This window comes from Micromonospora sp. NPDC047756 (assembly GCF_055587245.1).
In genome coordinates, this window is record NZ_JBVJGQ010000002.1 from 57,672 (window position 1) to 115,342 (window position 57,671).

At 68.6% G+C, this 57,671-nt stretch carries 42 protein-coding genes and 5 pseudogenes (1 of these 47 only partly in view); 23 read left to right on the forward strand and 24 right to left on the reverse strand.

Going from position 1 to position 57,671, the window contains the following annotated elements:
* Positions 1–1,854, forward strand: partial view of a 3-keto-alpha-glucoside-1,2-lyase-like domain-containing protein gene (locus tag ACZ6NZ_RS05485; RefSeq protein ID WP_465856032.1) — the 3' portion only. It extends 1,179 nt beyond the left edge of the window; the window shows 1,854 of its 3,033 coding nt (coding positions 1,180–3,033); its start codon lies beyond the left edge, outside the window; its stop codon occupies positions 1,852–1,854.
* Positions 1,855–2,126: 272 nt separating this feature from the next.
* Positions 2,127–4,250, forward strand: coding sequence for an MMPL family transporter (locus tag ACZ6NZ_RS05490; RefSeq protein WP_465856034.1), 2,124 nt, complete (start codon positions 2,127–2,129; stop codon positions 4,248–4,250).
* 9 nt (positions 4,251–4,259) lie between these two features.
* Here ACZ6NZ_RS05490 and ACZ6NZ_RS05495 read toward each other — a convergent pair.
* Positions 4,260–4,460, reverse strand: a pseudogene (locus tag ACZ6NZ_RS05495) (IS5/IS1182 family transposase); the annotation flags it as partial.
* A 384-nt stretch (positions 4,461–4,844) separates the two neighbouring features.
* A pseudogene (locus ACZ6NZ_RS05500) lies at positions 4,845–5,255 on the reverse strand (helix-turn-helix domain-containing protein); the annotation flags it as partial.
* A 216-nt stretch (positions 5,256–5,471) separates the two neighbouring features.
* Here ACZ6NZ_RS05500 and ACZ6NZ_RS05505 point away from each other — a divergent pair.
* Both ACZ6NZ_RS05505 and ACZ6NZ_RS05510 read left to right on the forward strand, forming a co-directional pair.
* Positions 5,472–6,452, forward strand: coding sequence for an AraC-like ligand-binding domain-containing protein (locus ACZ6NZ_RS05505; protein WP_465856036.1), 981 nt, complete (start codon positions 5,472–5,474; stop codon positions 6,450–6,452).
* A 270-nt stretch (positions 6,453–6,722) separates the two neighbouring features.
* Complete coding sequence (locus ACZ6NZ_RS05510; protein WP_465856037.1) at positions 6,723–7,049, forward strand: DUF6355 family natural product biosynthesis protein; 327 nt, start codon at positions 6,723–6,725, stop codon at positions 7,047–7,049.
* Between the two features lie 19 nt (positions 7,050–7,068).
* Here ACZ6NZ_RS05510 and ACZ6NZ_RS05515 read toward each other — a convergent pair.
* From ACZ6NZ_RS05515 to ACZ6NZ_RS05525, 3 genes and pseudogenes are all read right to left on the reverse strand, one after another.
* Positions 7,069–7,164, reverse strand: a pseudogene (locus ACZ6NZ_RS05515) (IS5/IS1182 family transposase); the annotation flags it as partial.
* 199 nt (positions 7,165–7,363) lie between these two features.
* Positions 7,364–7,693 (reverse strand): DUF2610 domain-containing protein, encoded by a 330-nt coding sequence (locus ACZ6NZ_RS05520; protein WP_465856038.1) that lies wholly within the window; start codon positions 7,691–7,693, stop codon positions 7,364–7,366.
* Positions 7,690–7,962 carry a hypothetical protein gene (locus ACZ6NZ_RS05525; RefSeq protein ID WP_465856040.1) on the reverse strand — a complete coding sequence of 91 codons (273 nt, stop codon included), beginning with the start codon at positions 7,960–7,962 and terminating at the stop codon, positions 7,690–7,692. Before ACZ6NZ_RS05525 ends, ACZ6NZ_RS05520 begins: the two co-directional genes overlap by 4 nt.
* A 171-nt stretch (positions 7,963–8,133) precedes the next feature.
* Here ACZ6NZ_RS05525 and ACZ6NZ_RS05530 point away from each other — a divergent pair, with 171 nt between their 5' ends.
* Positions 8,134–15,123 (forward strand): hypothetical protein, encoded by a 6,990-nt coding sequence (locus ACZ6NZ_RS05530; RefSeq protein WP_465856042.1) that lies wholly within the window; start codon positions 8,134–8,136, stop codon positions 15,121–15,123.
* 406 nt (positions 15,124–15,529) lie between these two features.
* Here ACZ6NZ_RS05530 and ACZ6NZ_RS05535 read toward each other — a convergent pair whose 3' ends face one another.
* The 3 genes from ACZ6NZ_RS05535 to ACZ6NZ_RS05545 all read right to left on the reverse strand — a co-directional run bounded on the left by ACZ6NZ_RS05535 (position 15,530) and on the right by ACZ6NZ_RS05545 (position 20,303).
* Complete coding sequence (locus ACZ6NZ_RS05535) at positions 15,530–16,786, reverse strand: YhgE/Pip domain-containing protein (protein ID WP_465856044.1); 1,257 nt, start codon at positions 16,784–16,786, stop codon at positions 15,530–15,532.
* A 79-nt stretch (positions 16,787–16,865) separates the two neighbouring features.
* Positions 16,866–17,387, reverse strand: a complete 522-nt coding sequence (locus tag ACZ6NZ_RS05540) for a monooxygenase family protein (protein ID WP_357347308.1) — start codon at positions 17,385–17,387, stop codon at positions 16,866–16,868.
* A 126-nt stretch (positions 17,388–17,513) separates the two neighbouring features.
* Entirely contained in the window at positions 17,514–20,303 is a 2,790-nt protein-coding gene (locus ACZ6NZ_RS05545; protein WP_465856047.1) for an ATP-binding protein, read from the reverse strand.
* Positions 20,304–20,780: 477 nt separating this feature from the next.
* Between ACZ6NZ_RS05545 and ACZ6NZ_RS05550 the strand changes: the two genes are divergently transcribed.
* Complete coding sequence (locus tag ACZ6NZ_RS05550) at positions 20,781–23,696, forward strand: AfsR/SARP family transcriptional regulator (RefSeq protein WP_465856049.1); 2,916 nt, start codon at positions 20,781–20,783, stop codon at positions 23,694–23,696.
* Here the strand turns inward: ACZ6NZ_RS05550 and ACZ6NZ_RS05555 are convergent.
* Positions 23,689–24,219 carry an alpha/beta fold hydrolase gene (locus ACZ6NZ_RS05555; protein WP_465856051.1) on the reverse strand — a complete coding sequence of 177 codons (531 nt, stop codon included), beginning with the start codon at positions 24,217–24,219 and terminating at the stop codon, positions 23,689–23,691. The two genes, ACZ6NZ_RS05550 and ACZ6NZ_RS05555, sit on opposite strands and share 8 nt — an antisense overlap.
* A 662-nt stretch (positions 24,220–24,881) precedes the next feature.
* Here ACZ6NZ_RS05555 and ACZ6NZ_RS05560 point away from each other — a divergent pair.
* The gene (locus ACZ6NZ_RS05560) at positions 24,882–25,577 is read left to right on the forward strand and encodes an alpha/beta fold hydrolase (protein ID WP_465857377.1); all 696 of its coding nucleotides are present in this window, start codon (positions 24,882–24,884) and stop codon (positions 25,575–25,577) included.
* A 153-nt stretch (positions 25,578–25,730) separates the two neighbouring features.
* Here the strand turns inward: ACZ6NZ_RS05560 and ACZ6NZ_RS05565 are convergent, their stop codons facing one another.
* Positions 25,731–27,026 (reverse strand): MFS transporter, encoded by a 1,296-nt coding sequence (locus ACZ6NZ_RS05565; RefSeq protein ID WP_465856053.1) that lies wholly within the window; start codon positions 27,024–27,026, stop codon positions 25,731–25,733.
* A gap of 62 nt (positions 27,027–27,088) precedes the next feature.
* On the reverse strand, positions 27,089–27,886 hold the full coding sequence (locus ACZ6NZ_RS05570; RefSeq protein ID WP_465856055.1) for an alpha/beta fold hydrolase: 798 nt from the start codon (positions 27,884–27,886) through the stop codon (positions 27,089–27,091).
* A 141-nt stretch (positions 27,887–28,027) separates the two neighbouring features.
* On the opposite strand from ACZ6NZ_RS05570, the gene ACZ6NZ_RS05575 reads away from it, so the two are divergent.
* The 3 genes from ACZ6NZ_RS05575 (at position 28,028) to ACZ6NZ_RS05585 (ending at position 30,215) form a co-directional block, all read left to right on the forward strand.
* On the forward strand, positions 28,028–28,264 hold the full coding sequence (locus ACZ6NZ_RS05575; RefSeq protein ID WP_465856057.1) for a 2TM domain-containing protein: 237 nt from the start codon (positions 28,028–28,030) through the stop codon (positions 28,262–28,264).
* A gap of 3 nt (positions 28,265–28,267) precedes the next feature.
* Positions 28,268–28,909, forward strand: coding sequence for a class I SAM-dependent methyltransferase (locus ACZ6NZ_RS05580; protein ID WP_465856059.1), 642 nt, complete (start codon positions 28,268–28,270; stop codon positions 28,907–28,909).
* Between the two features lie 676 nt (positions 28,910–29,585).
* Positions 29,586–30,215, forward strand: coding sequence for a DUF7002 family protein (locus ACZ6NZ_RS05585; protein ID WP_465856061.1), 630 nt, complete (start codon positions 29,586–29,588; stop codon positions 30,213–30,215).
* Positions 30,216–30,380: 165 nt separating this feature from the next.
* Here the strand turns inward: ACZ6NZ_RS05585 and ACZ6NZ_RS05590 are convergent, their stop codons facing one another.
* The 7 genes and pseudogenes from ACZ6NZ_RS05590 to ACZ6NZ_RS05620 form a co-directional block, all read right to left on the reverse strand.
* Positions 30,381–31,568 carry an alpha/beta hydrolase family protein gene (locus ACZ6NZ_RS05590; protein ID WP_465856063.1) on the reverse strand — a complete coding sequence of 396 codons (1,188 nt, stop codon included), beginning with the start codon at positions 31,566–31,568 and terminating at the stop codon, positions 30,381–30,383.
* Positions 31,565–31,930 carry a winged helix-turn-helix domain-containing protein gene (locus ACZ6NZ_RS05595; RefSeq protein ID WP_465856065.1) on the reverse strand — a complete coding sequence of 122 codons (366 nt, stop codon included), beginning with the start codon at positions 31,928–31,930 and terminating at the stop codon, positions 31,565–31,567. Before ACZ6NZ_RS05595 ends, ACZ6NZ_RS05590 begins: the two co-directional genes overlap by 4 nt.
* Entirely contained in the window at positions 31,927–32,631 is a 705-nt protein-coding gene (locus tag ACZ6NZ_RS05600) for a hypothetical protein (protein ID WP_465856067.1), read from the reverse strand. The genes ACZ6NZ_RS05595 and ACZ6NZ_RS05600 overlap by 4 nt, the downstream gene beginning before the upstream one ends.
* Before the next feature lie 128 nt (positions 32,632–32,759).
* Positions 32,760–32,951, reverse strand: a pseudogene (locus ACZ6NZ_RS05605) (transposase); the annotation flags it as partial.
* Between the two features lie 63 nt (positions 32,952–33,014).
* Positions 33,015–34,652, reverse strand: a complete 1,638-nt coding sequence (locus ACZ6NZ_RS05610; protein ID WP_465856069.1) for an ABC transporter permease — start codon at positions 34,650–34,652, stop codon at positions 33,015–33,017.
* Entirely contained in the window at positions 34,649–35,542 is an 894-nt protein-coding gene (locus ACZ6NZ_RS05615; RefSeq protein ID WP_465856071.1) for an ABC transporter ATP-binding protein, read from the reverse strand. Before ACZ6NZ_RS05615 ends, ACZ6NZ_RS05610 begins: the two co-directional genes overlap by 4 nt.
* A gap of 298 nt (positions 35,543–35,840) precedes the next feature.
* Positions 35,841–36,743, reverse strand: coding sequence for a GNAT family N-acetyltransferase (locus tag ACZ6NZ_RS05620; protein WP_465856073.1), 903 nt, complete (start codon positions 36,741–36,743; stop codon positions 35,841–35,843).
* Between the two features lie 623 nt (positions 36,744–37,366).
* On the opposite strand from ACZ6NZ_RS05620, the gene ACZ6NZ_RS05625 reads away from it, so the two are divergent.
* Both ACZ6NZ_RS05625 and ACZ6NZ_RS05630 read left to right on the forward strand, forming a co-directional pair.
* A complete protein-coding gene (locus tag ACZ6NZ_RS05625; RefSeq protein ID WP_465856075.1) occupies positions 37,367–38,026 on the forward strand; it encodes a hypothetical protein in 660 nt (219 codons plus the stop codon).
* A 1,114-nt stretch (positions 38,027–39,140) separates the two neighbouring features.
* A complete protein-coding gene (locus tag ACZ6NZ_RS05630) occupies positions 39,141–40,208 on the forward strand; it encodes an FUSC family protein (protein ID WP_465856077.1) in 1,068 nt (355 codons plus the stop codon).
* Positions 40,209–40,388: 180 nt separating this feature from the next.
* Here ACZ6NZ_RS05630 and ctaD read toward each other — a convergent pair whose 3' ends face one another.
* Positions 40,389–42,341: an aa3-type cytochrome oxidase subunit I gene (gene ctaD / locus ACZ6NZ_RS05635; RefSeq protein ID WP_465857379.1), complete on the reverse strand. Its 1,953-nt coding sequence runs from the start codon at positions 42,339–42,341 to the stop codon at positions 40,389–40,391.
* Between the two features lie 321 nt (positions 42,342–42,662).
* On the opposite strand from ctaD, the gene ACZ6NZ_RS05640 reads away from it, so the two are divergent.
* Positions 42,663–43,838, forward strand: a complete 1,176-nt coding sequence (locus ACZ6NZ_RS05640; protein WP_465856079.1) for a zinc-dependent alcohol dehydrogenase — start codon at positions 42,663–42,665, stop codon at positions 43,836–43,838.
* Positions 43,839–43,894: 56 nt separating this feature from the next.
* Here ACZ6NZ_RS05640 and ACZ6NZ_RS05645 read toward each other — a convergent pair whose 3' ends face one another.
* Entirely contained in the window at positions 43,895–44,989 is a 1,095-nt protein-coding gene (locus tag ACZ6NZ_RS05645; protein ID WP_465856081.1) for a hypothetical protein, read from the reverse strand.
* Between the two features lie 205 nt (positions 44,990–45,194).
* Between ACZ6NZ_RS05645 and ACZ6NZ_RS05650 the strand changes: the two are divergent.
* The 6 genes and pseudogenes from ACZ6NZ_RS05650 to ACZ6NZ_RS05675 all read left to right on the forward strand — a co-directional run.
* Positions 45,195–45,305 (forward strand): annotated as a pseudogene (locus tag ACZ6NZ_RS05650) (IS5/IS1182 family transposase); the annotation flags it as partial.
* A gap of 72 nt (positions 45,306–45,377) precedes the next feature.
* Positions 45,378–45,629, forward strand: a complete 252-nt coding sequence (locus tag ACZ6NZ_RS05655; RefSeq protein ID WP_465856083.1) for an NUDIX hydrolase — start codon at positions 45,378–45,380, stop codon at positions 45,627–45,629.
* 47 nt (positions 45,630–45,676) lie between these two features.
* A complete protein-coding gene (locus ACZ6NZ_RS05660; protein WP_465856085.1) occupies positions 45,677–47,218 on the forward strand; it encodes a phenylacetate--CoA ligase family protein in 1,542 nt (513 codons plus the stop codon).
* A complete protein-coding gene (locus ACZ6NZ_RS05665) occupies positions 47,215–47,661 on the forward strand; it encodes a DUF4188 domain-containing protein (protein WP_465856087.1) in 447 nt (148 codons plus the stop codon). Before ACZ6NZ_RS05660 ends, ACZ6NZ_RS05665 begins: the two co-directional genes overlap by 4 nt.
* Entirely contained in the window at positions 47,658–48,770 is a 1,113-nt protein-coding gene (locus tag ACZ6NZ_RS05670; protein WP_465856089.1) for a hypothetical protein, read from the forward strand. Before ACZ6NZ_RS05665 ends, ACZ6NZ_RS05670 begins: the two co-directional genes overlap by 4 nt.
* Positions 48,767–49,672, forward strand: a complete 906-nt coding sequence (locus ACZ6NZ_RS05675) for a nitroreductase family protein (RefSeq protein WP_465856091.1) — start codon at positions 48,767–48,769, stop codon at positions 49,670–49,672. The genes ACZ6NZ_RS05670 and ACZ6NZ_RS05675 overlap by 4 nt, the downstream gene beginning before the upstream one ends.
* Before the next feature lie 159 nt (positions 49,673–49,831).
* On the opposite strand, the gene ACZ6NZ_RS05680 is transcribed toward ACZ6NZ_RS05675, so the two are convergent.
* Together ACZ6NZ_RS05680 and ACZ6NZ_RS05685 are read right to left on the reverse strand one after the other, a co-directional pair.
* A complete protein-coding gene (locus ACZ6NZ_RS05680; RefSeq protein ID WP_465856093.1) occupies positions 49,832–50,116 on the reverse strand; it encodes a PH domain-containing protein in 285 nt (94 codons plus the stop codon).
* Positions 50,117–50,273: 157 nt separating this feature from the next.
* On the reverse strand, positions 50,274–50,435 hold the full coding sequence (locus tag ACZ6NZ_RS05685; protein ID WP_465856095.1) for a hypothetical protein: 162 nt from the start codon (positions 50,433–50,435) through the stop codon (positions 50,274–50,276).
* A gap of 111 nt (positions 50,436–50,546) precedes the next feature.
* Between ACZ6NZ_RS05685 and ACZ6NZ_RS05690 the strand changes: the two genes are divergently transcribed.
* The gene (locus tag ACZ6NZ_RS05690; protein ID WP_465856097.1) at positions 50,547–51,389 is read left to right on the forward strand and encodes an SDR family NAD(P)-dependent oxidoreductase; all 843 of its coding nucleotides are present in this window, start codon (positions 50,547–50,549) and stop codon (positions 51,387–51,389) included.
* Between the two features lie 13 nt (positions 51,390–51,402).
* Here ACZ6NZ_RS05690 and ACZ6NZ_RS05695 read toward each other — a convergent pair whose 3' ends face one another.
* Entirely contained in the window at positions 51,403–52,293 is an 891-nt protein-coding gene (locus tag ACZ6NZ_RS05695; protein WP_465856099.1) for a LysR family transcriptional regulator, read from the reverse strand.
* Positions 52,294–52,418: 125 nt separating this feature from the next.
* On the opposite strand from ACZ6NZ_RS05695, the gene ACZ6NZ_RS05700 reads away from it, so the two are divergent.
* The 3 genes from ACZ6NZ_RS05700 to ACZ6NZ_RS05710 all read left to right on the forward strand — a co-directional run bounded on the left by ACZ6NZ_RS05700 (position 52,419) and on the right by ACZ6NZ_RS05710 (position 55,287).
* Complete coding sequence (locus ACZ6NZ_RS05700) at positions 52,419–53,276, forward strand: NmrA family NAD(P)-binding protein (protein ID WP_465856101.1); 858 nt, start codon at positions 52,419–52,421, stop codon at positions 53,274–53,276.
* Positions 53,277–53,437: 161 nt separating this feature from the next.
* On the forward strand, positions 53,438–54,370 hold the full coding sequence (locus ACZ6NZ_RS05705) for a LysR family transcriptional regulator (RefSeq protein ID WP_465856103.1): 933 nt from the start codon (positions 53,438–53,440) through the stop codon (positions 54,368–54,370).
* Positions 54,367–55,287, forward strand: coding sequence for a serine hydrolase (locus ACZ6NZ_RS05710; RefSeq protein ID WP_465856105.1), 921 nt, complete (start codon positions 54,367–54,369; stop codon positions 55,285–55,287). The genes ACZ6NZ_RS05705 and ACZ6NZ_RS05710 overlap by 4 nt, the downstream gene beginning before the upstream one ends.
* 136 nt (positions 55,288–55,423) lie before the next feature.
* Here ACZ6NZ_RS05710 and ACZ6NZ_RS05715 read toward each other — a convergent pair whose 3' ends face one another.
* On the reverse strand, positions 55,424–57,583 hold the full coding sequence (locus tag ACZ6NZ_RS05715; protein WP_465856107.1) for a transglycosylase domain-containing protein: 2,160 nt from the start codon (positions 57,581–57,583) through the stop codon (positions 55,424–55,426).
* Positions 57,584–57,671: the final 88 nt, after the last annotated feature.

The window sequence follows — 57,671 nt, forward strand, 5'->3', positions numbered from 1 at the left end:
GTCAACAGGGCGACCGGACAGGTCGAGTACACGGCAAGCGGATTGCGTACCCCGAATGGCATAGGCTGGGGCCCCGAAGGCGGCATCTTCGTCACCGACAACCAGGGCGACTGGCTACCGGCCAACAAGCTGGTGCAACTCAAGCCGGGCCGCTTCTTCAACCACTACAACGATCCGGCCGGTCCGTTCGACTCGAACGCGGTCACACAGCCGGTCCTGTGGCTGCCGCACAACGAGATCGCGAACTCGCCGAGCACACCGCTCATGCTCACCCAAGGCCTGTTCGCCGGCCAGATGCTGTTCGGTGATGTCACCTATGGCGGGATCCAACGCGGGTATCTCGAGAAGGTCAACGGCGAGTACCAGGGTGCGGTCTTCCGCTTCACCCAGGGACTCGAGGCCGGCATCAGCCGGATCACCCTCGGCCCCGACGGTGCGATCTACGCGGGCGGCATCGGCGGTGGACAGGCCAGCAGCAACTGGCGTCAGCAGGGCAAGCTCACCTTCGGTCTGCAAAAACTCACCCCCAGCAGCAGCAACGCCTTCGACATCCTGGCGATGCGGGCGGTCGCCGGTGGCTTCGAACTCGAATACACCCAGCCGTTGTCGGCCGCAACGCTGAGCTCGCTGGCGTCGCGGTACGCCGTCCGGCAATGGCGTTACACCCCGACCTCCAGCTATGGCGGCCCAAAGGTCGACTTGGAAACGCTGAGCGTCACTTCGGCCATCCCTTCGGCCGACGGCAAGAAAGTCACGTTGCGGATCAACGGCTTGAAGTCCGGGCGGGTGGTGTACGTGCACTCGCCACGGCCGTTCAGTTCGGCTTCGGGGCAGTCCCTGTGGAGCACGGAGGCCTGGTACACGCTCAACTCTCTGCCCGGTGGCCCCTACGAAGCCGAGTACGCGGCGCTCAGCGGCGCAACCGCAGGGTCCGAACATTCCGGTTACAGCGGAACCGGTTACGCCGACTTCGCGGCGACCGCCAACACCGGCGCACACACCGAATGGACAGTCAACGCGCCGAGCGCGGGAACCTATTCGCTGGAATTCCGTTACGCCAACGGCGGAACCGTCGACCGGCCGCTGGCCATCGCGGCCAACGGCACGACTGTCAGCCCAGCGCTGTCGTTCCCGCCGACGGGTGCGTGGAACACCTGGCGAACCGTATCGCTGAGCACAACGCTACCGGCCGGGCAGAGCAAGATCCGTGCGACCACGACGGGCGCCAACGGCGCCAACCTCGACCACGTCGTCGTCTCTCCGGTATCTCGCATCCCCCTGTTCGACGGCACCGACCTGGCGGCATGGGAGAACACGAACGGCGGCCCTGCGACCTGGCCGGTGGCCGGCGGATCTATGGAATCGCTTGGCGGAAACATCCGTACCAGAGCGAAATTCGGCGACTTCAAGCTGCACGGCGAGTGGCTGCAACCCGCCTACCCGCCTGAGGTCACCGGACAGGCCCGAGGCAACAGCGGATTCTACCTCCAGGAACGCTACGAGATTCAGGTGCTGGACTCCTACGGTGACACGACACTGGCCAACAACGAGGCCGGAGCCATCTACCTCAAGCGTGCTCCCGACCGGAACATGGCCACCGCGCCCAACACATGGCAGACGTTCGACATTACGTTCCGCGCGGCGCGGTTCAGCGCGACAGGCGCGAAACTCGAAGACGCCCGGGTCACGGTGGTGTGGAACGGCGTTGTTGTCCACAACAACGTCGCCATCAACGGACCCACCGGAAACGGCCAGCCCGAAGGGCCGACGCCTGGCTCCATAGCCTTGCAAGACCACGGCGACCCCGGCGAGAATCCCCGCTTCCGCAACATCTGGATCGAACCGCTGAGTTGACGCACACTCTGGTGTCGCCGCCGGTTCCCTGCGGCGGCACCAGAGTCCTGCGTGTCCGCCGGACCGGGCCACGTTGTCGGAGTACGCCTCGGCGGCGGTGATGAGGTAGACGTCGCACTCGGTCGCCTGCTGGAGCAAGTCGTCGATCGCGTCGCGGCGGCGATCGTCGCAGCAGCTCACAGCAGGACCTGCGAACCATTGCGGGACGAGGGAAGTTGATGTTGTATTGGCTACGGCAGCGGCTAGGTCGGTTGCGGCCCGAGGAGGCTGCGGTGCTTGCACTGCTCGGCCGATGGACCGCCAAACACCGAATGTGGGTGCTCGCCGGCTGGAGCGTGATCACGCTGGCCGGTGCGATGCTCGGAGGTGCGGTTTACGACCGGACCCAGTCGGTGGACAGTCTGCGACCCGACGCGGAGTCCATGGTCGCGCAGTCGCGCATTGACCGGCTCGACCCGCAGGGGGAGCGGATCGTGGCGGTCATCGAGGGCCGCGACTTCAACGCCACGGCACTGGTGGACAGCGCCACGCGGGTGATGTTCGACATCCGCGCGATCCCGGGAGTTGCGTCCGTCACCGATGCCTACACCGCAGGATCCTCGCAGGTGGCCGCCGATGACCAAAGCTCGCTCGTCGTCGTCGAGCTGCGCCCGCAACTCAGCGACGACGAGGCGCTCGCGGTGGCTGACCAGGTGGCCGCCGCACTGCGCCGCATCGACGCCCCCAGGGTGCTGGTCGGTGGGGAGCTGCTTGCCGAGCGGACCTTCGGCGAGCAGGCCGTCAAGGACGCCGCCATCGGCGAGTCGATCGCGCTGGTGGTGCTCTGCGGCGTCCTCACCGTCGTGCTCGGCGGGCTGATCGTAGGCAGTCTGCCGCTGGTGGCCGCCCTCGCCGCGGTTGCCGCAACGCTGCTGGCGCTGAGCGGGCTCGCCGAGGCGATGCCGGTCAGCGAGTACGCGGTCAACGTCGTCACCCTGCTCGGTCTCGGCCTCGCCGTCGACTACAGCCTGCTGATCCTTGCCCGGTTCCGGGAGGAACGCGAGGCGGCCCCTAGGGCACCGGTGGCGGAGCTGCTCGCCGCGACCACCGCGACGGCCGGACGTGCCGTTCTCGTGTCCGGTCTCACCGTCGGTGCGGCACTGGCTGGTCTTTTCGTCTTCGCCGAGCCGCTGCTGGCGGCGATGGCGCTGGGTGGAGCGCTGGTCGTCGGCATGGCCACGGTGATCGGGCTGACCCTGGTCCCCGCGCTGATCGCCCTGGCACACCGGCGTATCCCGCCGCCGCGAGGCGCCCGGACACGGTCCTCGGCGGGCAGCCCCCGTCGCCCGGCGCCGGGTCGGCCGGGCCTGCTGGCGCGGCTGGCGGCGTTCTCGCAGCGCCGTCCCGCCGCGGTGGCGTTGACCGTGACCGCCGGCCTGCTTCTGCTGGCGTCTCCGTTGTTCCAGATCACGCTCGCCAACTCCGACGCACGGTCGCTGCCGGCCGCCAGCGAGGAGCGGTTGGCGTACGAGGCCGTCGAACGGGACTTCGCCAGTTGGGCCGCGCAGCCGGTCACCGTGCTCATCGAGGCCGGTGCCACCGAGCCGCCGGTGCGGGCGTTGCTGCAACAGTTGCGCGACCTCACCGGCGAGAAGGAGCTCGACCTGCGCTCGGACCTGCCGGGCGACGTCACCGTGGTGGACTTGCGCCCGGCCGGCCCGGCGAGCGGCGAACCAGCCCAACGCCTGGTCCGTGACCTGCGGGCCCTCGACATGCCGGTGCCGCTCCTCGTCGGGGGGCCTGCCGCCGAGCTCATCGACGCGCGGGAGTCGACGGCCGCGCGGCTGCCGATCGCGGTGGCCGTCATCGTCGTCGCGACCGGGCTGCTGCTGGTCGCCCTGACCGGCTCGGTCGTCGTACCGGTCAAGGCTATCTGCATGAACATCCTGACGCTGCTGGCGACGCTCGGCGTCCTGGTCGCCGTGTTCCAGTGGGGATGGGGTTCGGCCCTGCTCGGGTTCGAACCCTGGGGGGCTCTGGACATCACCACACCGCTGCTGCTCTTCGTGTTCATCTTCGGGCTGTCGATGGACTACGAGGTGTTCCTGCTCGCCCGGATCAAGGAGGAGTGGGACCGCCGTACCGCCAACGGCCGGATCGACAACGACCGGGCGGTCCTCGCCGGCATTACCGCGACCGGTCCGGTCGTCACCACCGCGGCCGTGGCGCTGGGCATCGTCTTCCTCGGCTTCGCTCTCGGCGAACTGATCGCGGTCAAGGAGATCGGTGTCGGCATGACTGTGGCCGTGCTGCTGGACGTCACCGTGGTCCGTGGACTGCTGCTGCCCTCTGTCATGTCCCTCCTCGGCGCGGCGAACTGGTGGCGTCCCGGCCGCCGTGCGACGCCCGCGTTGTAAGACGTCAGTTCAGTGAGTGAGTAGCTGGCGTAGGCAGATCAACGAGCAGGCGACGCTGACCACGCCTTCGTGGATGTCGGCCGGGTGTTCGTAGAAGCTGCGGAGACGTCGGAAGCTGTGAAGCCGGGAGAAGGTCCCTTCGACGACCCAGCGCAGCTTGCCCGGCCCCGAGCCGTGCGCGATGCAACGGCGACGGCCCCGGACTCGCAGTCACACCGCGGCAACATCACCGTTGGATGGGAGGGATGAACCGAATGTGGCGGCTGCTAGCGCAACTCGCTCTGGGACTGCGCCGGCACCGCCAACCAGAAGTGGCGCCAGGGCTGACCGTTTCGCCAGACTGCCCTCGATCCGTCATCCAGGGCGGCGGCTGCTATCGATGTGAGTGGCTGGATCGCTGATCGAATGATCGTCCGCGCTCTCGGACGGGGCTGCGGTACGCGCCTTCAAAGCCGTGAGAGCGCCGGTCTCATCGTCGTCCGTCCGGACCCGCAGGGCGTATTTACCCTGACAGGTCAAGGTCATCTACATCTGCCGGCAGCCGCCCGAAAATGGTGCGGCCTCAAGCCTGGCGACCGGTTGCTGCTGGCGGCGGACCGCATTGCCGGCGTGCTTATCGATGACCTGCACGTTGACTCCGTGGCGCTTGTGCTTGCCGGAGTAGTACGGCCTCTGGTCCGCGACTCGGTCGATCGGGATCAGGATGCCGTCCAGGATCGCGTACGCGAGCCGGGCGATGCGCCGCATCGCCGCGTTCCTCGGCGTGCGTACCGAGCAAGTCGATGGCTTCTCGGACGTACCGCCAGACAGTGGTGACGCTGACCGTGAAGCCGCAGGCCAGTCGAGCGATGGTGTCACCGTTACGCAGATGGGCCAGGGTGAGCAGGGCCTGCCGGCATCAAGACGTCGCCACCGGCCGCGGCAGCGGGTGCGTTCGGCGCGGATGAGGTCGGCCAGGTGGTTCAGAGTGCGGCTGGACAGCGCGACCGCGGACGGGTACGACAGCGCAGGCTCCCGGTTGGGGCATCGGGTCTTGGTCGACGGCTGTCTGACCGGGAGCTTCGTCCTGTGTCGACACACGCTGCCTGCCACCCATCGCGACCAGGCCCATCACGATGAAGAGCCCTCAATGCCTGACCCGCGCCATAAAATCGCAACGCCGATATATCGACGCCAAGCTATCGTGGTGTGACCCCTGCAGCGACAGCGCGAAGGTGAGTCATGGACGTGGTCAGCACCACCGAGGTCCCGGTTGAAGACGGGTTCGCCTTCTGGCGCGAGGTAAACTCGAAGCTCTGGGTGCCCTACGATTTACGCTGTGAATCGCAGTGGGAGCCGGGATTTCGGGCTCAGGTCGGGATCAGCGACTTCGGTCCCGTGCAGGCGACATTAATGACCACAATGCCGCACTCGGTCCACCGCACTCCCAAGCTCATTCGGCAGGCCGATCCCGAGGTGTTCAAGCTGGGTTGCCTTGTGCGCGGTGGCGGCATGATCACGCAAGAGGGCCAGCGCACAGATTTCGGCGTGGGGGACCTGATACTGTATGACACCTCCCGGCCCTACGTTGCTGAATTCACCCCGGACGCGCCAGTTAGTCAGCTGCTGCTCCTGCGCTTCCCGCGCTCGTTGCTGCCGTTGCCTCCTCGGGAGTTGCGGCGCCTGAGCGCAGTTCGCATCCCTGGCGCCCAAGGCATCGGCGCGCTATCTTCACAATTCCTGCTGCGCCTTGCCCGGCACATGGGCGAACTCAGTCCGTCGGACGCCGCCCGGCTGTCCACCCTCACCATTGACGTGTTGACAGCGGCATTGGCCAACGCGTTGGACGTCCAAAGCGCGGTGCCCTCCCACACCCAACGGCGAGCGTTGATGGCTCAGATCCACGCCTTCGTCCGGGAGAATCTGGGCGATCCGCGCCTGACACCGGACGCGATCGCAGCAGCGCATCACATCTCGTTGCGATACCTGCACAAGCTGTTCCACGAGGAAGGGCGCACGGTCGCCGGCTGGGTCCGCGAGCGTCGCCTGGAGCAGTGCCGACGCGACCTCGCCAACCCCCAACTAGGCGCGCGCCCGATCCACGCGATCGCCGCCCAGTGGGGGTTCACCAGCCCGGCGCACTTCAGCCAGGCGTTCCGCAGCGCCTACGGTCTTTCGCCACGCCAGTTCCGCGAGCAGTGCGCGAGAGTACGCGCAGACTAAAGACCTGTGCGCTTACCAGTAACGACAGACCCGGCTGTGGCCTGCACTCTTATCTGAGGAAGTCCGCTCAGTCAGGGTTGAATCTGATTCCGACTTACGGAAGAAGGTTCACTTGAGCGTGTTACATCGATCCGTGTTTTCGCGATGGAAGGAGTGCGAGGAAGTACATCGATCACTTCATGCAGCCAGCAGCATCATCTAGGCCGCAGCGGCGGCTGACAGGAGACCATTGTGAAAATGTGGTACAGAACGGCGTTTCGGATCTCGGCAGTGACCGCGATCGTCGGTGCACTCACCCTGTCCGGGACTGTGGCACAGGCAAGCCCGGGCGCCGGCTCCCGCCTGGCCCAACCCGAAACCACCGCGGTCTCGGAGCAGGCCAAGCCCGGTAGCGAGGACGTCGCCGCGCAGGTCTGCGGCTACTACGAAGACGCGGTGACGGCCTGGTACAACCACTGCGGGAGCACCCATGTGATCATCTACGTCGACGCGACGTGGCCCCGCAACGACTGGAGCTGGTGCATCGGCCCGGGAACGTGGGACATCGGCGGCGCCAACGCCGTATCCAACGCCTGGTACTCGGGTCAAACTTGTTGAACCGCAACCCAAGCGCTGCGCGATTCTCCACCTGCGTTCGGTGGTTGCGGATCAGGTCAGCGAGGCAAATGAGGGTGCGGTCGGACAGGGGAATCGCGGCAGGGTAGGACAACAGCGAGGCTTCCGGTTGGGCATCGGGTTGTGGTCGACTGGTGCCTTACCGGGAGCCTCGCCCTACGTCGATCCCTGCCCCCACCCTACCGTCGTGACCAGCCCCGTCACGATGAAAAGGGCTCAATGAGCTAGGCCAGATGTGCCTCCGGAACTGCGCCTTGGGATAGATCCACGAAGCAGGCGGACGAGGCGGACGTCGCCTAGGTGTCGGTGGCGGCAGTCTCAAGTGATCCGTCCATCGGGGCGGGTGGAACCGGATTGTCATCGACGTCGGCGAGGGCCATGTCCATGGCGTAGGCGCAGAGCTCCCCGAAGGGGACATTATTTTCGTTGGCGATGCTCAACAACTTCGCGAACGAGTCCATCACTTCCAACGGAATCGACCCGTTCTGGGTCCGCTGCAGCCAGTCGGCCTGCTGCTCCAGAGGATGCGCACCCGGCGAGGGCTCGCCGATGTGAAGTGGGACCGGCACCGTCGTCGTTCCGAATCTGCACGGGATCATGAAGTACGTGGTGGACGCCCTGGTCACTTCGGCTCAACTCCGATGTCGATATCGCCGATCCGGCCGGTGTTTGCGATGTTGATGCCCCCGGAATTGTCCTGCCGAATCGCTGGCCGCACCTCTTCGCGCCCTGTCGGGCCGGGCTGGGTCGTCTGCTGGTCACCGGGGGCAGGAGCTAACCGGTTCATCCACCGGCGGATCACGGACACGACCACGGCCGTCACCGCGACGGTGAGGCTGCCTACCCCGGCCCACCAGCTCGCCCGCTCGAGCCCTTCGCTAATCAGGAAGAGCACCGAGACCGCAGCCGACGCCACGGCCGCGAGGGCCCAGAGAGCGAAGACCCATCTCCTGTGCACACGTCCATGATGCCGTGCCCAGGGGCGTCATGCCCGTGCCCTTTCGTCCAGCGAAGTTGGGTCAGGCGTTGGATGTCCGTCTATCCGGCAGGAGGTATCACTGAATCAGTGACCTCCCATTCGGACGATCAGGACGGCGCCGACAGGCTCACCTCGTCAGCCAGGGAGGCTGTCGGCGCCCTGATCCGCGATTTACCGTTGTTCCAACAGGGTGACGCGACACAGGCGAACTCCGGTGGCACGAACATCGCGAACACCGGAGTCATCGAGCGGCTCACCGTCTCGATGACGGCGGCGCCTGATCAACCGAGCGCCAGAGCCTTTGTCAGTTGCCTTGACACAGCGCGAGAGTGGATGGAGTCCTGGCTGCTACCCGCCCTCGATTCGCTTGCGCTGCACCTGTCGTATAACACCGGGCCGCCGCCGCTGCCGGAGGACTGGGGGTCCACCTACGCAGCCCTGGACAGGGCGGCGCTGCTGATCGTGGTCGCGAACGGCCCGGACGCTGCCCGGGACCGCCAGATGCGGGACCAGGTCGCCTACTGGCTGGACAGCCATCCCGACGGCGAGGGGACGGTGGTGGTGGCACGGCCAGGCAGCCCAGTGCACCATCTCGATCCCCGGCTCTCCAGAGTGCCGGTTGTGGTTGTCCAAGGCGAGGACGCCGACGCCGCTCGGCGACTGGCCCGCGTCGTGCGCCGGACACCGCGTTGCGAGCCCGTTCTGCTGCGGGACCGGCCGACCGAGGACGCAGCGGCGTTAACGCCGCTGCGTGACGCCTACCTACGATGGGTCGCCCACACGCACCGGAGCATGGACAGCGTGATCGCTGGTCAGTTGGTCACCAGGCCGATCGTCTCCTGTCCACCTCCCGGGCTGCTCATACGTGACGGCTCCACGGCTCCCGCTCGCGTGACCGAAGTCGACCATCTTCGATCCCAGGCCAAGCGGCGCCTGATCCGCGTCCGCAACGCCGAGCAAGCCGAGTTCGCCATACTCGCCGAGCACCCGTTGCCGACTTACCTGGCACCGGCCGGCCCCCTGGAACGGGCCGCGTTCACCGCCCGCGCGGGCCTTTCCCCGAGCCGCGTCGTCGACACCGAATGGCGCTGCATCGTGTTGGGCGATCCGGGCAGCGGCAAGAGCAGCATGGTGCGGCGCATTACCCATGACGCGGCCATAAGCTGCCTGGACAGCGGCGCGGGCGAACACGACCTGCGGCGCCTGCCGGTCCTGTGTCGTGCCGTCGACCTCGCCGCGGCGCTCGGTGGAACGGAAGAATCGGTCGAAGGGCTGGCGACGCTCGCCATCGGCCTCGGCTGGACCGGCGAGCAGCCTGCCGACCCGCTCAGCGGCGACCGCCTCCCCGCGCAGGCGCTTGGGCGCCTGGCCCGGACCGCGCTGCGGCAGCGCCGCTTGTTGCTGGTAGTCGACGGTCTGGACGAGGTGCCCACGCTCGCCGACCGCCGGCTACTCACCGCGATGCTGGATGGCTTCGCCGCCGCCGGTGGAGCCCGGCTCGACAATCCGAGCAGGGCCCCGGGCAACCAGTCGATCATCACCAGCCGGATCGCCGGCTACTACGGGTCTCCACTGGGCGAGCGGTTTCAACAGCTCCTCATCGGGCGCCTCGATGACGGCGGCGTGCGGGAGGTCGTGAACTACTGGCTCACGGGTTACGGCGATACGACTGGACGACCGCCTGAATTCGAGGAGTCGATGCGCGCCGAGGTCTACCGTGCGCTCGACTCCGGCGGCGCCGGGCTGCGGGATCTAGCGGCCAATCCGTACCTCCTGGTCGCTCTACTCTCGGCGGTTGTGTCCGGAACGGCGCGGTTGAACAGCGGCGACCACTCCTGGCTTCGCGGCGACCTCTACGCCACCATGGCCGACAACGCCATCGAGCGGGGCGGGCTTCGGGTGCCACAGATCCCGGCCGCCACCCTCACACGGCTGCAGGCTGCTGTCGCCTATCAGATGCACAGCGTTTCGCGAAGCGGCCTCATCGATCGGAACACGTTGTCCCGGACGATCGCCACCGCCTTCACCATGGTTGGCGAACCGCTTCCGGCGGACGCCGCGCGGGCCGAGTTGGCGATCACCGGCCTTGATCTGCTGGTGGACCGAGGCCAAGGGCTCTACGGATTCCGCCACATGACCGTGCAGGAGTTTTTCGCCGGCTGTCGGCTCATCGATGGGGTGGAGGCGGAGGTCATTACCGAAAGGCTGGTCGAACATCTCGGCGACACCCGCTGGCTAGAGGCCGTCCGGATGGCCCTCGGCCGGCTCGGCCGCATCTCCACCCCCCTGTTCGACGACGTCATCGGCCGGCTTCTCAGCGGACCGGCGCGCCGCGCGGCGGCCGAAATGATCAGCCGGAGCCTGGCTGACCTCGTCGGCCTCAGCCCTCAGCACGTGCGGTCACTGGTGCGGGTGGCGGTCGAAGTCGAGTCGGACCACGTCGACACAGCGGACGGCGGGTCACACCACCGCCCCACCCTGCTAGAACTGATCGTGCGCTGGAACGGTGGTGTCCGGGGCCAGTCGCCGGTGCGGATCGCCCGTGATGCGCTGTGCGCGCACGTGCGCGGTGAGTCAGCGAACGCTGCGGCTGCAGCCGCTCGCCTGATCGACCTGCTGCGGCTGGACGACAGAACGACGGCCGGGGCGCTGTACGAAGCCCAGTATCAGGACGGCCCGGAGCAGGACTGGCAGGTGACGCGATCCCTGCTCGCGGTGCAGCAACGGCGGCTCGCGGCCGGGCGCCCAGTCGAGGCTGAGCGGGTGCTGTCCGAGTTGTCGAAGCCACAGCATGCGTTGCTCAACGCCCTATTGGATCAGGTGCCGGCGGGTAGGGTGACCACCGCCTCACGCCGTCCAAGGATGCGCGGCGCGGCCGACCTGGCGGTACCGCACCTGATGCGCGCGGCGCTTCACGACCAACGGTTACTGGACCGCATCCATGCCGACATCGGCTGGACCCGCGTCGTCAGCTGTCTCTACGGCGGGACGGCCTACCTCGGCACCGGTCAGTGGCTCCAACGGCGTAAGCAGGCACAGGCGGTGCTCGACGCACCGGGCAGCACGCCGGCCGAACGGCGCCGAGCTGCGGTGCTGCTGGACACGGTGATCCGGCCGGCGCTCGACATGGCGGTGGCTGAGGCTGCCGTGTTGCAATCGGACCGGATCGCCGTCGACACGCCATTGACCGGGCAGGTGTTGGCGTGGCTGCGTGACAGCGTGCCGAGCGGCGAACTGGTCCGCCGGCTAACCGAGATCGCCGGCGATGTCCTGGCCGGCCCGGAGGCTCGCGGCGACGCGTTGGCCGCGCTGCTGATGCTGGACACCGGTGAATCCCCTGCCTCGGTCATTGCATCGGTCATCTCTGTGCAGGACGCGAGCGACACGGCTGTCCGGCTCCGGGCCCGCTGGCGCCTGGGCCGCACCGAGATGCTGTTCCGGGACGTCCTCGCGGCGTTGGCCCCGCGCTCAGTCGCGCGCGCACTCGCCGTCGACGGTCGCGTCACTACCGACGCCTACGCCGACGTGGTCCGCACCTGGTGGACAGTCGGGAGACCACCAAGCCGGACCGGCATGGTCGACGACCACCATCACCTCGCCGAAGACCTGGTGATTGCGGTGTGCGGCGACGACGACGACAAAGAGCGCAATCTTGCGGTGTGGCTGGACGTCGCCGGCCGGGATATCGCCGACACGCCTGGCGGCCTGGTGAGGGTACTGGCCGACGTGGCGGGCAGCGAGTCGGCGCGCTGGGCAACCACCGATGACTGGTGCCTAGATCGACCGTGTCCACCGAGCGGCGACCTCGCCGAGGCGCTCACCGTGCTGGCCGGGCTGAACGCACGCTGGGGCTTTCTACGCTGCTGGTTCCTGGACCGGCTAGCCACCCAGATCGTCGCGGCCGGTCATGTGGTCGAGGCGCTCTGCCTGGCGTACGAGGCAGCGGCGTTACACCGAACGGCGGCCAAGCGCACGATGGTTCGGCTGATCACCGCCCACCGCGGATCGGCGGCGAGCGGGCGGGCGCAGGCCCTCGCACCGGACACCGTGGCCACGCGTTGGCTGGCGGACCCCACCGGACTACCCGGACTGAACGGGAGCGAACAGGCGTACCCGAACCTGCGAGGCAGCATCCGGCACGCCGCCATCCTCGGCCGACGGTGGAGCGTTCGACGCCTGGCGCGGGCGCTGGCCAGGATCACCGACCCGAACCAGCGACTGCGGTCGGTCGAGCTGGCCGTCCGGGTACGCGTCGTCGAGCCCAAACCCGAACTGCTCACCCTCGCCGTCGAGACCGCCGGTGCCGTCACCGAGCCGCTCGCCGGAGCCTGTGGGTACGTGCGCATGGCTGGCTCCGGGCTGTTCCCCAATGCCGAGGACCTCCTCGAACAAGCCCTCGGGCGGCTGTTCTTCGTGCCGGTCGCGCAGCGTGTGCGCGTGCTGAGTGCCCTGCCCATCGCACGGAGAGATGGCCTGCGTGCGCTCATCGACCGGCACACAAGCGAACTGCCCCAGCGCGACCAAGCCATCGTCCGAGCGGACACCGCAGCGGTCCTGGCCAGCTACGAACCGGTCTCCGCGGACACTGGCCACCTAGCGGCATGGTCAGCTCTGACTACCGCCGCGTTGTGCGGGCGAGGACTGGCCGCCCTCAACGACACCGCCGCCCAGTTCAGGACCGAGACGGCATGCTGGGCGGCGCTTCGCGATGCGGCCAGCCGCGCCTCGGCTATGGCGGTCTTGCAGGTGCGCGCCAGCCGGGAAGTGGCGCCGCTGCGGCTCGACGAGACGGCCCTGACCAGTCTGTCCGCTCTACTCCATGCAGGCCTCGCCGACGACGCAGGTGACCTGCTGACGGTGGCGACGGCCGCAGATACCCACCCTCTGCTGCTGTCCTGGCAGCAGCATCCCGACGAGCGGTTCGCCCGCCTGGCGACGCTCGTGCTGATTGAAACCGGGCACCTGGACCTGCGTGGAGTCGACCGGCTCCCGGCGCTGCTAGGCGACCCTGACGATCGGGTACGCCTGCGGACCCGCACGGCGATCGCCAGCGTGAACCTCGGCATGCCCGGCCCGCCACGGCTGCGAGCGAGCAGGCTGGGTGCGAACACCATCGCCGGACTGATCCGCCTCCTGGTGGACGTCCGGCTCAGCCACCGGCATCTACACGCCGACCTGAACTGGGCGGTGCGTGACATCCTGCACGACAGCCCGGAAATCCTCCGCGCCGTGCTGAAGGAACTCGAAGGCGACGAGGAAGCGTGCTCCATCTTCCTGCGGAGCCTCGGGCACGTCGCCGTTCCCGTGATCGACAACCTGCCAACGCTGTGTGCCGGCCTGAGCAACGCCGGCCAGACGGCTCTCTTCAGGGCGCTTCAGGCGATCGCCTGGACGCCCGACCGCTTCGGCCTCGACAGCTCTCAGCTATATCCCCTCACGGAAATGGCCCGGCACATCGTGCGCACAGGTGGCGACGACGTCGCCGTTGAGGCACTACGACTACTGGGCTTGATCGCACCGCTCGGGCGACCAGCGGTGGAGACCCTATTGGGCGAGGCGATCTACGAGGACGGCCTCGCTATCGCCGCATGTGACGCGCTCGGACATCTGCTGGGGCGGATGGCCGTGGACGCACCGACGGTCGACGTCGCCGACGCGGTGAGCGCTCTGTGGTCTATCGCCGCGGACCTCGACGACGAACTGGCAGTCGCCGCGACGACGGCCCTGGTGCGAGCGGGCATCGCGGTGGAGGCCGATCCCACGCTGCGCCCGAAGGTCGTGCTACACGCCCTCATCACCGCCATCGACGAATTCATCGTCGGTGACAGATGGGAACACGATGTACGTCGAGCGGCACGATTCGTGATCGCCGAAGCGAATGCGGGCCGCGACGTGCCAGGGGGCACGCTGCTCGGGTCCCTCATCGGCGCGGGCCTGGACTGGATCGATGCACGTCTCGGCACCATGTCCAGCTCGCCGGTGCGGACATTCGAAGGACTGGCGGTGCTGTACGGCGTCGGGCTGGAACAGCCGGCTGCTCTGCGGGAGGCGGTGAGCCGCGAGACGAGAGACCTTCCTGGCCGGCTCGTTGCCCTCCTCGATCAGGAGTGGAGTTGGTTGACACGCGCGGTCGCCGGCGCGATGCTGGTGATCCTCGGTGACGGCAACGAACACTGCATGAGAACGCTGCTCGGCCTGGCGCAAGACACCGATGGGGTGAACGAACGGGTGCTCAGCGCGTTGCCGTGGGTAGACCAGGTGACGCCGGCAGGTTTGGCTGAGCTCGTCCGCGCGACGGCCGATCCGCTGCATAGCAAGGCGTACCTCGCCGTCGAGGTGCTCACGTCGCTGGCCGCGCAGGGGGTGCTCGCGCCGGGGCAGCAGCGCGATGCCTTGGCCGCGGTGCAGTACGCCATCGATCGCCCCGATGCCGACCGGCACCTCTTGCGTGAGTACAACGGCCGAATCGGATCGCTGGGGTCGCTCGCTGAGGCGTGTCGCCGTGCGGCGGAGCGGCTCGACCCGGGCGCGACGGCGAACGGGCATCCGGTGTCCGATCCGTCCGCGACCGTCTCCTTGCCGGTGAGGGGCGGCCGAGGAGAAACGGTGGCGCTCTTGCTACCAACCGGCGTGCCAGCGCGGGACGCCCTGCGTCACCAGCTGAGGCACCTCGCGATGGCGGAAGGGACCGAGATCTTCGCCGAGACTCTGCGGCCGATCAATGCTTTGCTCGACAGCGCCGCGAATTCGGGTGTCTCTATCCAGGACTTGGTCCGGCTGGCCGGGACGCAGCGGGCCGCGCGCGCCGCCCAAGAGGGTTTCGCGCTGTTGCTCATCATGGGCCGCAACACTGCCGGTGACGAAATCTACACCTACCTACGATTGCCGACGGAGGAGGTTGAGCAGGTAAACACCTTCATCGCATCTGGGAAAACATTCGTGCCCTCCGAATGGGGAAGCGTGGTCGCCGCTGGCCGCGGGGTGCCCACCTCTGAAGTAACGGAGGAGGTCGGCGTCCCAGATTTCCTGCTCCAGTTCACAACCAGGGACGCGGCCGCGGATCCCGCAGAAACCTAACAGCCTGTCCAGGGGATGCTCGGACCGAGCGGATCGGCGCCGGCGACGACTCCCGCACAGCCGGGCGGAGGCGGTCCGGCGCCGCCCCTGCTCCTCAGTTGGTGACCGCCCTGGTCATGGACCCTGGAACCGGCCATCACCAACCACGCCCGACCGCACATCGTCGCCTGGGCTTAGACCGGTTCCTCAAGCGCGGCGAGGTCGTATCCTCGCTTGACCAGTTCCGGGTCGCTGTCATCCTGGAAGCGGCACGCACGACCACCTGACGTCCGGAAGCGGGCTTGCGAGCGAGCCGGCCGTGACATCGCGCCGAGCGATGCCACGGCCGGCTGCCTGTGTAGTCGGGCACGGCCCTGCTGGGGTCCGGCGATACCGCCGTACCCCAGCAGTGGCATCGCCGGACCGGTCAGGCTACGGCGGGTGGCTGGGCGTCGGGGTGTCGGGAGAACCGAGGGCTGCGGTCGTATAGCCAGGTCGTCAGGATTCCCAACGCCAGTCCGGTTGCTGCGCCGATACCGATCCTGGTCCAGCCGTGGGTGAGACCGGCCTCGCCGCGGCCGTCGAAGAACAGCATGGCCCGTACGCCGTCGAGGATCGGTTGCATCGGAGTGATCGAGGTCAGCGTGCGGAGCCAGCCGGGCAGCGCCTCGGCGGGGACCGCCGGGCCGGAGGCGAGCGAGAGCGCGACGAAGAAGAACGTGTTGATCAACGCTCCCGGAGCGCCGAAGATGGCGAACACCGACAGCGCTCCGACGCCGACAGCCGCAATGGCCGCGCTGAGCAACAACCACATGGCGAGCGGCTGACCTATGGACACACCGATCACCGTGGTGGCGACCAGTTGCAGCAGCGCGGCGGCGATCGGAGCCACGGCCACGAGCACCGCGAGCTTCGCGAGCAGCGTCATCGTCCGCGTGGCCCGGCGGTACGGGCGGCGGCTCGTCATCGGCCCGACCTCGCTGGGTGCGAAGCCTATCGCCGAGTCGATCGAAGGATGGATGGTGGACGCGCCGATGAAGCCGATGAGGATGGTGACGAGCGCCAGATAGAACGGGGTGAGGCCGGCACCCGACTTCGGTGGCAGCGCGTGATCCGGCGCGGTGCGCACCACGAACGGCTCCCGTAGCGCGAGCCCACGATAGGGGTCGGCGGATGACCCGAGACGTTCTCCCAGGGTCCGTTGCACAGCCGTCAGCACCGGGGTGACGTTTGCGCTGACCAGACCTGCGGCCAGGTTGCCGTCGCCGGCGTTGTTGACGATCGTCACGACCGGGCGCGACGGCGTCGTGCCGGGCGGCGGGGCGACGAGTCCACTGAGCCCTCGTTCGAAATCCGCGGGAACGACCACCGCGCCGTAGATGTCGTTGTCCCGGAACGCCTCGGTCATCTCCGTGGCCGACATGACGACGATCCGGATCTTCTCCGGATTCGTACCGGACTCCACCGCGGCGGCCACCGACTTGGCGGCACCGCCCGCGTCGACGCCGGGGGTGGTTGCGCTCTGCTGCGGTTCGAGGACGAGCGCGACGGGTAGTTGGCGCAGATTTGCCTGGGGGTCCGTGATGCCGCTGAGGTAGCAGGCGGGTAGCGCCAGGCTCAACAGAGCGATCATGATGACCGGTACGGCCCAGATGTGCGGGCTGCGGAAGGCGCGAATCGACATTGCGTGTGCTCTCTTCGGTGCCGTCAACGGCTCTTCGGTGGGTAGGCTCTGGCCAATCACGTCATCGGCTCAGCAAGGCTCAGCGGACTGATTCGGGGGCGTAAAGCTCTTTCTCGGTCACGACCGGGGCGACGTCGTCCTCTGGGCGGCCGACCCGCGCCGCCGAGCCGAACAGCGGCCCGCGTGCCGGGTGCACGGGGGCGAAGGCCGCGAATCCCTGCTGTTTCGGGATGTCGTCGTAGACCGCCTCCATGCCGCCTCGGAGCAGGTAGGTCTCGTGCCAGAAACCGGTGCCGCCGCTGTCGCGCAAGAAGTTGCGCCACCAGAGGCGGTGGGGTTCGGAGCGCGCCCATGACAGCAGCGCGGGCAGATCTTGCCAGTACTGGCGGATGCCGACGTGCATGGGGAAGAGGGACCACAGGAGGGGCTCGTGATGGAGCAGACCCTCCGGCTTGTCGGCTGCGGATCGACCGATCTGCGGGCCGTAGCCCATCAGCGTCCGCAGGCCGTACAGCCGGTTGACCCGCATACCCAGATAGACGACCACGAGATCCGGATATGACGACAGGTCGACAGTCTGCCGATTGACCTTGGTGTGCACCGCGCGCTCTTTTCGACGACTCAGAGTGTTGACGGGAGCGACGCTAGGCGGGAGCACTGAACGAGCATGCGAAGGCGTTGAACAGCTACTTGACCCGCGCTGAACGAGCGGCTGCTCTCCTGAAGATCATCCCGTCATCATCCGGCGAGTGAGTTCGACCCGAGAGCGCACGCCCAGCTTCACGAACGCGTGCCGCAGGTGCGAGCTGACGGTGTGTGGCGACAGGAACAACTCCTCGGCGATCTGGCGGTTGGTCCATCCCTGGGCCACCAGCCGGGCCACTCTCGTCTCCGACTCGGTGAGCCCGGCCCACCCTGCCTGGGGTCGGTTGGGGGCCCGCCGGCGTACGCCCTCGCGCCGCAGTAGTCCTCGGACACGCGCGGCGTCCCGATCGGCGCCGATGGCCTCCCACTCATCAAGGGCCGAGCTCAGAAGGGACAGACCGCGGGTACGGTCCCTGTGAACCACCACCGTGCCAGCGTCCTCCACCACCCGGGCACGCAGCAGGAGCCGTTCGTCCGTGGTGTAGAGATCCACCGCCTCCAGCAGTAGCGCCGGATCCGAGTTGAGTAGGCCGCGGGCATGGCACAGGGCGGCGGCGACAACGCGTTCCCCCTCATGCCGGTGCAGCTCGGCATCGAGACGAGCCACCGCGGCCTCCGCCCGCTCGTGCCGCCCGCTGCGCATCAGCAGGCGGACCAGGGTGGCAACCTCGGCGTGCTCGGTCAGCGTCACGATGCGGACACAACCGCCGAACAGCAAATCCATGTCCTCGTCGCCGGCCCGAGCGTCGACCGGCGCGTTCCGGGCCTCGGCTAGCAGAGCCCACAGCCAGTGCCCCCTGCCCCGCCAGAACGGTCCCTTGGATCCGGCCATCTCGGCCGCCGTCGCCTCCGCGACCGCCATGCCGGTCTGGTCTCCACTGTGAATAGCAGCCAGGGCGAGGGTGAAGGCGGCCGTGTAGAGATAGTTGTGGTTGCCGAGCTCGTATGACATTGCCTGGATCGCTTCGGCCTCGGCCCGCGCGTCCTGCAGCCGGCCGGCGCGCAGGTGCACCCGCGCTCGAATCATCGACCACACGCGCATGTTGGCGACCTGGCCATCCACCTGCGCCAGCCGGGTTCCCTCATCAGCGAGCCGCCACGCCTCGGTCATCCGGCCCGTCGCGTCGAGCATCATCGCCTTCCACGCGTCGGGCAGTGACAACGAGCGGGCGTCGGGGATTTCGTTGCGGAGTCGGATCGCGTCGTCGGCTGCGCGTAGTCCGCTCGACCAGTGGCACAGGTGGAAGTCGGCGACCGCCTTTGCGACCAGCACGGCCGAGCGCGAGAGAGGATCCGTGGCATCGCTGGCCAGGCCGACCGCGGTGTCGGCGGCACGCAGGGCCTCGTCCGGCTGCCCGACGATGCCCAGCGCGCCGGCCAGCACCGCGTACAACCGGGCGCGGAGGTTGGCGGACAGCCCGGCGTCCGCGAGCGCCTCGCGGCACAGTTCCACCGCCTGCCTGGCGTCGAACGGCAGGATGGCCTCGGCTGTCAGTCGTCGGATCTGGGCCATCGCGCCCCGGTCGAGGACCGGTCCTTGGCTCTGCGTGAGAAGCTCGAACGCCTTCGGCGCCTGATCGGCGAGGACGAGGTGGTGGATGGTCTCGGTGAGCAGAGCCGCGCGATCCGGATCATCACGACGCGTCAGTTCGAAGGCCCTGGTGCTGATCTGGGCGGAGAGCGCGGGGGAGCGGAGCCCGATTTCGGTCGCGGCACGCCGAAGCAGTTCGATCCCGCCCCGGTCGCCGTAGCTGACGGTCTCCATCACGAGGGCGGCTACCTCGTTCGCGGGCGCTCCCGTGGCCAGGCTGGCATCGATGGCCTGTCGGCGTAGCGCACGGCGCAGAGGTCCGGGCAGGCCGCTGTCGACAGCTTCGCGGACCAGGTCGTGCCGGAACGCGAAGGCGTCGCCGCTCTCGACGAGCAGGTCGGCGTCCAGCGCCTCCCGCAGTGGGGCCAGCAGGGTGGAGACGGGGCGATCGAGCATCCGGGCGAGCTGCTCCACGGTGAACGTGCGGCCGAGCACCGAGGCCAACTCGACGGCCAGGCGAGCCTCGTTCGAAAGCAGCCGTACCTGCTCGCGGATCGAGTCGCGGAACCGCAGAGGGATGCGAGGTGCGCGCAACACCGCGATGCCGTCATGGACATCCACGGCCTGTTCGTCCCGCAGCCCGTGCAGAAACTCGAGGAGCTGCAGCGGCTGGCCGGGGGCGCCGGCCAGCATGTCGGCGAGCCGTTCGTCCGGCCTCGCGCCGAGGATGTCGTGCGCGATCTGCGCGACGGCTTGGATGTCGAGGGCGTCGAGCGGGACGACGGTGCCTGTCTGAGCGCTCATCTGGTCGACAGCGGCACGGACAGGCGCAGGCGGGTCGGGCCGTAGGGCGATGACCCAGAGAACAGGATCGGAGGACAGCCGTCGGGTCAACGTCCGAACCGCGTTCACGGTGGCCAGATCGGCCCACTGGAAGTCGTCCATGACGATCATGACGGGGGACTGTAGGGCTGCCTTCTCCAGGCCCTCGTGCACCTCCTGAACGAGCCAGAAGCCTCCCTCCGGCCGCTCGGTCACCCGCCGGAGATTGTCGAGGTCGACCGGCGCGTCGTCGGTCAACGTCTCGAGCAGGAGCCAGGACGGCACGCCGATCGATGCGGCCTGGCCTGACCCGCTGAACACGCGGATGCCCCGGTCGCGCGCGGCGGCGGTCGCCTCGTTCAGGAAGCTGGTCTTGCCGCTGCCCGGCGCACCCTCGACGACGACGACGCCACCCTCCCCCGCTGCCAATCGGTCGACGCGGTGCTCGACGGCGCTCCGTTCGGCGTCTCGGCCACGCAGCGGTTGCGAACCGGGCCGAGCGCCGGCAGGGTTGATCATTGACTCCTCCGGCCGTCGGATCGGAACTACCCCTCGCAACGGCGATTGGCTGCGCACGACTCCCGTGCGGAGGTCGACGGGCGCGGGTGAGTTAACCCCCTCTGCCCAGCGGTAAGGATCTCATTTCGGCTCAATTCGTGCAATCTGTCGCGCATCTGTGTGATCCGATCGAAGCTGGCCTGCGCATTCGTGCGATGTGAGCCACGGGTTCGCGCGCGGCCCCGCAGCGGCGGTGGCACAGCGACCGTCAGGACGTGTGATGCCGCGACCCCGCGCCACTGGTCAGGATTGGCACTGCCGACGAACCGAACGGCGTGGCACTTGATGACATGAGATGCGAGCCACCAGCATGTACCCGACGACGCGACAGCCTTCGCCCGACACGGTCGACCCCGGTCAGCCGAGCGCCCCCGCGATCCACCTCGAGCATGCTCGGCCCAGCGCGCGATCGATGATCGGCTCCGCAGGTGTCGGTCGGTGACGCCGCGACTGCGTCTGCAGGTCATGGGTCCCCTTCGGGTGTGGCGGGACGACGTCGAGCTGGATTCGGGTCCTCGGCAGCAGCAGTGCCTCCTTGCGCTACTGCTGGTCCGCAGCGGTCGGCCGGTCAGCATGAGCGATCTGATCAACCTGATCTGGGGGTCCGATCCGCCGGCCTGCGCGGCCAACATCATCCAGAAGTACGTAGGGGCGCTGCGCCGCTTGCTCGAGCCGGACCTGCCGCCACGATCCTCCGGAAGCTACCTCACCCGTCACAGCACCGGATACCGCTTCACCGCCGGTCCCGAGACGCTTGATCTGGTGGCGTTCCGCCAACGTGTCTCCGCGGCGAAGATGAGCACCGCCGGTGGGCGCCCGGACGAGGCGCTCGACCACTACGTCAGCGCGCTGCGGCTCTGCCAGGGACCGGCGGGCGACGCGTTGGCGGAATTCACGGTGGCCACCGCCACCTTCGCGGGCGTGGACGGTGAGTTCCTCGCCGCGGCCGTCAGCGCCGCAGCTGTCGCCGTCCAGGTCGACCGACCCGCGGAGGCCCTTGCCCCGCTACGCCTGGCTACGGAGATCGACCGGCTCAACGAACCGGTGCACGCCAGCCTCGTCACGACACTTGCCGCTGCCGGTTACCAGGACAAGGCCCTCGTCGCGCACCGGACCATCCGGGACCGGCTCGCCGAGGAACTGGGCATCGACCCGGGGCGCGAACTGCGGGAAGCCCAGCGACGAGTGCTGACCCAGAGTGCCGTGCCGCCCACGGACGAGCGCGACCAGGCGGAAGCTCCTCTGCTGGCGGGCCGGTCGCGACCGGTCCCGATGGTGCATCCGGCGCAGCTCCCGCCGGACCAGCCGCTCTTCGTCGGACGGAGGGCCGAGCTGAACACCCTCAACGACCTTGTCGGGGAGATGCGTGCCGGAGGGTGTACCAGTCCGATGGTGGTCGCGGTGGACGGCATGGGTGGCGTCGGCAAGTCGACGCTTGTCGTGCGCTTCGCGCACACGGTTGCCGACGAGTTCACCGACGGCCAGCTCTACCTGGATCTCCAGGGACACCGGGGCGAGGAGGGAAGCGTCCTCGCCGGCGATGCTCTGCGATCGCTGCTGTATGCGCTGGGCGTCCACGGAACGGATATCCCGGACACGTTCGACGCGCTTGTCGGCATGTATCGCAGCCTCACCGCCGGCATGCGAATTCTCGTCGTCCTGGACAACGTGCGGGACTCGGCGCAGGTTCGGCCCCTGCTGCCGGACTCGGCTGCCAGCCTGGTGCTGATCACCAGTCGACAGCCGCTGGTCGGCTTGGCCGCGTCCGACAGCACGCGCCTGCTCGGTGCGTACCCTCCGGATCTGCCGGACGCCCGGGAGTTGCTGGGCGCTCGCCTTGCCGCGATGCGCAGTCGAACCCTTGCGGTGGGCGACGACGCGGGGACCATCGACGAGATCATCGAACTCTGCGGCCGCTTGCCGCTGGCACTTGCGATCCTGGCGGCCCGACTCAGCGCGCGTCCACACCTGTCGTTGGGCGCCGTAGCTGCCGAGCTGCGGGACGGTGCCCGGCTTCTGGCAGCGTTCGAGGGACGTGGTGAGGTGAGCGATCCGCGGACCGCGTTCTCCTGGTCCTACCGGCAGCTCACGCCGTCGGCCGCCCGGCTGTTCCGGTTGCTGTCGGTCGCGTTCACCGCGGGCATCACGGTCGAGGCGTGCGTCAGCCTCGCCGGTCTGCGGCTCTCGCAGGCCCGGGCGCTGCTCGAGGAACTGACCGAGGCGGCGCTCGTGACCGAGGACGACCGCGGTCACTTCACGTCGCACGTACTGGTCAAGGCGTACGCGCAGGAGCTGTTCCTGACTCTCGAGTCGCCCGACGAGCAGTGCGCCGCGATCAGCCGCCTGTTGCAGCATTACCTGCACAGCAGCTCCAACGCCGAGCTCATGCGCGAACCGCACCGAACTCCGATCGTGCCGCCGCCGCCCCTGTCCGGCGTCGTCCCGGAGCGGCAGGCCTCATACGCGGAGGCTCTGAGCTGGTTCGCCCTGCACCGGGAAACTCTCAAGGACGCCGTGAAGGTCGCGGCCGAGGTCGACTACGGCATCGTCCCGTGGCACCTCGCCGTCACGACGCAGCAGTACCTGGAGGGATTCGGGTTCTTCCGGGACTGGGAGGACGTCATGCGGCACGCCCTTCGGGCGACCCGCGAGCGAAGTGACGTGATCGGCGAGGCGCAGGTGTTGCGCTCGCTGGCCCGAGCGCGGTTGTTCTCCGGCGCCAACGAGGAGGCGCTCGGCCTCCTCCGAGCCGCCCTCGACATCTTCGCCGAGCAGGGCATGCTGCCCGAGCAGGCGATGGCGTACGTCGATCTGCACCGGGTGCACAGCGCGCTCGGGCGGCATGACCTGGCCCTCGCGGACAGCGAGAAGGCGGTGGCATTGAACCGTGCTGCGGGCGACACGTACGCGAGGGTCCGCAGCCTCGACTGCAACGGTCAGTCCCTGACGTGGCTCGGTCAGCACGAGCAGGCGACCCGGGTGCTGCAACGGGCTCTCGATCTCAACGCTCAGATCGAGTACCGGCACGAGGACGCCCGCATTCGGGTCGCCATGGCCCGGAACCTCACGAACATGGGCCGAGCACGGGACGCCGTCCAGCAGCTCAGGCTGGCGGCCAGGACGGCGGGCGAGATGGGCCATGGCCCGAACCGCTTCGAGGTGTTCCGCGGCCTGTCCGAACTGCTGCTCACCGTCGGTGACGCGCGCGGCGCGCAGGATGCCTACGGACAGGCCCATGAGGTGCTCGGGTCCTTCCAGGACGGAGGGCCCGACCACATGCGGGCCGACCTGCGACGTCTGGCCCAGCGGCTGGCGCGGTCCGCCCCGCGTCCCTCGTCGGCTGACGTCACGTGAGAGCGGTACGGACCGGACCGGAGATTCGTCGGGTGAACTCCAGGAGCAGGTAGGCGAAGCGTTCCGGTTCCGCCAGGTGAGCCTGACGGCCGCTCTCGCGCAAGGTCACGAGGCGGGTGTCGGGAATGCTGTGGCGCAGGACGTCGACCGGCTCCGTGGCGCAGTCGGTGTCGGGCCAGTCCGTCACGACGAGCGTCGGCACGGTGAGCGGGGGCGGGTCGTCGCGCACGTCGGCGATTGGCCCCGTCGCGTAGAGGATCAGGCCGGCCACCCGGTCCGGGTGACACCGCGCGTACGCCTTGCTGAGGGCTGCCCCGAGCCCGTGACCGAGAACGAACACGGGCTCGACGCCGAAGCTCCTGACCACCTCGTGCAGATGGCGCACCTCAAGACGGAGACCATCGCTCGGGTCCGTGCCCGACGCGGCCGGGCCGGCCGGCCCGACGTACGCCATCGTCAGCTCACGTTCGACGAGCGGGATACGCAGGTGGTGCCCGCGCGTCTCCGGGAGAACCACACACACAGGACCGCGTCCACGAACGTGGCAGGCCAGAGTCAGCTCGCCCACGCGTACCTCGTGAGTCACACTCGGACGCACCACGAACCTCCCAGGACCGCGCACCGACGGCATCGTCGATATCGATAGTGCCCATCGGCAATATATTTCTACTTACCCGATGATCGCGTCCGCGCACTACTCGTAAGCCCCTCCGGAGATCCGGTAAGAAGTTCTTCAGGGAGTGGCGTTAGCGTGCTTGCCATGCATCTTTGTGGCCCCGTTGAACGGACCGTCGAACGCGACGGCGAGACACGGCTGGCCGATCGACCACATCTTGTGACGGTGGTCGACTGGTTGTGCGGAGCTCTTCGGATGCTCACCACGCGGATGCTCAATCTGCGACGGCGTGTCGAGGTGGAGGTGTCCTTTGGGCGGGCCGACGTCGGCCGATTTCACGGATTCCCCGACGCCGGTGGGCAGGGTCGAAGATTATGCCTCGTACACGTCCGTCGCTTCCCGGCCCGAAGAACGCGACCCGACACGCGATTGTCCGTCCGCCGGCCCCGATCCCGATGAGTCCGCGTCTCACAGGTTCAGTCCCTGTCCAGCCCCGGACCGTAGTTTCGGATTCGTCAGAACGAAGACCGAGAAAGGAATCCCAGGGTGGTCTGGAAAACAAGCCGACAATCGTCCTCGTACATGGTGCGTTCGCCGACAGCAGCGGCTTTGACGCGGTGATCCGGAGGCTGCTGGCCGACGGCTATCCCGTCGTCACCGCGCCGAATCCGCTGCGCGGTGTGGCCTCGGACGCGGCTGCCGTTACATCGCTGCTCGGCAGCATCGTCGGGCCGGTCGTGCTGGTCGGCCACTCGTACGGCGGCGCTGGCATCTCCACGGCGGCCGCCGGCAGCGACCAGGTACGGGCGCTCGTCTACCTGGCGGCGTTCATCCCGGACGCTGGCGAGGCGGTCGGACAGCTGGTCACCACATTCCCCGGTAGCACCGTCAACAAGTCCCTGAAGGCGGTACCGCTTACGGGCGGGCAGGTCGACCTGTACATCGACCCGGCGGTCTACCACGCCCGGTTCGCGGCCGACGTGCCGGTCGAGGACGCGACGATGTACGCGATCACGCAGCGCCCGGCCGCCGCGGCGGCGTTCGGTGAGCCGGTAGCCGGGCCGCAGGCGTGGACAACCATCCCGGCCTTCACCCTCATCAGCGGCGCAGACATGATCATTCCGCGGCAGGCGCAGGAGTTCATGGCGAAGCGCGCCGGATCGACGGTGCGGATCGTCGACGACGCCTCGCACCTGGTCTTCGTCTCGCACCCGGATACCACGGTCGCCCTCATCGAGCAGGCGGCCCACGAAACCGCACGCTGACCGACCCCCGTGAGCTGGCCAGGGACGGACGTTCGACAACCTGCTCAGGCCGGCCACCGGGCAGTCGTTCGCCGCGAGCCCGTACTCGCCCCACACCACCGGCACGGTCCAGACACGTCGAGGCCCGGCCCCGCGGGGCCGGGCCTTCGGGCGTCACGCCGAACGCGATCCGATCCTCTGTCGAGGCTGCCGCCGAACGGTCTCGCTCGCCAGGGCCGGTGGGACCCCTGCCGGCCTGCGCCGGGCGACAGTCCAGACGTACAGGAGCAGACCCGCGGCCGTGAGGACGAAGCCGGCCCACACGGTGGACAGGGTCCCCCACCCGGCGTTCAGGGTGACCGCGCCGCCGATCGCGCCGAGAGAGTTGGCCACGTTGAGGGCGGCGAGGTTGAGCGCGCCCATCAGTGTCGGGGCGTCTGGCGCGAAACCGTTCAGCCGCACCTGGATGGTGGGGATCGCGTACATCATGGTCGCGCCGACGCCGAACAGGCACGGCAGCAGGACCGACAGCTTGCCACCGGCCGTACCGATCAGCACGAGAAGTACCAGGACTCCGCCGTAGCCCCAGGTCAAGCCGCGGTTCTCGGAGCGGTCGGCGGTGCGGCCGCCGAGGTGGTTGCCGACCGCCATGCCGAGGCCGAAGACAGCCAGCGCGAGCGGGATGACCGAGGCGTCCCGCTGCGCCGCGTCGGTGACGAACGGGCCGATGAACGTGTAGACGGCGAAGATGCTGGAGATCCCGAGCGCCGCGACGGCGACCATCAGCCAGACGCTTCCCCGACCCAGCGCCCTCAACTCGTTCGCGACCGAGCTGCCTCGCAGTTCGTCGGTGCGCGGCAGCCAGGCGACCAGGGCGAGGCCGGCGAGCAGACCGACGGCGACGACCGTCCAGTACATGGCGCGCCAGCTCGCGCTCTGACCGATGAGAGTGCCCAGCGGGGACCCGGCGATGGTGGCGATGGTGAGACCGCCCATGACGGTGGCGAACGCCTTGCCCCCCTTGCCCGGTCCGTAGACGTAGGCGGCGACGACGGCACCGGCACCGAAGAACGCGCCCTGCACGCTGCCGGCGATGAATCGGAAGACGACCAGCAACTCGATGTTCGGCGCCAGCGCGGAGAGGCTGTTGCCGACCAGGAAGAGCGCGATCAGGCCGATCAGCAGGGTGCGGCGGTTCGCTCGGGCGGCGAGCAGAATGATCGCCGGTGAGCCGATCACCACCCCGAACGCGTACGCGGTGATCGCATACGTGGCGACCGGGATCGACACGTCCAGGTCGGATGCGAAGAGCTGGATGATGCCGTTGCTGCCGAACTCACCGGTGCCGATCGCGAAGGTGCCCAGGGCCAGGGCCAGCAACGTCAGTCTCGGGTATCTGATGGTTGGCTTCGTCGAGGCGCGCCGGGTCTCCTCGACTGCGCACTGGCCTTCGTAGGCATGCTGGTGCAACGTTTCGTCCTTCGTGGAAGTTCAGCCGTGCGATGCCCGGGCTGATGTGGGTTCAGATCCGGTCAGCGCGCGGCGCGCGTGATGAGGTCGGCCGTGGCGGCCGGCTGCGAGATCATGGCGACGTGCGACGCGGCGACCTCCCGCACCTGTGCGCCGGCGCGGTGGGCCATGAATCGCTGTGCCGCGGCGGGCAGCACCTGATCGTTGCGGGCAACGAGATACCAGGATGGAATGGTCTTCCAGGCCGGGGCGCCGGACGGCTCTCCGAGGGTCCGGGCGTCAGCGGGTCGCTGGCCGGCCCACATCAGATCCGTCGTCGCTCTTGGTACGTCGCCGGCGAACACCTCTCGGAAGAAATGCCGCTTGATGTAGCCGTCGACGAGGCCCTCATCGTACGGGCGGAAGTCCAACGCCGCCTCGTTGAGCTTGCTGCCCGGGTACGTCGTCTGAAGGCCGAGCAGTGTCTCGCCCTGGTCCGGCGCGAACGCGGCAACATAGACCAATGCCTTCACGTTCGGATTGCCGGTCGCGGCGTTCGTGGCGACGATTCCGCCGTAGGAGTGCGCCGCGAGAACGACCGGCCCGTCGAGGGTGGCGAGAATGCTGGCCAGGTAGGCCGAGTCGGAGGCCACGCTTCGCAGCGGGTTCGCCGGAGCGATGACCGGGTGCCCGTCGCGGATGAGCCGGGTCGCCACGTCGTTCCAGCCGGAGGCGTCGGCGAAGGCGCCGTGTACGAGCACCACCGTGGGTTTGGGCTGGTTGTCGGGTCGCGGGTGCGCCTGCGCGGCGGGTGCCCCGAGGGCGGCGCCGGCAGCGGCGGCAACGGAACCGGCCAACAACGTTCGACGAGTTGTCGTCATTGGGGAAGCCTCTCCAAATTGTGCTCGGTCGTCATTGTGGGTCAGCCTAGATTCGGCTACTTGACGGGCGCGGAACGAAGCCGGAGGTTCGGCGGTCATCCAATTCCGTCCCTGTCAAGTCCGTCAACCTAATCTGCTGGCATGACGTCCTTGAAGAGCGCGACGGCGATGCGGTGGGGACTGCGCCTCCACCTTCTCTACTACGTAATCGCCAATGCGGCCCAGGTCGTGGTGTGGTGGCTCGTCACACCGGATCACTTCTTCTGGCCGGTTTGGTCGATTGTCGCCTGGGGTGTGGGGTTGGCATTCCACTACTGGGCGGCGAAGAGGTTCCTGGCCGCAACGAACCAATCGGGGCAACCCCGTCAGTGGCGTTGAGCCGTGTCCTTTCTCCTGGAGTTCGTCCGCGACCCCTTCACGGTTGGCGCGATCGCGCCGAGCAGCCCGGGGCTGGCCCGGATGGTCACGCTGGCGGTGCCCCGGACCGGTTCTCCGGTCGTCGTGGAGCTCGGACCCGGTACTGGCGCTTTCACGGCGGCCATCCAGCAGCGCCTGGATGGCCGCGGCCGGCACATCGCTGTGGAGATCAATCCGCGGTTCGCGCGGAGACTGGCCGCGCGGCACCCGGCGGTCGACGTGGTGAACGCCGACGCCAGGGACCTTCCGGCGGTGCTGGCGCGGCGTGGGCTCAGGCGGGCCGACGTCATGGTCAGCGGCCTTCCGTGGGCGGCGTTCGGCGAGGATCTTCAACGCGACGTGCTGTCCTCGGTGGTGGCCACGCTGCCGCCGCACGGCGTGTTCACCACATTCGCCTACGTGCACGCGCGGTGGGTCGCATCCGCGCGGAGCCTGCTGCGATCCGTACGGTCGCTGTTCGACGAGGTCGTCCTGAGCCGGACGACGTGGGCGAACCTCCCGCCCGCGATGGTCTACTACTGCCGTCGGCCCCAGCCGGCGTCGTCCGACAGTCAGCGGACGTCCCAGTGGCCGGACTCGGTGCCCCACCTGGGGGGCGCTGCCTGACGTACGTCGTCTCGGCTGGGTCGACTGGATGGGGTGCACAACCCCAAGCGTGTGCTCTTCGATCGTGCGCTCGCCTCCGTCGAACAGCACCCCGCCGCCTTCGCCGAGGTAGGCGAATACGCTTTCCGCAACGCCGTCTCTGGCGCGCCCCCAACCGTGATAGTCGACGGCACGATGAGTCCCGAAGTACTGCACCTCACCCAGTACACGGCTCAGCGCCGCCAGCCAAGCGGCGAACCGGTCGTTCTCGGGAGCGCGGGGAAGCGGCGAGCGCCTATCGGTCGAGCCGCGGTGTAAGAAGCCAGTTGCCGTGCTCGTCATACTCGGCGCTGACCCCGCATCGCGCCAAGTGGCTGGAGTGAGACGGGCTAAGGTTCAGCGCGGCAGAGACGGCGTCGGCGCCCCCGTCGCGCACAGCGAGCCACTGGAGTTTGTGACCGAAGCCGAGCGCAACGTCCGTTATCGCGTGCTTGTGAGCGATTGCGGAAAGGTCCTCGTGCAAGTGATCGCTTTCTCGCCACCGGCCCAAGGACCGTAATTTCGATCCAGCCCTTTGGACTCGGTCATCGACCAGTCATATTCGTCCATGGCATCGGGATAGACGTACCGGGTGATGGGAGGATGCCGACCGGATCGCTGATGTCCGTACTGGTTGACGTTCGGCATCATGACAGGCATGAACGTCGAGGAACTGATCGCGCGCCATCCGCAGGTCTTCCACACGATGTCGGCGACTGCTTGGCCATCGGTGCAACAACATGGCCTGCTGTCCACGCAGCAACTGATCGATCTGTTCGGCCTCGACACCAGCGAGCGTGAGCGACTCCTGAGTGCACCTCGCAAGCAGCCCACCGTTCTGCGCGCGCCCGGCCTGCCCCCGGCCGTGATCCGCGATCAGAAGCCGATGAAATTCATCGCCGAGAAGATCGATCCTGACTCCTCGCTGATCGAGTACCTCGCCGCCATCAACTCTCGGGTCTTCTTCTGGGCCAGTGCAGAGCGACTGGACCGGCTCCGTCAAGCAAGGGAGTACCGCACCGAGGACCAAGTCGTCCTGCACGTCGATACCCGCGCTCTCGTCGAGCGACACGGCTCACGAATCGAACTCTGCCGGCTCAACTCTGGCGCGGTGACGCAGAAGAACCATCCCACGCGAGGACACCAATCCTGGGTGCCGATCGCCGACTACCCCTACGACGAGTACCGCCGCCGGTTCGGCCGCGATGGTGCCCTTGTCGAGGTCACCGTCTTGGATGCCGTCCCTGACATCCTCGACCTGACAAACAAGATCGAAGGCGCCAGCTAAGGAGTCTCCACTCCTCCCAGCCACACGGTGGCGATGCTCTCAGGGGTTGGCCCTGCGGGTGCATCGTCCGCCCGCGCTCGACGGAGTAGCGTTGCCCGCCGTCAACTCCGATTCAGCGTCAATCCCCAAGCGCCCGCTCTAGACCCGGTGCCAGGTCGGCGTGGGTCAGGCGATGAACCGCACCTCCGGGAAGGCCGGGTTCGGGCCGCTGAGCAGACGCTGCGGCTGGTGGCGTAGGTGCAGGTCGAAGAACGCGCGTGGGTAGGCCTGCTGGATCCGCACCGCCCGGGTCGGGTCGAGGGTGCCGATCCAGCCGGCGAGGGCCTCGTCGGGCATGCCGATGATCGTTGCCAGTTGCGGGATCAGCCACTGGAGGTCGCAGTACGACCCGTGGGCCGCGCCCTCGGCGTGCACGTTGAGCCGCCATCCGCGCAGGTGTGACCAGAACTCGGCGACGCTCGATTCGGGGGCCCGGGTGTACTCCGCAGTCAAAAGCATGAACGGCCGGACCAGGTCGGTGGCCGGTGGGGCCGATTCCATCGGGCCGTCGAAACTCACCCCGGCCCGCACGCGCCGATCGGTGTTCATGACGAGCGCGGTCGCGGTGGCGCCCTTCGACCAGCCGAACATGCCGACGCGACGCAGGTCGAGTGCCGAGCCCAGGCCGGCCGGCAGGGCACGGCACTCGGCATCTGGGTTGCGGCCGGCGGCGAGGTCCTCCACGCGGTCGAGGACGAACCGGACGTCGTGGGCGGAGTCCCATGGCGCGAACGGCAAATCGGCGGGGACGGTGAGGCGGCCGTCGGGAGATTCGCCGTACGCGTCGTACGTGTGATCCACCGTGACCACGGCGTAGCCGTGGCTGGCGAGTTCCTGGACCACGATGGTGGTCTCGGATCGGTGACCGTTGTTGCCGTGGGAGAACACGATCACGGGCAGCTCCCGAGGTGTCCGCAATGCCGGAGCTCCCTCGTGGCCGGCCGTGAGGGGCGCCGCCGCGATGTCGGCGTCGAAGTTGCTGGCCGAGAGCAGCGCGCGCGTCGGCGCGGCGGGCATCCACGGCGTCCGCGGATGGTGCCGAGCGTCCCGCGTGGCGGGGTACCAGACGCTGGCCATCAGTTCGCGGTAGCGCCCCGGACCGGCGACGGGATCCGGGCGTGACCTGTCCACAAGGTGCAGCGCCACGGTGCCCACGGGGTGCGGCCCGGTGGGCGGGGGCAGCGTGAGTCGGGGCGGGCCGGACGCGGCCTTCACCGGGGCAGCCCACCCCCGGCCGGCGCCACCGAGCGGCACGGCGACTCCGGTGACGAGCGCGGCTGCGAGTAGTCGTCGGCGGTTCAGTGCGGTGGTCATGGATCCTCCGGGAGGTCGGTGTTCTCGACTCGTGCGATGAGCATCTTCAGACGCCTGACCTCCGCGGCGAGCGCCGCACTGCCGGCGGGGGTCAGCGTGATCCAGGTACGGCCGCGCCGACCCTCGTAGCCCTTCTCGACCCCGATCAGGCCGGCCGTCTCCAGCACGCTCAGGTGCTTGGACAGGTTGCCGGCGGTCAGTTCGAGCTGGGTGCGCAGGAAGCCGAACTCGACCCGGCGGGCCTCGTGCGCGATGGTGAGGATGCCGAGCCGGACCCGCTGGTGCACCACGTCGTCGAGGTCTGTGACCGGATGCGCGGGCGCGGTCCCGTCCTGTGCTGGGGTGTCGTCGGGGTCGGTCATCGGGCTCGCCGCAGCCGCTGGGCGAGCGCGAAGCCGGCGCTGCCCAGCAGCAGCAGTCCGCCGCTGATGACCAGCATGGGCGCGAACTGCCAACGGCCGCCCCAGTGGACTGCCCAACCGAAGGTGATCGGCACGAGCACCACCGTCAGGTAACCGACGGCGAACAGCAGCAGCGCGGGGTGCCGTTCCAGCCAGGCCAGCACCAGCAGTGCGAGCCCGATCCCGCCGGTCGGGGTGAGCAGCCGGAACAGGACCTGGACGGAGGTGGACGGGTCGAGGAGCTGCGGGTCGGGGACGATCCACGCCCCGGTGCCCGCTGCGAGGGCGGTGAACAGCACGACCGTGAGCGCGACACCGGTGAGCACGTACGGTCGCACCCGGGCGTCCACTCCGCGGGCCCGGGCGACGCGCAGGTACCCGCGGGAGATCACCACGTACGCCAGGAGCAGCGCCGCCAGCCAGTAGAGCTGCGGGGCTGGTTCCCAGACTTTGCACACCTGAGCGCCGTCCATTGCGCGGCAGTCGCTGGTGACTGTGGGGCCCCAGCCGGAAACGGGAATCGCGCCGAAGGTCACGACGGCCAGCACCAGCAGCGGCAGCCACGTCACCCGCTGGGTCAGACGTACTCGGCGCGCCAGGCCGCGCGCCTCAGCGAGGAGCCGGCGGGGATCGCCGTCGGCGGGAACCGCATTAGAAGTCATGCCAACAGGTTTCCACAACAAACTTATTGGCGATAGTGCCGACCGCGTACGAGTATCGCGTCCCGCACAGCAGACTCCGCCGCTAGCGGCGTTCCACGAACGGGATGATCTCGGCTCAGGCGTTGTCCCACCGCCGGATACCGGTCGCCCCACTTGTCGGCGACGTCGTCAAACGCGGCCCTGGCAGCTTGCGCGTCGACGGCCGTGCAGATCGGCTTGATGTCGTGCTTGAGCGCGTCTCAGTACTTGCGGGAGGCGAGCCGGAACGTGTTGCGAATCAGACGGATGATGCACGTCTGCACCCCCGTGCGGGGCCGCACGAGCGGCCCGGTGACCGAGACCAAGCCCTGCCTGGCAGCCCTACCTAGCGGAGGCGATCTGCGCTAGGAACGCAGGTCTCGGCGGTGGTAGCCGGCCACGCCGAGCACGGTCAGGAGTGTTGCTATGGCCAGCATGACCGCTGGGGCCGTCAGGCTGGCCTCGGTGAGTGGTACGGGCGCGAGGTGAGCGAACGGGGAGATGTCGCGTACCCAGTCCGGCGCCGTGACGCTGTCGACGACGACGAGCACCAGGAACCCGCCGGTGGTGGGAAGGCCGCCGAGGACCATCGTCCAACGTGGTATCCAACCAACCGCGAACACCGCTGCGCCGAGGCTGAGCAGTACGAGCGGAAGGATGTTCCAGGTGCCGCGCAGTGCGGCGCCCGCGGCCAGATCGCCGCCGATGGCGGTTACCCCGAGCCAGGTCGCCAGACCGCCGCCGGTGACCAGCACCGCCGCGGCAACGGCGGTGACCGCTAGCTCGGTGCCGATCAGCCGGGTCCGGGTGATCGGTTGACTCGCGAGCAAAGTCAGTCGCCGGTCGGTCTCGGCGGTCACGAAGGCGGCCATCCGGACGGTGGCGAAGCCACCGACGGGCATGGCGAGGATCGCGAACAGGGTCGCGGTGAATCCGCTGATGCTGCCCAACCCGTCGAAGCCGGCCTGGGAGGCCCCCTCGGCCAGGGCCGGATTGTCGCGCAGGAATTCGGTGACCGACACCGCGGTCAACCCGATCAGCAGGTAGTAAGCGCCGATACCGATCAGCCAGCCGGTCAGCGGCCGCGATGCCCGGCGTACCGCGAACGTTTCCGTGCTGGCCAGCAGCAGGGTTCGCGGCTGCCGTCCGGACGCCGCGAGGATCAGACCATCGTGAACGTCGCGGCGGCGGGCCGCGGTCAGGGCCAGCACGGTGATGAGGGCGGTGGCGGCGGCGAGCAGGAGCAGCGGCAGGACACGGTTGTGGACGTAGGGGCCACTGAGGGTCAGCAGCCCGAACGGTGAGAGCCAGTGCAGCCAGCCGAGTGCGGTGACCCCGTCGCCGGTCATCCGGGTCAGCAGGCCGCAGCCCAGCACCGCCACGGCTGCGCCGGTGGCCGGCGACCGGGCGGGGAAGATTTGGGCCGCCAGTGCGGCGACCGCGGTGAGGAACATCCCGAGCATGCCTGTCCCGGCACCGTGCAGGAGGGCGCCTGCCGCTTCGGTGCCGGACAGCAGCAGGACGGCCGTGATGGCGGTGGCGGTGGCCACGCTGACCGCCATCACGGGGGCCAGGTGGCGCAGCAGGACGGCCGGTGCCGCAAGACGGCTGGACAGCAGCAGGTCCCAGCGCCCGGCGTCCTCCTCGCCGCGGGTGATTCGTGTGGTGGTCAGGATCGACCAGGCGCCGAGCAGGACCGCGATGACGGTGCCGACTCGCCAGACGGTGAATCCGCCCGCGGTGTCGAGGCCGACCGGGGCGCCGAACAGCGTGCGGATCGCCGGGTTGCCGGCCAGAGCCCGCAGGCTGCCGGCTGCCTCCGGGTCGGCCATCACCTGTGCGTAGCTGGCGGCGACCAGCGCGGTCATCCCGGCAGCCAGGCCGATAATGATCAGTGCACCGCGTCGCACCTGACGGATGGCCAACCAGGTGACAGCCCGGCCCGGCGCGGGATCCGCTGCCGGGTGGGGGTTGGCCGGGGCGGGGAGGGTGTCGAGGCTCATCGGGCCGCCTCCGCCCCGTAGTAGTCGAGGAAGATTTCCTCCAGGCTCGGCTCCCGCATGCTCAGGGCGGTGACCTGCGCGGCGGCGAGCGCCCGCAGAGCGGGGCCGGGCTCGCCGGTCAGGGTGAACCGCAGCCGTCGCTCGCCGGCCGGTTCCAGCGCCTCGACGCCGGGGATCACGCTCAGGTCCGGTGCGATGCCGGTGTAGGTGATCGTCACTTCGGCGCGGTGCAGGTCCCGCAGGTCGCTGATCGTCGAGACCGCGGCGAGCCGGCCGGCGCGCAGGATGGCGACCCGATCGCAGACCGCTTCGACCTCGGCGAGTTGGTGGGAACTCAGGAAGACGCTCTGCCCCCGGTCGCGGGCCTGCCGGACCGCCGTGCGGAACTCCCGTTCCATCAGGGGGTCCAGGCCGCTGGTCGGCTCGTCGAGCACCAGCAGCCGGGCCCGGGTGGCGAACGCGGCGATCAGGGCGACCTTCTGCCGGTTGCCCGTCGAGTAGGTGCGAGCCGGTTTCGACGGGTCGAGGGCAAAGCGTTCGACGAGGTCGTCGCGGTAGGCCAGGTCCGTTCCCGGGCCGGTGCGGGCTTGCAGGTGCAAGATCTCGGCACCGGTCAGTTGCGGCCACAACGCCACATCGGCCGGCACGTACGCAAGGTGCCGGTGCGCGCGGGCGACGTCGGCGGCGTCGACGCCGAACACCTCGGCCCGCCCGGCGGTGGGCCGGGCAAGGCCGAGCAGAAGGCGGATGGTGGTCGACTTGCCGGCACCGTTAGGACCGAGGAACCCGAACACCTCACCGGGAATGACGTCCAGGTTCAACGCATCGAGAGCGGTCAGGTGGCCGTACCGTTTGGTGAGGTCGACAGCGCGCAGCGCGAGATCGGTCATCGCAGGGGGCCTTTCGGTCGGCGTGATTCAATGACCGCCGACCAGACTTCCCGGCACACCTGGGGGTCACCGTACTCCCCGCCCGCATCGACAGGAAGCCCTGCCACGGTCAGCTCGTCAGGAGTAGCTGAACCGGTAGTACCAGGAATATTCCGAACCAGGGAATAGGGCGACGTGTAGTGGGCCGGGCCGCGATGCGCTTGCTTCTTGACATCGAGTTGGGTGTGGAGGGCGAGTTGGCCCTGCCCTCCACACCGCTCACAACATTGGTCAATGGTGGTCTGGTCGGTCTTCCCGGTCAGATCAGGTCGATGCGTTCCTGGGCGATTGGGTAGCCGGCCTTGGCGAAGGTGGCGGCCATCGCGACGTTGGTCTGGTCGGTGGCAGCCACGATGCGGTCTGCGCCCTCGTCGGCGAGCATGTGGGTGGCCTCGACGAGTAGGTCGTAGGCGTATCCATGGCCGCGGTGCTCGGGCACGACTGCGATGTAGCCGATGACCGGGTCGCCGTAGTTGCGGCTGGGGACGCTGAGGCCGACCAGTTCCCCGGCGGGGGTGTAGGCCAGGCGCCACCAGTCGCGTGGGCTCGGCTTCCAGCGTAGGTAGTCCAGTGATTCCTGGGCGGCCGCGTCCAGCCCGGAGTTGGCGATGGTGCGGCGTGCGTGGGCGTCGAGACTGCCCTGGTGTATCCGGCGGAAGATGTCGAGGATTGCTGCGTCATCGGGCTCGGGCCGAAATTCGAGGCGGCCCGGGCGTTGGGGCACTCCGCAGTCCGGCGTCCATCGGTATCGGTAACGCTTGACCAGCGGTGACAGGCCAGCGGTCTTGGCCGCGTCGATGCGGGACTGGGCCTGTTGCCGGACCGTGGGGTCCTCGCGCCAGCCGGTGGGCAGCAGCAGGGAGTACTCGGCGTGGAGCGGCGCCGTGCGCAGTAACTGCACTGCGGCGGCTTGGTCGGTGAAGTCGAACCAGTCCAGGGCCAGCGGTTTGTCGTCTTCAGGGCCGGCCCACCAGGCGGCACGAGCGACCACCACGCCGTCACGCAGGGCGACCCAGGTCCACTCCGGGCGGTACTGGCCGGCTGCGGCCATGTCGGTGTAGGTGTCGCCGAACGCGGCGAACCCGACGAGCCCGGGGTCGGGCAGGGATTCGAAGAGATCTTCCTCGCCTGCGGTGAGGGGGCGGATGACCAGGTCGGTCATGTGGGTTCCTTTCGGGTAGCGATGTGCTCCCGTTCAGATCCTCGACGCCCTCGCAGTCGGGTGGGAGCACGTGACTGTCATCGTGGCCACGGTTCCCACCTCCTTCGTCCAATCGAGGGCGCCGGCGAAGGTTAGCAGCATGATCGAATCGATCACAACGGCGATAATGAAGGCGTATCGGCGCATCTAGATCCCTGACGGTCGGGTCGTGGCCTAAGGCTTGGCGAATCCGCTCTACCTCTGTCGGGTGCCGCCGCTGATGGTGGGGATGCCCAAATCGATTGGTCCGACCCGTGTGGCCCGGTGATCAGCGCGCTCAGTTTGGCCTCGGCGGCGTCGAGGCTGACCTGGAGTCCTTGGACCGGCACCGCATACCGATCGAGGCCAGCAGGCCCGAGCTTCGTAGTCCGGTCAACACATCGCAGCCGCCTCCGCCGGTCGCGACGACCGAGCAGCACGGTGTCCGGGTCGCGAAGACGGCCCGTCACCCCAGCGACGACCGCTTCGGTGGTGATCCGAGTGCCGTACTTCCTGGAACGCTAGACCCGGCACCGGCCCGCACCTCGGCCGGAACCACCGAGCGGGCCACGCCGGCACGCATCATCGGGGTTAGGGTGCCATCTATGGAGTGGGACGACGAGGCGTATCGGTTGATCGATCCCGGTGAGGCCGAGCGGCGGTTCTCGTTGTCTGCACATGTTGGTTATCCCTACGCCGACCCTGCCGACCAGCAGGAGATTCGGCTGTTCGAGGGCGATTGGACGGTCGACGGGGACCTGATGTCGGCGTTCGACTTCACCCGGCCGCCGTACCACGTCATCATCGACGGCGACCTGACCCAGGTCGGCGAGCTGACCTGGGTGACCGACGACCGCTCCTCGTTCTTCCTGGTCTGTGGCAATGTGGAGGCCCGGGCGGTGACGCTCGGCGGAGTCACCGCAGGGCCGGAACTCGTCATCGGCGGGAGTCTGGTGGCAGAAGAGGGCGTGCTCGGCGACTGCGACGAGCCCGGCGGCCGGCTCGTTGTCCACGGTCGTACGCACACTCCGATCGCGTTGGTACTCGACGCCTTCGTCATGGATTTTCGTCGGTCGCTGGACGGCGTCGCCGTCGGCGAACCGAGCGCCTTCGTCGGGTCGCATCCTGTCGCCAGCTATGCGGACGCACTGCGCCCCGGGCTTATCGTCGACGGCGAGTTCGACAGGGAAGCGATCTGGGAAGACCTGAGCGCTGGCGGCGCCGCTTCCCTCCTGTGGTCGCAGTACAACCCTCGGTCGAACTGACCGCCTCTGCGGGGGCAGGCAGGTGGATCCGGGTCAGGGCGTCGGTGAGGGCAGCCTGCCACTCCGTCTACCTCCACCAGGTGCCCGACCGCCCGAGAGTCGACCTCGCCGAGCAGCGGGCGGGTCCGGTCGAGCTCGTCGACACAGTTCGTCGGACCCGGCATGGTCCCGAAGGGCATGTGGGGCGGCACCTGCGCCTGCACCGCTACCACCTCGGAGGTTTCGATCACTGTGGCCGGAAACATCACCGATGGGACCAGGCGTCGGCTCACCGAAGGGCCTGCGCGCCTGCGGGTGCCTGACCGACCTGGACGCCGACCACGCGCTCATCCGGCTGCGCGAGAAGGGCGGCACGCGACGCGGGCAACCCACGACACCGATGCTCGCCAGTCGACTGGACGATCAAGCCCGCGCCCGCGGCGCCGTCGCACCGACCGATGCGCTGGTGCTCTACCGCAATGGCCACCCCGCCTCTTACCGGCGCTACGACCTGATGTGGAAACGCATCGGCCGACACGTGGGTCGCGGCGCGGGGAGGAGGCTGATCGAGGATCAGGCCGTACCCTGGCGGTTTACCCGCCCGTCCCGGGCCGCCTTCGACCGGCTGTGGTCGCGCTCGGTGCCGGCTGATCCGGTCGCGGTGCGCTCGTGCCGCTGGTTCGGCGAGTGCTCCACCGTGGCCCCCTGCCGACCCCGTGCGCCGCTGCCCGGGTGCCGGCGGCCCCGCGCCGACTCGCCGCCGCTGTCATGCTTGTTACGCTGTTGACTGCCCATGTCAGGGCGGATACCCCATGCCTCGGCGCCCATGCTTCGAGCGGGACGGCTTCGGGGGAAGGACGTCGAGCTGTTCGAGTTCGACGGATCTCCGTTGTCGGGTTAAGGGGTGTATCACCCAGGCCCGTAACCGGTCCGGCCGGCTACAGCTGTTGTGCCACACCACCAGCGACCCCGATGGCACTGGTTGCTGACTTGTTTGTCGCTGCTTCGGGTAGCTACCCCCATGCGTGGTGCCCAGGAACCTTCGCCCGATCCGCCCTCCGGTGTCGACGCTGTTGCGGCCGAGGTGCGGGAGGCGGCACAGCGGGCTCGCCAGCGTGGGCGTCAGGGTTGGCGGGTGCGGCTGCGTCTGACGAACGTCATCCTGGTGATCACGGTGCAGGCGGCACTGGCCGCGGCGTTGTCCTGGTTTATCGGGCACGACGTGTTGGGCATCCCTGCGCCGGTTTTCGCTCCGTCCGCGGCGGTCGGGACGATCGTCGCGGCAATCGGCCAGCGGGTCCGTCGAACCGTCCAGACGCTGGTTGGCGTGGTGATCGGAATCCTCATCGGGGATGCTCTGCTCTATACCGTGGGCCCGGGACCGGTGCAGATCGGTCTTGCGGTGGGGATCGCGATCGCGTTCGCGTTGATCCTTTCCGGTGGCAGCGGCGCGACCGTGGCCCACGCGGGTGCTTCGGCTGTCGTGATCGCGACCCTGTCGCCGGTGGATCCCGACCTCGAGTGGCCAAGGATCCTGGATGCCGTCATCGGTGGGGCGGTGGGGTTGGTGGTGGTCACGCTCCTGTTTCCGGTCAACCCGATGCGTGTTCTTGACCGGGCGGCCACGCCGATCGTCCAGTTGGTCAGTGCAGAACTACGCACCATCGCGACCGCTCTGAACGAGCGTGACGCGGAGCAGGCGACGGCGTCCCTGCAGCGCCTGCGGGACTCGGGACCCGATCTCGCACGATTGTCGCAGGCGCTTGACGGGGCGAAGGAGGTGGTGAGTCTGGCGCCGGTGAGATGGCTCAGGCGAGACGATGTGGAACAGTTCGCCCACTTCGCTGAGCATGCTCAACGCCTGATTGGCGACGCACAGGATCTGGCGCGTACCTCCGCGACCGTGGTGCAGTACGACGAGGTGGTTCCGGCTGAGCTGACCACGACACTCAGGCAACTGGCCGACGCCAACGAGCACCTTCGAGCCGAACGCGTATCGGGCCGTGATCCGCAGCGGGCGCGGGCGACAGCCCTGGCGGCGATGCACAGCGCTCGCAGAGCCGGCGACGTTGCCACCGGCCGGTTCAGTCAGACCCTGGTCACCCAGACGCGGGTCGCGGCGAGTGACCTGCTTCGCGCCAGCGGTCTCGATCCGGAGACGGCCAACCGGCTGACTCGGGAACGTTACGGCGAGAGCGCCTGAGTTGGCAGAGGGGATGCCCCTGGCGGCACAGGACTTGTTCGCGGACTGCAGCTGCGCAGCAGCCTGGCCGTCTGCCAATGCCTGACCCGGAGGCCGCTCATCGAGGAAACGACACCCACGCGACGCGGCGGACGGGGTGCTGGTCGGTGGGGAGTCGGGGGGCGATGGCGACCCGACTCCTCATCTTCTCTCGCCGTCCCCATCGCCGGGGTGGCGCCACCGCGGCGGGGCTTCCTCTCCCCGCTGTGAGTCCAGCGGGTTCTCGTCGGCCTCCCTGGTCGGCTCGAAGCTCGGTCGTCGGGCCTGCTCCGGGTCCGGTACCTCGATGGGGCGGGCACCGGACTGCGGGATCTGCTGGTCGCCGGCCAGGCCCCCACCGCCGCGGGCGCCTTCGACACGGGGCGACTCCGGCGCGTGTGTCTCGCGGTGCAGCTCCTCGCTGACGCTCTGTGGGGGTTTGGCGGCGCGTTGCGGCAGGTCACGGCCGAGGTCGGCGACCCGGGTGCCGTACTTGGCGTCGAAGGCGGGGCGTTCGGAGCGGATCCGGGGTATGCGGTCGAAGTTGCGAAGCGGCGGTGGGCAGGTTGTCGCCCATTCCAGGGAGTTCCCGTACCCCCAGGGGTCGTCGACGGTGACGGCGGCGCCGAACCGCCAGGATTTCCAGATGTTGTAGATGAAGAACAGCGTGGACGCACCGAGCACGAACGACCCGATGGTGGAGATGGTGTGCAGGGTGGTGAAGCCGTCCTGCGGTAGGTAGTCGGCGTAGCGGCGGGGCATTCCGCGGTTGCCCAGCCAGTGGTGGACCAGGAAGGTGGTGTGGAAACCGACGAACATCGTCCAGAAGTGGACCTTGCCGATTCGTTCGTCGAGCAGTCGGCCGGTCATCTTCGGAAACCAGAAGTACACGCCGGAGAATGCGGCGAAGACGATGGTGCCGAAGAGGACGTAGTGGAAGTGTCCGACGACGAAGTAACTGTCGTGGACGTGGAAGTCGACCGGCGGGCTGGCCAGCAGCACGCCGGTGAGGCCGCCGAAGAGGAAGGTGACGAGGAATCCGATGGCGAACAGCATCGGGGTCTCGAAGGTCAGTTGCCCCTTCCACATGGTGCCGATCCAGTTGAAGAACTTCACTCCGGTGGGCACGGCGATGATGAAGGTGGTCGCCGAGAAGAAGGGAAGGAGGACCTGGCCGGTGGCGAACATGTGGTGTGCCCACACGTTCAGGGAGTAGAAGAAGATCACCCACAGCGCCAGAACCATGCCCTTGTAGCCGAACAGAGGTTTCCGCGAGAAGACCGGCAGCACCTCACTGATGATGCCGAAGAAGGGCAGCGCCACGATGTAGACCTCGGGATGGCCGAAGTACCAGAACAGGTGCTGGTAGAGCAGCGGACCTCCGTTGGCGGCGTCGTAGATGTGGCTGTCGAGCACACGGTCCGACAGCAGGGCGAGGAGCGTCGCCGACAGCAGCGGGAACACCACGATGGCCATCAACGCGGTGATGAACATGGCCCAGGTGAACAGCGGCATTCGCCACATCGTCATCCCCGGGGCGCGCAGGGTCAGGGTGGTGGTGATCAGGTTGACCGAGCCGAGGATGGTGCCGACGCCCGAGAGCACCAGCCCGATGACCCAGAGGTTGCCGCCCACCCCTGGCGTGTGTTCCACCTGGCTCAGCGGCGGATAGGCCGTCCATCCGAAGTCTGCGGCACCTGCCGGGCTGATGAAGGAGCCGAGCACCATCAGGCCGCCGAACAGGTACAGCCAGTAGGCCAATGCGTTCAGCCTGGGGAAGGCGACGTCGGGTGCGCCGATCTGCAGGGGCACGAGGTAGTTGCCGAACGCGAAGGCGAGTGGGGTGGCGAACAGGAACATCATGATCGTGCCGTGGGAGGTGAACAGCTGGTTGTACTGCTCCTGGGAGAGGAACTGCATCCCCGGGCGGGCCAACTCACCGCGCATGAGCAGCGCCTCGATGCCCGCGGCGATGAAGAAGAAGAACGACGAGATCAGGTAGAGCAGGCCGATCTGTTTGGCGTCGGTCGTGGCAAGCAGCCTGAGCAGGGCGTTGCCGGGCACTGCGCGACGCAGCGGTCCGGGATAGCCGCCGAACTCCGCCGGAGCCAGGATCGCCCCGGGCGGCCGGTTCCCCGAGCCGCTGGCCGGGCTTGGCGACGCCGTCGAAGTCCAGGTCCGGCCGGCCCCCGGCGACCGGGGGACCGAGATCGCCGTACGGCTGCGTGACGGCGCCCGACTGCCTGCTGCCGCCGCGGCCCGACGGGTCACCGGCCGGGATCCGGAACAGGCGATCCGGGCTGCGCTGCGAGAGTCGAAGCAACTGATCGAGACTAGTGAGGTCCTGCATCCGGACTATCCGCCCACGACCGAGCCGACTCCGACGAACAAGCCACTGCGAGTGGCCACCGCACAGGGTCGACGGGAGGGACGGCTGTGAAGGCGCTGGTCTGGGAGGGAGCCAACGAGCTCGCGGTGCGGCAGGTGCCGGAGCCGCAGATCCGCAACGAGCAGGACATCATCGTACGGGTCCGTCGGACGGTGACCTGTGGGTCGGATCTGCACCTGCTCGGCGGGTACATCCCGTTCATGGAACGCGGCGATGTCCTCGGGCACGAGTTCCTCGGCGACGTCGTCGAGGTCGGCTCGCAGGTACGTAACCACACAGTGGGCAACCGCGTCGTCGTCTGCTCGTTCGTCTCCTGCGGCAAGTGCTGGTACTGCCAGCAACAACAGTTCTCGCTGTGCGACAACGGCAACACGAACCCGATGATCACCGAGAACGTCTGGGGTGCCGCGCCCGGAGGCTGCTACGGCTACTCGCACGCCCTCGGGGGCTTCGCCGGCAGCCACGCCGAGTTCATCCGCGTCCCCTACGCCGACCAGGGTGCCTTCACCGTCCCGGACGAGGTGAGCGACGAGCGCGCGCTCTTCGCCTCCGACTCCGCGCCGACGGGATGGATGGGCGCTGACCTCGCCGGGGTCAAACCGGGCGATGTCGTTGCGGTCTGGGGCGCCGGTGCGGTCGGACAGATGGCGGCTCGGGCGTCGGTGCTCCTCGGTGCCGATCGGGTGATCGTGATCGACCGACTCGACAACCGGCTCCAGATGGCGCAGACACATCTCGGTGTCGAGACGCTGAACTACGAGCAGCAGGACGTCAGCGGCGAATTGTTGGAGCGCAGTGGCGGTCGAGGCCCCGACGTGTGCATCGAGGCAGTGGGAATGGAGTCGCACAGCAGCGGTCCGCAATTCCTGTACGACCAGGTCAAGCAACAACTGCGCATCGAATCCGACCGCCCGATCGCCGCCCGGGAGGCGATCTACAACTGCCGCAAGGGCGGCAGCGTGTTCATCCTGGGCGTGTTCGCCGGCCTGGTCGACAAGTTTCCCCTCGGAGCGGTGATGAACAAGGGGCTCACGCTGCGCGGCGCACAGCAGCACGGACAGCGCTACATTCCCATGCTGCTGGAGCGGATGGCCCGCGGCGAACTGATCACCGAGCATCTCGCGACACACACCATGTCGTTGGACGAAGCGCCGCGCGGCTACGAGATGTTCAAACAGAAACTCGACGGATGCGTGCGAGCCGTCTTCCAGCCCACCAACTGATGATGCCGTCGCCAGTACCCGTCGCGCCTACCCGGCCCCGGCGGCGTGGGCCCCGCTCAGCTCGCGCCGCTGGACCGCTCCATGCCCTTCTCGTCCTGCCAGCCGCCGGGTTCGGGATGGTAGCCGTATGCGGCGGCCCGGACGGTTTCCTCGTTTTCCAGCCCTGAGCCGATCGCGCCGCCGACGGTGGCCAGTGAGCTGGTGATCCAGGCGAGCGTCAAGTAGTCACCGGTGTGCACCGGCCGCTGCAGAACCTGCTCGAACACGGACGTGTCGATCAGCAGCGCCCCGACGAGCACCGTTCCCACGAACAGCACCACGTAGGACACCGCTGTGGCCAGACTGAGGGTGAGAATCGTACCCAGATTGAACAGCCGTGCCAGCTCGGCTGGTGTCTCGCGGCTCGGCTTCTCCCATAGGTCGTGCCCAACGATCAACCAGGCCACCAACGCGCCCAACCCGAGCACCATGATCACGGCCAGCCGGAGTCCGCCGAGGGCATCACCCATCTGCCAGATGGTGTCCGTGGTGAGCGCGAATGCCGCCGTGCCGAACGCGCCGACCAACAGCTTGGACAGGCCAAGCAGGGCCCGTCCAGGACGGTTGGCGCGAACCATGCCGGTCAACAGTCGCGCCCGGCCGATCAGCCCCGAGGCGACGTAGCGCCGCTCACCGGCGTCGGCCCCGTCGATCACCCGACGGACAGCGGGAAGATGTCGGGTCGTCTTGGCCGGTCCCCGGCGTGCCGGCGGCACTCGGTGATCGGCGGCGTCGGCCAGCAGTTGGCCCACCAGATCCGGGACTGCTGCGCGGACCGAGTGCATCTGGCGCAGTCCCAGCGCGGGCAGGGAAATTACCCCGACGTAGCGTCGGCCAGAGGTCTGAGCGACCAGCGGCGCCCGCTCAAAATGCAGTGGCAGATCGGTCAGGCAGATGGCGACGTCCCACTGATCGTCCGTGCGCCGCCGGGCAAGATCGTCGAGCAGCGCCTCCGCGCCGCCATCGCGACGGGGCGCCACCTTCCCCCAGCCTTCTCGGACGGTCCACCGCACGTCCGGGCTCACCCGTGCGGTGAGCCCGTCGATGAGCTCCGCAGTGAGCCTCGCAGCCACCCGGGCGGGCTGGTCGGGTGGGGTTGCCACCAGTCCCACGACTACTTCCGGGCGATGTCGTTCGCTCTGGGTCACCGCTGCTCCTCACCGGTAGCCGGCAGGCCGCAGAGGGGGATGCCCCGACTGATCCAGACAGCGGCAATGCGACGCCTGCGTAGAACTGGGCGGCGGCCGCCCACGCAGCCTAAAGGACCGCTCCGAAGGGTGCAGCGGATTCGCTGGGCTTAGGTGCCATCTTCACCCTCGAACCTGGAAGATGCTGGCCCAGCTGCGCTGCTGCCCACGCCGATTCACCACCATCGTGCACGCCATCCTCGTCATGCACCACGTCGAAGCCGATCGCTACGCACCATGAAAGGGCGTCGCCGAACGCCGGTCACGCGGAAGTCATCGCCGGCTCGCTGGGGTCCGGTGGGGAGGTGCACGGATGAGTTTCCGGCTGGCGGCATATGCCGTGTGCGTTGACGAGGGGCGTGTGCTGCTCGCCCGGTATGTGTCGCCGACGGGGGACACCCACTGGACCCTTCCGGGTGGCGAGGTTGAGCAGGCGGAGGATCCGTTCGATGCTGTGGTGCGGGAGGTCGCCGAGGAAAAGGCTCACTGCCGGTCCCCGAGCCGACCCGGCCTCGTCCCGAACTCGTGGCGACCCGCGGGGGTTCGTAATACCCAGGAGGGCTGAGTATTCGTCGTCAGGTGGCCGGCTCGACCGACCCCTAGTGTTGCCGCGTGGTGACATTCCTGCGTCGGTGGACCCTACGGGCGGCGAGCTTCGCCCTGACCTGGCTCTACACCCTCTACCGGATCCATCCGGCGGTGTGGCGGCTCACGGCACGTCAGTACCGTCCCTACATGGGCCGCTTCGCCCGGCTACACGCCTGGATGACCTGTCAGTTCGCCGCGATCGATGTGCCCGCGTACGGCGTCTTCCTCCGCCGCCACCACTGGCGGTTCCGCTGGTTCGATCTGTCGTCCTACCCGCCCACCGACAAGCGGTCGTACGTGCAGGCGTACCCGGAGGCGCAGCGTTGCCGGCACGGGCAGATCGAGATCGCCGGCAGCGTGGTCGACGAGTCGTCGGGCTCGTCCGGCCAGCCGTTCAACTGGATCCGCAGCCGCCGTGAGCTGCGCTCGGTGCACAAGAACCTGGCCGGCTACGCGACGATGGTGTTCCCGTCCGAACGGCGTTTCGTCATCAACGCGTACTCGATGGGCGCCTGGGCCACCGGGACCAACACCGGCATCGCCATGTCGGCGATCGCGATGGTCAAGAACACGGGACCCGACCTGCGGAAGATCGTCGACACCCTGTTGTACTTCGGCCCCGGCTTCGACTACATCGTCACCGCCTACCCGCCGTTCCTCAAGCACCTGCGCGACCAGCTCGACGCCGATGACTTTCCCTGGGCCGAATACCGCATCAGCGGACTCGTCGGCGGTGAGGGGATGACCGAAGCGCTGCGCGACTACCTGGAGGAGCGCTTCGTCAAGGTGCGCTCCGGCTACGGGGCCAGCGACCTGACCATCGGCATGGCGGGGGAGAGCGACTTCAGCGTCTGGGTCCGCCGACAGCTGCGTACCGACGCCGCGCTGCGGACCGCGCTGCTCGGCGCCGACGAGCACCGGCTGCCGATGGTCTTCCAGTACAACCCGCTGGAGACCTACCTGGAGACCACAGCGGACCACGAGCTGCTCTGCACGATCAACTCCACGGCGGTGCTCAATCCCCGGGTCCGCTACAACATCGGCGACGAGGGCCGCCTGATCTCGTACCCGGATGTCCTGGCCGCGATCGCCGACCCCGCGGCGCGGGCCGCCGCGGACCGTGCCTGGCAGGTCGACCGCATGCGTCTACCACTGCTGTTCCTGTACGGCCGTAAGGACAGCACGATCTCCTACATGGGCGCCAACATCTACCCGCAGGACGTCGAGTACGGCCTCTACGCGGGCAATCCCCAGGCGCACCTGCTGCAGAGCTTCTGCCTGGCGGTGACCGAGCAGGCCGACCTGGAGAGCCGGCCGGTGGTCAACCTGCAACTTCGCGAGGGCCTGGCGCTCGACCCGGTGCAGCGGCGAACCCTCACCGACACCTGCCGCGCCGGGGTGTTGCGCCACCTCGCCGAGGTCAGCCGGGACTTCGCCGAGTCCCTCGCCGAGGACCCGACCGCGGCGGACCTGCGGGTGGAGGTCCACGAGTACGGCACCGGCCCGTTCGCCGACGTGGCGTCCAGAATCAAGAACGTCTACCTGGTGAAGGGCGCCCCGGCATGAGGACCACCGACTTCTCTGCCGCGCCCGCGGTGGGCCAGGCGACAGCCATGTTCGTCGGCGCCACCCGTTACCGGGGGCCGCGCTCGATCATCACGCTCACCCGGACCTGGATCCGAATGGTCCGGCAGATGAGACGGATGGACGGATACCGCTGGCACACCGTCTACTACCAGTTCCCGTTCACGCTCGGCACCATCGCCTTCTTCAGCGACCGCGACGCGCTCCTGACGTTCGCCCGCAGCCGTCATCACCGGGACCTCATGTGCTGGGTGACCGATCACGGCACGAAGAACGCGACAGGCGGCTACATCCGCCTCTACAACGCCGAGCCCGAGGGCTACAGCAACGGCATCTGGCGCGCCGAGGCCGACGTCATGGCACACATACCCACGTTCACGCCGCTCTCGCATGAGACGTCCGGCCCGCCGGTGCACCGCGGATGAGAGTGGACCCCGTGCAGTCGCGGGCCGACCTGTGCGCATTCGTCGACTTCCCGCTCCGGCTCCACCCGACCGACCGGTACGTACCCCTGGTGTCTTCGGTCATCGCGGCCCACCGGGACGCCGCCGAACTGTTCGTGGTCCGCGACCGACGCGGCGAGGTCGTGGGACGCACCAGCATGCACCGCAGCGCGCCCCTCGACGACAAGATCGGCCAACGACAGCTGTTCGGGCACACCGAGTTCGTCGACGACGACGATGTCTTCACCGCCATCATGGACGCGGTCGCGGCCCGGGCCGACGGTCGACACCTGTTCGGGCCGGTGGCCCTGCTGCCCAACCAGACCGGCGGGGTGATCACCTCCGGCTTCGCCGACCGTGGCTTCGTGGACTCGGCGTGGAACCCCGCCTACTACCCCGAAATGTACGAGCGGCATGGCTTCCACCGTCGCTTCGAGGCCGACACCTGGCTGGTCGACCTCGCCGGCACGGCCACGGCTGCTCGGCCCGGCGCCGGTGCTCCGGCCGGAACCGACCATGGGTTCACCTTCGACGATGCTCGGATGGCCGCCGAACGGCTCGTCATCCGGCACGGCTCCCGGTGGCATCTGCGCAGCCAACTGCCGATCCTGCGCCGGATGCTCAACGCGAGCTTCGCGCAGTTGGGCTACTACACCGACATCTCCGCCGAGCAACTGGCGGAGCAGACCGACGGACTGGCGTTCCTCCTCGACGAGGCGCTGCTGCTCTGGCTGGAGAAGGCCGGCCGACCCGTCGCGTTCGTCGTCACCGTGCCGGACATCTCCGACTACCTGATGAGCGTCGGCGGTCGGCTCGGCGTACTCAATCAGCTCCGGCTTCTCGCCACCCGCGGCCGGTACCGGCGGGACGCGGTCCTCATCATCAAGGGCACCGTTCCCGACGAGCAGGGCAACGGGTACCTGACGCTGCTGTCCCGGGAGTTGCATCGCAACCTCGCCCGCAACGGCTACCGGACGCTGCGCAGCACCTTCGTCGAGCGGACGAACGTCGCTTCGGCCGCTCAGTACCGCCGCGCGGGTGGGCGGCCACTGCACGGGTACACCTTCTACGAGCGAGGAACAGCGGCGTGAGTTGGGTCGAGCAGTTGCGGGCTACCGAGGCGATCTGCCGCCGGGCACCAAGCGCACACAACACGCAGCCGTGGCGACCGGAATACCACGCCGACGAGATCACCATCGACGTTGATCCCGCGTGCCGCCTGCCCGACTCCGACCCGACCGGGCGTGACCTGACCCTCGGTATCGGCGCGTTCGTCGAGACATGCCTCATCGTCTCCGCCGAACTCGGCCTCACCGTCACCGTGGCACCCGGTCCACGACTGGTCCCCGCGGCACACAGGTACGCGACTCCGTTCACGATCGCCGACATCGAGGCCCGCCGGGTCGCCCGTGGTCCATACGCACCCGGGTACGTCGACGACGCCGTCCTCGCCGATCTCGAGCCGGGTGTCGCGCACGTCCCGACCCGAGATCTCGTATCGGACCTGGCCGTCGCCGACCGGTGGATGTTCCGCACCCCTGCCGTCGCCGTCGAGTTGCGGGACTGGCTGCGACTCAGTCCACGCCATCCGCGGTATCACCTCGACGGACTCACGGACCGGGCGCTCAGCCTGTCCCGGACCGAGGCGCGTGTCCTGTCCGCCGCGCTGCGCGCGTACCCGGTCACCCGCCGACTGGGCCTGCCGGCGCTGCTGGCCGCCAGCGGTCGCGCCGTGTTGCGCTACGACGGCAGCGTCCTGGTCCTCCTCGCCGTCGACGGCGACGACCAGATCAGCTCAGGCCGACGTCTGCTGCGTACGTGGCTGGCTCTCGCCCGGCACGGCCTGGCGGTCCATCCGCTCAGCCAGCTCATCGACTGCCCCGCGACCGCCGGCCGGCTCGCCGACCGGGTCGCCGGCCTTCCGCTCGCCGTGTTTCGCGTCGGCCGACCCCGCATCGCCCCGGTCCGGTCGGCCCGCCGCGGCGAGCGATAGATCACTGCAATCGTCAGCCTCGTGCGAGCTTCAGGGTTGCGCTGATCGTCAACGGCGGTGGGGCAATGGGTCGTCCTCTGAATGCCGCAGGCCCCACTCCATGGCCGAGACAGCCGTCCTGATTTGCCGCTGGTCGGGCGCCCGCCTCTGCGCCGCCGGTCAGGAACGCGCGGCGCTGGCCTTGAGGCTCCGCAGCTGTTCGACCTTGCGCGTGGCGTCCTGGCGCGAGTACGAGCCGAGCGCCGATAGCGGCATGTCGTCGTCGCCGAGACGGAGGACGGGAGTGTAGAGCGGCAAGCCTCCCCGTACGTCGATCTGTGCGCAGTCGACCGACTGGATCGCGCTCCACGGTGTGCGCTGGTAACGGCTGTCGAAACCGCGGACACGGACGCCCACTCCGTCGATTACCACGCCGAGTCGAAGAGCCCGCCAGATACCGGCCATGCCGCTTGTGACGAGTAGGCATCCGAGCACGATGCCGAACTGTTGTAGTCGGGATCTCGAGCATGACGAATCAGTGCGGCATCGCCCACATGCGCACAGTGAGCTCCCGGCGGCCGTCGGGCCGGAAGCGCCCCGCCCGGAGGGGTAGCCGGGTTGGTCATCGGGCAGCGGCGCGGATGGCGTCGAGGGCGAGCATGCGCGCGGCGTCGCGCAGTTCCAACACCGTTGCTAGTTGGGAGGCGATGGGTCGCGCCCAGGCCCGGTAGCCCACCCGGGAGGGGTGGAAGCCGTCGGCGGCGAAGAAGTCGGTGAGTGGCACCAGCCCGGGAATGCCGGTCGGGCATAACGAGCATGTTTGAACGGTATTGGCGCACTCACAATCCTCCGCTTAAGTTTTTTGTGAACGGTTTGCGTATCGGAGGGATCAACCATGAAAAAGGCTGTCGTGACCGGAGCGACGGGTGGCCTCGGTCTGGCGGTGGCCCGCCACCTCGCCGCTGACGGGTACGCGGTGACGATCGTCGGCCGTGACGAGGGCCGTGGTGCCGCCGCGGCGAAGGAGATCGACGGTCGGTTCCTGCGCGTCGACCTCTCGGTGCTCGGCGAGGCCCGCGCCTTGGCAGCCCGGCTCGCCGATGAGGGCGCGATCGACCTGCTCGTCACCAACGTTGGTGGAATGTGGGTACGTCCGTGGACGACCGCCGATGGCATCGACGGGGTCTTCGCCTTGAACCACCTGTCGCCGCTCGTGCTCACCGAGAACCTGCTCGGATCCTTGGGCGCCGGCAGTCGTGTCGTCGCCGTCACCTCGTCGTCGATCACCACGGTCCCGTTGGCGGGGGAGTTGGAATACCGAGAGGCCGCCGTGACCGGCGAGTACTACGGCATGCCCGCGTCGGGCCGGGCCAAGCTCGCGCACCTGTCGTACGTCCTGGACCTCGCCGAGCGCCTGGCCGATCGTGGTGTGACGGTCCTGGCGGCCGACCCTGTCGCCGCCGCTACCCCGAACGCCGCCGAGATGACGCCCGAGATCCTGCCCCCGGCACTGCGGGAACACTGGGAGCAGATTCGGCAGAGCGTTCAGACTCCGTCGGAGGCGGCGGCGGACCCGATCATTTGGGCCGCGACCGATCCGAGTTTCGCTGGTCGCACCGGTCTGATCGTCGGCCAGGGCCGGGTTTCCGCCGACGCGTTGGCGGATCAGCTGACGCCAGCCTTGCGGTCGGCGGCGAGCAGCTTGACCGCCCGAACCCTCGCGGTCGCCCTGCGGTGAACAGTCTGGGCGTTCATGCAGCAACGTGGGCCGCGGTGGCGAACCTTACGAATCGGGCTGCGGCGGGTGAGATCTGGTCCTTCGCCCAGACGAGCCGAACCGGGGCCGGAGCCAGACCCTCGACACGGAGGGCAGCGACACCGGCTGGCATTCCGCTGTGGTCCAGGTAAGGCCGGGGCAGGAACGCTATCGCGGTGCCCAGACGGACGTGCGCCATCAACTTGTGTGGGTCGTTGACCTGCGGGCCCGCCACGACGCCGCCGTCGCTGTCGGCCCGGACGCCCAGCCAGTAACGTCGTTCCGCCGAGCTGCTGCCGGCCCAGAGAACCACCGGATCCGGCAGCAGCTCGGCGCGGTCGACGACTCGACGGTCAGCCAGCCGATGCGAGGCGGAGACCAGCGCGACGCGCTCATAGCTCGTCAGAATCTCCGAATCCAAGCCCTCCGGCTCGATCTCGCCGCTGACCAGAGCGATCTGCGTTACGCCGGTACGCAGCTCATCAAGCTGGGTCTGCCAGTCCGCCTCGATTGGCTCGGCGTGGTCACCGGGGTAATTGGCCCGATAGTCGCCGATCAACTCGTGCAGAACCACCATGTCGCAACCGCGCGAACTGATCCGCAGCGGCGGAGTCGCACGGCCCGCCATGCGGGTCTGCCGCAATGCGCTGTCCACCTGACCGATGATGTCTCGTGCCTGGCCGACCAGCACCTTCCCGGCGGGGGTAGGCACCACTCCGCGGGGCGTACGGTCGAGCAGCCGAACTCCCACAGCACGTTCCAGCGCCGCTACGGCGCGGGACAGCGCGGGCTGGGTCATTGTGAGCAAACTCGCGGCGTTGGAGAAGCCGCCCTGATCGGCGACAGCCACCAGGTAACGCAATTGCCGCAGGTCCACGTCCGCCATCGGACCAGCATGACATGGCGGCGCCGCACGCTGTCCGGACAGCGGCGCCGCGGATGCTCAACGCGCTCCGCGAAACCCGAGCAGCCCAGGCTGCGCCGACTAAGTCACCGAATAGGGGTATTTTCATGTCCGATGCACCGATCTTAGTGCTCGCAGCGACCGGCGGTCAGGGTAGTGCTGTTGTCGAGGCGCTCCTGAGCCTCAAGGCCCGCGTGCGGGCTCAGGTCCGCGACCCGAAGCGGGCGGCGGCTCGTCGGTTGACCGACCTGGGCGTCGAAGTGGTCGCAGGCTCGCTGGATGATCGCAGGTCGCTCACCGCAGCCATGGCGGGCACGGCGGCCACCTTCGCGTTGACGACTCCATTCGAGGAGGGCACCGATGCTGAGGTGGCCCAGGGGCTGGCGATCCTGGCAGCCGCCGCCGAAGCCCGAACGCCGCATCTGGTCTACAGCTCGGTAGCTGGCGCCAGCCAAGCGAGCGGTGTGCCGCACTTTGGCAGCAAGGAACGAATCGAAGCCGAGTTGACTGCCGGTGATGTCCCTTACACGATCTTGGGACCGACATACTTCTTCGACAACGCCCTCGGTGGCGTGGATCGCATCCGCAACGGTGTGCTCCATGTGCCGCTGCCGGCGGATCGGCCTCTGCAGCAAATCGCCCGCACCGACCACGGCGCCTTCGCCGCGCAGGTTCTCCTCAACCCCAGCCGCTACGTCGGACAACGCATCGAGTTGGCTGGTGACGCCCCTACGCCGGCCGAGATGGCTGCCGAACTGAGTGCGGCGCTGGGCCTCGAAGTCCGCCACGAGGAAGTGCCGTTGACCGAGATCGCCAATCCGGACATGCACGCGATGTGGGCGTTCTTGAACGGGCCGGGCTACCAGGTCGACATCGCCTCGCTGCATACCGCCCACCCCGAGGTGGGCTGGACGTCCTTCGCCGAGTGGGCCGACCGCGCCTTCGGATCCGGCTCGAGCGAATGACACGTATTCGTGAATGCTCGACGACCTGTTCACCGCTCACCGCGCGCTCGTATCAGACGTGCCACCGGGTGACGCCCGTGGCGCGTTCGACCCGGCGATACGCCGATGCCGGCAGAGCCTTCTGCCGCCGTCTCCATGCGTGCTGGGTATAGGTTGGCCGCGTGGACATGGTGGCTGCCTGTCGGGCCTTCGTCGCCGTCAGCGGCCACGGCAGCTTCACCTCCGGTGCCGCCGCGGCGGGCATCCCCCAGTCGGTCGCGAGTCGTCGCATCGCCGCACTGGAGGAGCACTTCAGGGCGCGGCTGTTCGACCGGTCGTCCCGGGCGGTCCGGTTGACCCCGTTCGGGCAGGACATGCTGCCTACGGCACGACGCCTGGTCGACCTCGCCGACGCGATGACCGACGACGCCGAGCGGGCCCGCCTGCGCCCGTTGCGGATCGCCGTGCCCGAGATCTGCCCGCCGCACCGCCTCGCCACCCTGGTGAACGCGGCTCGTCGACAGCGGATGCACCTGGAGGTACGGCCGGCCGGCCCGCAGGAACGCGCCCGGCTCTGCCAGACGTTGGAGGTCAGCGCCGCGATCGTGGCGATCTCCGACGCGACGGCGTCCTGGCAGGTTCCGCTCGGGCTGGCTGCCCGGACCCCCTTCCCGGCGCCGACGGTGTTCCTGGACACGCTGCGCAGCGGCCGAGCTCGGGCGCAGGCACGCCGGCGGATCCTGATCCAGCCCGAAGACGACGTCGCGCACCTGCGGGACCCGTTGACCCGCGCTGGCCAGTCCGTTGGGTTGGCGCCGGCCCAGGTGACGGTCGCCCCGTCCCTCGTTGACGCTGCGGCAGCGGCCCTCGGCTCCCCTGACCTGTTGCTCTGCTCCAGGCAGCAGGCCGAGGACTTCGGGCTGCACTGGCGGCCCCTCGCCGAACCTCGCATCCGGCGGGGATATGACATCGCCGCCGGCACAGGCGAGGACCTCGAACAGCTGCGGACGGTCCTGCACGCCGATGTCGCGCGATGCCTGGGCGCTCCCTACGGCCGCCGCACGTCGACCGAGGGCGCGACAGTCGAGCACCGGGTAGCGGACGAACCGGCATGAGCGCCACCGCGGTCGTACGCAACGCACGTGATCTGCTCGACGAGGCGGGGCTGCAGGGGGCGTTCCTCGTCCGCAACCTCGACACCGGCGAGGAGATCGGCTTCGACGCGCACATCCCGTACCCGGCGGCGTCGCTGGTCAAGGTGCCGCTGGCGGTCGCCGTGCTGGAACGGGTCGCGCGCGGGGAACTCGACCCGGCGATGCTGGTCGACGTGGCACCCGGTCGGATCACCACCCTGGGTCCGACCGGGCTGAGCCGATTTCGACACCCCGCGCGACTCGCCGTGGACGATCTGCTCTACCTGAGTACCTCGATCAGCGACGGGGTGGCCGCCGACGTCCTGTTCGACCTCACCCCACCGGACGTGGTCGCCGCCGAGCTACGGCGACTGCGCATCGAGGGCATCGCCGTCCGGCATCGGGTCAGAGACCTCACCGAGACGCCGGCGGAACGCCTCGGACCCGACGAGGTGCACCTGGCGCACTCCCTCGCCATCAGCGCCGGGAGCCCTGGGCAGGGGCACCCGGTCGCCCAACTCGACGTCACCCGCGCCAACACCGGCTCGGCCCGGGCCTTCGTCGATCTCCTGCAGGCCCTCTGGCGGCCGTCGGCAATCCAACAGACCAGCGCCGCGCGGGTACGCGGCCTGATGGGCGACAACCTGCACCGGCAGCGACTTGCGCCCGACTTCACCTCCGACGCATCCCGGTGGTCGTCGAAGACCGGCACGCTGCTGCACCTGCGGCACGAGGTGGGCGTGGTGGATCATGCCGACGGGCAGTCGTACGCGGTCGCCGCGCTCACCGCCTCCCGGGTACCCGCCGCCGCGCAACCCGGGAGTGAGGCGGCTATGGCCCAGGTCGCCCGGAGCCTGCACGACCACCTGCGGGCGGGCGCCCTGCCCTGGTGGGGTTAGTGCGCGCTTGCCGCTCGCGCAGCATGCCCTCATTCCATCTCCTGCCACGCCCGCCGGGCAGTGCCTCACCCCATCACCGTGACGTCCGCGGGCAGCTGTGACGGGAGGGGAGGGGCGCTCGTGAATCCCGGCGACGTCATCGGGTGAGTTCCGTCGGTGCGGACGGGAAGTCGACGCGCGGCTTGCCATGCATGGCCGCCTTCAGAGTCTCGTAGACCGGCGGATTGATGCCGTCGCGTTGGTTGTGTGCCATCTTGACGGTGCTCTGCGGCCAGTCCGGGTCGGCCATGATGCCGGCCACGGCGTACTGCTTGGTCATGGCGACCAGGGAGGCGTAGTTCTCCTCGTCGGTGGTGCCGGACTTGCCGGCGACCGGAGCGTCCACGGCGGCCTTCACCTGTGCGGCGGTACGGCTTCGGCCGCACCTGCTGGTGCCGGAGTCGTCGCCGACCGGGCAGCGGGCGGCGTCGACGGCGGCGCGGGCCACGTCGGTGCTGACCCGCTTCTCGCAGCGCGGCTCGGCGACATCCAGTGTCCTGCCGTCCGGGTCGCGGATTTGCTGCACCGGAGTCGGAGCGCACCAGGTACCGTCCGCGGCCAGGGTCGCGTACGCGTTGGCCAGTTCCAGCGGAGTCGTGGCGGACACGCCCAGCGTGAACGCACCCCAGTCATGGGCGGCCTCACGGTCGTTCGCCCACCGTTGCTCCCGGTCGATCCGGAACTGGATGCCGAGTCGCTTGGCCACGTCCACCACGTTCTCCGCGCCGACCTGCTGCTGTAGCGGGGCGAAGTAGGTGTTGGTGGACCGGGCGAAGGCGCTCCACATGTCCAGAACACCGCCGGCCTTCTTGTCGGAGTTCGTGGGGCAGTAGAGGTCGGTGCCCGGGCACGCGGTGGGACTGGCGCGGTCGATGACGTACTCCGACCTGAACCGTTGCGGCGCATCGATGGTATGGCTGAGCGGAATGCCCTTCTCCAATGCGGCCACGATCGTGAAGATCTTGAAGGTCGAGCCGGCCTGGTAGCCGGTGATCGCGTCGCCTCCGGTCAGCAGTGGGTTGACCGTGGCCGGGTAGTTGCCGCGGAGGTCCTTGTCTTCCTTGCGCCGTGCCGGGTCGCTGTGCGGCCTGTTCTTCGGGTTCTTCGGGTCGTCGAGAGTGAAGGTGCGGTTGACCGAGAGCGCGCGGACCCGGCCGGTGCCGGGCTCCACCACCGCGACCATGGCGGCTTCCTTCGCACTCTCCTTCTTAGCCCGGCGGACCGCCGCGTCGGCGCCGCGCTGGGCCTGCACGTCGAGGGTCGTGACGACGGTGTAGCCGCCGCTCTTGAGTCGCCGCTCCCGGTCGTACGAGGTCGAGCCGAAGGTTTCCTGAGACATCCACCAGCGGTAGAAGTAGTCGCAGAAGAAACCCCACCTCTCGGTCGCCTGGACGCAGCCGTTCGGGGCGCGCTTGCCCTGGACCCGGAGCGTGACCTTCTTGGCCGCGTCGGCCTGCTCCCGGGTGATGGCGCCGGTCTCGACCATGTTGTCGATGACGTAGTTGCGGCGGTCCACCGCCTGCGGGTGGCCCAACGTGGTCGTGGGGTCGAACGCGCTGGGGGCCTTGACCAGGCCAGCGAGCATGGCCGCTTCCTCGATCGTGAGGTCCTTCGGCTTCTTGTCGAGGTAGACCTGGCTGGCGGCGTAGACGCCGTACGCGCCATTGCCGAAGGCGGCAATGTTCAGGTAGCGCTCGAGGATCTCGTCTTTGGAAAGCTCCTTGTCGATCTGGATGGCGTAGCGCATCTCGCGCAGCTTGCGAGCGGTGGTGTCTTCGGTGGCCGCGACCACGTCGGCCGGGTGGGTCGCCGAGTACGCGATGGCGAGCCGGACGTACTGCATGGTGAGCGTGGAGGCGCCCTGCCGGTTGGCGCCGGCGCTGTTGTAAACGAAAGCACGGGCGACGCCGTTGAGGTCGACACCGTTGTGCTGGTAGAAGTCGTGGTCCTCCGCCGCGATGATCGCCTTCTGCATGATCGGGGCGATGTCCTTGAGCGTGACGTCGCGGCGGTTCTCGTCGTACATCGTCGCCAGCGGTGTCTTGCCGTCAGAGGCCAGCAGGTAGCTGATCTGCGGCGCGCGGGCGACGGTCAGTTCCCTGGGCAGCGCGCCGAACGTCTCGGCACCCGCCTTGGCGGCCAGGCCGGACATCGTCACCGCGGGAAAGGCCGCCACCGCGATTACCACGCCGGCCAGCAGGCCACAGATCAGCAGCGACGCGGCGTTGGCCAGGACTTCATGATCTCTCTTGCGCATTCGGGTCACTCAATCCACACGATGCAGGGGCGACAGCGGACCACGGCGCCGGTGACGCCCGGCCGGTGCCGACGACCGCCGCCGCCCT

What these genes read in the sequence shown, in the direction of transcription:
- ACZ6NZ_RS05505 (WP_465856036.1), top strand. Translation starts at nt 5,472, where the DNA reads ATGGACGTGGTCAGCACCACCGAGGTCCCGGTTGAAGACGGGTTCGCC.
- ACZ6NZ_RS05535 (WP_465856044.1), bottom strand. Translation starts at nt 16,786, where the DNA reads ATGTCGATTCGCGCCTTCCGCAGCCCGCACATCTGGGCCGTACCGGTC.
- ACZ6NZ_RS05545 (WP_465856047.1), bottom strand. Translation starts at nt 20,303, where the DNA reads ATGATCAACCCTGCCGGCGCTCGGCCCGGTTCGCAACCGCTGCGTGGC.
- ACZ6NZ_RS05570 (WP_465856055.1), bottom strand. Translation starts at nt 27,886, where the DNA reads ATGACGACAACTCGTCGAACGTTGTTGGCCGGTTCCGTTGCCGCCGCT.
- ACZ6NZ_RS05575 (WP_465856057.1), top strand. Translation starts at nt 28,028, where the DNA reads ATGACGTCCTTGAAGAGCGCGACGGCGATGCGGTGGGGACTGCGCCTC.
- ACZ6NZ_RS05585 (WP_465856061.1), top strand. Translation starts at nt 29,586, where the DNA reads ATGAACGTCGAGGAACTGATCGCGCGCCATCCGCAGGTCTTCCACACG.
- ACZ6NZ_RS05590 (WP_465856063.1), bottom strand. Translation starts at nt 31,568, where the DNA reads ATGACCACCGCACTGAACCGCCGACGACTACTCGCAGCCGCGCTCGTC.
- ACZ6NZ_RS05595 (WP_465856065.1), bottom strand. Translation starts at nt 31,930, where the DNA reads ATGACCGACCCCGACGACACCCCAGCACAGGACGGGACCGCGCCCGCG.
- ACZ6NZ_RS05600 (WP_465856067.1), bottom strand. Translation starts at nt 32,631, where the DNA reads ATGACTTCTAATGCGGTTCCCGCCGACGGCGATCCCCGCCGGCTCCTC.
- ACZ6NZ_RS05610 (WP_465856069.1), bottom strand. Translation starts at nt 34,652, where the DNA reads ATGAGCCTCGACACCCTCCCCGCCCCGGCCAACCCCCACCCGGCAGCG.
- ACZ6NZ_RS05615 (WP_465856071.1), bottom strand. Translation starts at nt 35,542, where the DNA reads ATGACCGATCTCGCGCTGCGCGCTGTCGACCTCACCAAACGGTACGGC.
- ACZ6NZ_RS05620 (WP_465856073.1), bottom strand. Translation starts at nt 36,743, where the DNA reads ATGACCGACCTGGTCATCCGCCCCCTCACCGCAGGCGAGGAAGATCTC.
- ACZ6NZ_RS05625 (WP_465856075.1), top strand. Translation starts at nt 37,367, where the DNA reads ATGGAGTGGGACGACGAGGCGTATCGGTTGATCGATCCCGGTGAGGCC.
- ACZ6NZ_RS05655 (WP_465856083.1), top strand. Translation starts at nt 45,378, where the DNA reads ATGAGTTTCCGGCTGGCGGCATATGCCGTGTGCGTTGACGAGGGGCGT.
- ACZ6NZ_RS05665 (WP_465856087.1), top strand. Translation starts at nt 47,215, where the DNA reads ATGAGGACCACCGACTTCTCTGCCGCGCCCGCGGTGGGCCAGGCGACA.
- ACZ6NZ_RS05670 (WP_465856089.1), top strand. Translation starts at nt 47,658, where the DNA reads ATGAGAGTGGACCCCGTGCAGTCGCGGGCCGACCTGTGCGCATTCGTC.
- ACZ6NZ_RS05680 (WP_465856093.1), bottom strand. Translation starts at nt 50,116, where the DNA reads ATGGCCGGTATCTGGCGGGCTCTTCGACTCGGCGTGGTAATCGACGGA.
- ACZ6NZ_RS05690 (WP_465856097.1), top strand. Translation starts at nt 50,547, where the DNA reads ATGAAAAAGGCTGTCGTGACCGGAGCGACGGGTGGCCTCGGTCTGGCG.
- ACZ6NZ_RS05695 (WP_465856099.1), bottom strand. Translation starts at nt 52,293, where the DNA reads ATGGCGGACGTGGACCTGCGGCAATTGCGTTACCTGGTGGCTGTCGCC.
- ACZ6NZ_RS05700 (WP_465856101.1), top strand. Translation starts at nt 52,419, where the DNA reads ATGTCCGATGCACCGATCTTAGTGCTCGCAGCGACCGGCGGTCAGGGT.
- ACZ6NZ_RS05710 (WP_465856105.1), top strand. Translation starts at nt 54,367, where the DNA reads ATGAGCGCCACCGCGGTCGTACGCAACGCACGTGATCTGCTCGACGAG.
- ACZ6NZ_RS05715 (WP_465856107.1), bottom strand. Translation starts at nt 57,583, where the DNA reads ATGCGCAAGAGAGATCATGAAGTCCTGGCCAACGCCGCGTCGCTGCTG.